The following is a 56136-nucleotide window of genomic DNA, read 5'->3' as shown; positions in this document are numbered from 1 at the left end:
CCCCGACGACGGCGCCGGCAGCAAGCAGGCCCCATTCAATCTGGTATTCGCCGATGAGCGTCTGGATCGCCACCGTCACGGGGCGCACGTTGCGGCCGCCAAGGGTGAGCGCGTAGAGATATTCGTTCCAGGCGGTGATGAAGATATAGATGCCGGTCGAGACGATGCCGGGCATGGTGAGCGGCAGCACGACACGCCAGAGCGCTGCCAGCCGCGAGCAGCCATCCATCATCGCCGCCTCGTCCAGACTTTTCGGGATGGCCGAAATATAGCTCGTCAGCATCCAGACCGCGAAAGGAATGGCGACGGTGGAATTGGCAAGGATCAGCCCGATATGCGTATCGAGGATGCCGGCTTTGCGCATCATGATAAAGAGCGGTAGGATGAGCAGCACGACAGGAAACATGTTGATCAGCAGGAATTGCAGCATCAGCAGCTTGCGGCCGATGAAACGAAACCGCGAGAAGGCGTAGGCTGCAGTCACCGAGACGATAAGGCCGATCACGACGGTACCGACAGCGATAATGAGACTGTCGAGCATATTGCCGAGGAAGGATGTCTGGGCAAACAGCCTGGTATAGTTGTCGAAACTCCAGCCGGCCGGCGTTAGCGAGACGCCCGTGGCACTGAGGACTGCCGTCGGCGTGAGCGAGGTCAGGATCATCCAAACGAAAGGCGCCATGGCGATGATGAGGATGATGAAGACCGGCAGGTCCGTGATTAGCATACGGCGAAGCGTGTTTTGCTTTTTCATCTTTCGACCTCCCGCATGGTTCGGGCGAGATAGAAGGCGACGACCACGCCGAGCAGAATGGTGAAGGTGACCGCGATCGTCGTGCCATAGCCGAAATCAACATTCTGCCGCGCCCGGACAAAGGCGTAGAGCGGCAGCGTATGAGTCGAGTAACCTGGGCCGCCGCCGGTCATGACGAAGATGACATCCATCGAGTTCGCCACCCAGATGACCCGCAGCAACCCGGCCGTTGCCAGCACCGGCGCAATGCCCGGCAGGGTGATATGCAGGAATTGCCGCCATGTGGACGCGCCGTCGATCGAGGCCGCCTCATATTGGCTGCGCGGAATGCCTTGCAGGCCGGCAAGGATCATCACTGCGAAGAAGGGAAAACCCTGCCAGGTCAGCGTGGCGATGATCGAATAGAGTGCGTAATGCGGGTCTGCCAGCCAGGGCACGGCGCTGTGCACGATCGAGAAATAGAGCAGGATATCGTTGAGCACGCCCGTCGTCGGATCATAGATCCAGCGCCACATCAGCGCGATGACGACGCTCGGCAGCGCCCAGGGAATGATGATCAGCGCGCGGGCTAGGCCTCGCCAGGGGAATTCGCGCTGGAGAAGCAGCGCGGTCACGAGGCCGAGCAGCATCTGCAGCGGCACGGTCAGCCCGATCCAGATGATCGTGTTCCACAAAGCTGTCCAGAAGACCGGATCGTGAAAGAGCTTGATGTAATTGCCGAACCCGACGAATTTCGTGGCGTTGGGCTTCCACAGCACCAGGTCGTAGAAACTGGTGAGAACCGCCTGAACCATCGGGAAGAAGACGATGACCAGCGTGACGATCAGAGAGGGCGCAAGCAGCATATAGGGCAGGAGCCGGCCGTTCAGCAGCTTTGGCTTTGCCATGCTGCGGCCTGGACTGAGCGTGCTGACGGACATGGGAGACTTCCTGAACTGTAATCGCATTCATGAGGACCGTTCGCGCCGCATCTGGACGCGAACAGATTTGGCGGGGAAACCCACAAGGGATCGCCGGCCTTTACTGGGAAAAAAGCCCTTCCAACTGCTGCATCATCTCAGCCGAGGTGATCTGGCCGGTCAGCGCCTGCTGCATGGCGGTCTGCCATGCCGTATTGACGAATTCCGAGGTCGCGGTGTTTTGCGGCAGCACATGCGCGAAGGGCAGAGATTGGACCGTCGCATCGACGAAGCGGCGTTCATGCAGCGTCCAATGCGCCGAGCCGCTCTTGGTGACGGTCATCTGGCCGGTCGCCTTGTTGAAGGCGACATTGTTGTCGCCCTCGGCGAGGAAGGAGATCCACTTCCAGGCCGCGTCCTTCACCTGCGAGGCAGAGAAGATCGCGAGCGACTCATCGCCATAGGAGGTCCACTGTCCGCCACCGCATTTCGGCACCGGAACGGCCGAGACCTTGTCGCCGAGAGCCTTCACGAGATCGTTCGACGAGCCGATATGGTGGATCGTCATTGCCGTCTTGCCGGCCTTGAAGGCGGCAATGATTTCTTGGAAGCCGTCATTCGGTGCCGAGGGCGGAATGACCTTGTCCTTCTGGAAGAGATCGACGAGCCACTGGTTGGCGGCAACCGCTTCCGGCTTGGTGAGGCCGCCCGGCTTCAGCTCGGCGCCCTGCGAGAGCACGAAGGCGCCCCACTGGTCCCAGCCACCCTTGCCGCCACGCAGGCCGAAGCCGTAGACGTCAGGCGCCCTGGTCAGCTTGATGGCGGCGTCCCGGAATTCTTCGCAGGTCGTCGGCGGCTTCAGGCCGGCGGCCTGGAACAGGTCGGTGCGGTAATAGAGGTAGAGAACGACATACTGGATAGGCAGGTAATATTGCTTGCCGTCGGGACCCTTGTTGATATCGAGCAGGTTGTCGAGCAGGTCGGCCTTGCCGGGCCAGGCATTGATGCGGTTGTCGATCGGTTCGAGCGCGCCCATTTCGGCAAGGCGCGGCTGGGCGAAGAGCTTCACCATCGCCGCATCAGGCGCGTTACCGCCAACGATCGAAGTATAGAGATTGTCGTAATAGCTGTTCCACGGTACGTTTTCGGCATCGATGGTGATGCCGGGATTGGCCTTTTCGAACTTCGCAACGAGATCGCCCATCGGATTTTCCGGATTGTCGAAGTGATACCAGAAATGCACCGTTTCGGCAGAGGCAGCGCTTGCCACCAAGCTTGACGCAAGCGCGACGCCGAAAGCCAGACTCTTCAGAAACTTCTTCATTCTCTCCTCCTCCTGACGGTCAAACGTGTGCCGTCATCTCCTTTGCCTTTTGACCTGCGGCTGAAAGCGCCTCCCGCGCCGCAGCCAGGTCGATTGTGTTCTGCAGAAATCCATGCGTTACGCCGGGTACGACCGTGACGGTCTCGCTGCGCCCGAGCGATTGCAGGCGCTGGTGCAGGATCAGCGTGTCCGAGAGCAAGGGGTCTACGGCGGCGGCCATGAGATGCAGCGGCGGAAGGGCCGCAAGCGCTTGATTGGACGCTGCAAGCGGGCAGGCGAGCGGGTCGAGCCCGACATCACGATCGCCGACATACCATTGCCAATAGCGCTGCATCTTGTCGCGCGTCAGGCCAGGTCCGTCGGCGAAATCGCGATAGGAGTCCGTGGTGAAATCGCGCGCGAAGGTGCCGTAGAACAGGAGCGCTCCCGCGAGTGCCGGGCGTCCGACCTTATGTTCATGGAGAATGGCCGCAAGCGCGAGATTGGCGCCGGCGGAATCGCCCCCAATAACGATCGGACCGGCGCCGACACCGAAAATGGTGGAAGACGACTGCAGTTGGCGCAGAGAGGCAACGACATCCGTCAGAGCAGCGGGGTAAGGATGCTCCGGCGCAAGGCGATAATCCGGAACCAGCACGGCCATGTTCGTCTCGATTGCCAATACCCGCGCGCAACGCTCATGGCTTTCAGGCGAACAGAATGCGAAGCCCCCGCCATGGACGAAGAAAACGGCGCCTGGTTTCGCCGCATGCGGAATGAACACACGAATTCTCAAGCGCGCGGAACCAAGCGTCGCGTCCGGTTCGATCCAAATATCGTGCGCTGATTGCATCGCTGGCAGATCGAGGTTCCAGCGCCGGTTTGCTCTTTCCGACTGCGCCCGACCCTCTGTCGGCGACAGGGTCGTCGGATCGGGCAGCGGACCGTCCTCGGCCGCGACACGCGCGAGAAGTACTGCCATTTCAGGCGACAGAAGACCCATGTCGGCTAAGGCGGCACTCATTGTCTGGCATCCGGGAAGACATCGGGGCCAAGATCGACAATGGTCGCGATATGATGGTGGAGGGCGGCAACCGACCTGGCAGCATCGCCGCTCTCGATCGCCTCGATGATCGAATGGTGGCGCTGGGCGGTGGCAACGAGATCGCGTGGCGTCGTGCTGCGCGAGATCTTGAAGCGGTGATTATGTACTAGGCAACGATGGAGAATGGGATCCAGCGCCGGCAGGGCTGCATCCTGGAAAATCCGGCGATGAAAGTCGCGGTCGAAAGAGGCGAGCTCGAGCTCGTCGCCCTGGCGGGCGGCATCCATCATTTCCTCGAAAAGCTGACCCAGGTCGCTTAACAAAGTCCGGCTCGGCGCTTTGATCACGCGCATGATGCCGTTGCACTCGATTTGCTGGCGAACGCGGAACATCTCGATCGCTTCGTCCGCGGTGCAAGCGGAGACCTGGGTGCCGCGATGACCCTGGCGCAGAACCAGGCCTTCTTCCTGCAACTGCAGCAACGCCTCGCGAACCGTGCCCTGGCTGCAGCCGAAATGTGCTGCAAGGTCGAGCTCCGTCAGCGCCGTTCCGGCGGGCAGCGTTCCGAGCAGAATATCCCGCTTCAGCGCATTGAAGGCGCCGGTGGATTTGGCCGGCTTCGTGGCGGCGTGCCGGCCTGCTTGTCTGGCGGAAAAATAAGTCATCAATCTCGCTCTGCAGAATTCCGTTTGCATGTGCTATCATTATTGATATTGATATCGATAATTAAGGTCAAGTGCCTAAATGACATCAGGGAGGATACGGCGTGACGGCAATTAGTTTGAAGCAGATCAGGAAATCTTACGGCTCGCTGCAGGTCATTCACGACGTCGATATCGATATTGCAAGCGGGGAGTTCCTGGTTCTCGTCGGTCCCTCGGGCTGTGGGAAATCGACCCTTCTGCGCATGATCGCGGGGCTTGAAGATATCAGCGGCGGCACGCTAGATATCGGCGGGCGGGTCATGAACGATCTGCCGCCAGCCGAACGCGACATCGCCATGGTGTTTCAGGATTACGCGCTCTATCCGCATATGAGCGTGCATGAAAACATGGCTTTTGGCCTGAAGATGCGCGGCGCCGATACCGCGGCCATCGAAAAACGCGTCTCCCGTGCCGCTGATGTCCTGAAGATCGAACCTTTCCTCGACCGTCGGCCCGCGCAGCTCTCTGGCGGACAGCGTCAGCGCGTCGCCATGGGGCGCGCTATTGTGCGCGAACCAGCTGCCTTTCTATTCGATGAGCCGCTCTCCAATCTCGATGCATCCTTGCGCGTCGAGATGCGGCTGGAGATCGCCAAGCTGCACAAGCGCATGAAGGCGACCACCGTTTACGTCACCCACGACCAGGTCGAGGCCATGACGCTCGCCGACCGTATCGTCGTTATGAACGGCGGCGTGGTCGAACAGATCGGCCCGCCGCTCGATCTCTATCACCGCCCGGCCAGCCTCTTCGTTGCCCGCTTCATCGGCAGCCCGACCATGAACACTTTTCCGGCAGAAGTGTTGGCGCCCTCGGGCGCGATTGCGGTTCTCGGCAAGACCATCGCTCTCAATCGTTCAGGGCACGCGGCACTACCAGAGGGCGAGATCGTCCTCGGTATCCGGCCTGAAGATTTTACACGTTGTACTGCCGAGGAGGCCTGGTTCAGCGGCGAGCTCGTGGTGGCCGAGCGCCTCGGCAGTCAAACATACGGCTATATTGAAGTCGGGCATAGCCGTATGCTGAGCGTGGAGTTTCCGCGAGATGCGACTATCGCCGTCGGCGAGACCATTCATGTCAAAGGCGACATGGCCCATGTCCATCTCTTCTCGCGGGGAACCGGCAGGCGGTTGGATTGAAACACCGAGCGGGCGGGGATCGTTTTGGCAGCGATATATGGCTTTGTCGGGCGAGGATGGAATTGACCCGCCAGTGTAGCTGTCCGGTGCGTGTCTCTCGTACAGATATCTCAAATCCATAAGCAACCTTACACTATTCGAATGGATCACGGAGCAACGGTCAGCGCTGAATGCGACTATGCTCTGATCGAGATTCTAGAGACTGACCCCTTTGCCACCGCTTTGGGTAACAAAATCATCCAGAAATATGGAACGCCAGATCGGAGACGAGGTCGGCGCCGCGCCGCCGCTGTCCACGCAGCATGTCATATCAGTTTTTATCTTCCGCACGGCGTTCGGAGAATTGCTGATGGGGCCATTGTCCGATGGGATAGGGCGCAAGAAAGTGCTTGTGCACGGGCTCTGCCTCCATGCGATCGGAACCGTCACAACGATCCTGGCCGGATCGCTCGAAATAGTGATCCTGGGCCGGTTCCTTCAGGGCAAAGGAGCGTCCGGCCCCAAGATCGCAACACGTGCTATGATTCGCCATCAGTTTGAAGGGGATGCGATGGCGCGCGTCATGTCCTTCATGTTCACGCTGTTTATTCTCGTGCCGATGCTGGCTCCCGCCCTGAGTCAGGGTCTGATCTCGCTTGCCGGTTGGCGTAGCGTCTTCGGCATTTGTCTTGCGATCGCGGTTCTCCTTGGCGTCTGGCTGGTGATGCGACACCCGGAAACATTGCCAGTCCCTAAACGCATAGCGTTCCAGCCGAAACTGTTGTTCCGCAATGGCTCCCGTATCCTGTTAAAGCGCCGTGTGACCTTGCTAATCATCGCAACCGGGATCGTGTTCGGCGCTCAGCTCCTCTATCTCAGCACGGCGGCCGATTTGTTCTTCGACGCCTATGGAATCAAGGGAACCTTCCCGTTTTATTTCGCTGTCCTGGCCACTGGAATAGGCTTGGCATCGTACCTTAATGCAAGGTTCGTACAAAAAATCGGCATGGATGCTATGGCGCGCGCCGCCTTCATCGGGCTTGCATCCGTCGGTCTCTTTATGCTGCTCGCTTCGATGCTCTGGAGCGGTCGCCTGCCTCTTGTCGCTCTGATGGTGTTCGGGTTTTCGGCCTTCTTTGCCATTGGGATATTGTTCGGCATTCTCAATGCCATGGCAATGCGTTCTCTTGGCCAGGTTGCCGGGTTGGGCGCATCGCTGATTGCGTCGGGATCGAGTTTCGTTGCGACCCTGTACGCTATCGGCATAGGAAGTTTCTATGGCGGAACGGCCATGAATCTGGCAGTCGGTTTCTTTGTCGCAGGTGTCAGCTCCCTGGTTTTGGTGGAACTGGCGGCAGGGGGTGATGCCTCGCCAGTCGAAGCGGCTCGATAAGCAGAAGCAATGACAGGAATTCGTGAAAGCCGGACAGATGTCATTTCGGTCCGGCTTCCGGAAGTAGCCTTGGATCACTTGGCCCACACGATGCGATTCCCATCACGGACATTTAGGTATGGGCAGGAGGAGAGGGCGCAGCAACGTGCGCCGCGCGGTTCCTACCTTAGGCGTCCCAACCGCGCACGGTTACTACAGCGTCAGCGAAATCCTTTGGTGCCTCCCAGGGCAGATTGTGTCCGCAGTCAACAACCCGATGCTCGTGTCGTGCTTTGAACATCGGGGCATGATCGGCCGTACCGCCAGGCTTAAGCGGGTCCTGTGTCCCATCGATGGTAATCGCGGGAACGGTGATGGGTGGTTTTTCGGCCAGTCGCGCTTCCAGGTCAGCCAGCGCCGGGTCCCCTTCAGCATTTCCAAAGTCGCAGCGATAGGAATGGATGACGACATCAACGAAGTCCGGGTTGTCGAAAGAGCCGGCTGTCCGATCGAACGTCGCATCGTCAAACGCCCAGGTGGGCGACCACTGTCTCCAGAGCATCCGGCACAGTTCGCGGCGGTGGAGAGACAGGCATTCGCGGCCGCGCTCCTGCTGAAACAGATGTTGATACCAGACGGCATGTTCAAGGCTGGGCTGGTAGGCGTGGCCAAGCCGTTCCACATCGATAACGTCATAGCCCGCATACGACACCAGACCGGCCACTCGATCGGGCCACAATACCGATGCAACGCATGAAGCAAGGCCGCCCCAGTCATACCCGGCGAGAACGGCCTTTTCGATGCCAAGAGCGTCCAGCAGGTCAATGACGTCTTTGCCAAGAGCTGCTTGCTGACCGCTTCGCATTGTGGACTTCGACAGAAAGCGCGTAGGGCCAAAGCCACGCAGGTAAGGCACAATCACCCGTGCTCCCGCGTCCGCTAGGCGAGGCGCCACCTCATCATAGGCGTGGATGTCGTACGGGAATCCATGGCTCAGCACCACCGGCCAACCTTCGGGCGAACCGTGCTCGAAAAAAGCAATTTCAAGAGTGTCGGTTTTGATTGTTCGCATGAAGATCCTCTCATCTGGACTGCTCAGTGACGCACTCTCCCCGAGCGCAGGCCTTTGGCGGCGGCTTGGTTGCCTTTCAGCGCCTGAGGAGAGGGCACGCACGGCGGGTTGTCATTGCAGTTGCTGTTCAACGACTGTTGCGAAATAGGAAGCGCCGTAGGGCAGGGCCTTGTCATTGAAATCGAACCACGCGCTGTGAAGGATCCGGCCATTATCGTCCGGGCCATTTCCGATCCATCCATAGCATCCGGGGCGGTCCTCAAGCATGAAGGCGAAGTCTTCGACGATCATCGTTTGCGGCGGGTTTGTCTCGACCTTGTTGAACACCGATCGGCCTGCAGCCTCGGCCGATTGCGCCGCGGACTCGGAGTTGACGAGTGTCGGATATTGCTGGGCGTATGACACCTTGCAATGGGCGCCTGTCGACAATGCTATGCCCTCCACCACGCGCCGAAGTGCCGGCTCGGCTGCGGCGCGTGCTTGGGGAGAAAAAGCTCTGACTGTCCCTCGAATGGTGACAGTGTTCGGCAAGACATTGTAGGCGTCGCCGCCATGGATCTGCGTGGCGCTGACGACCAGTGCGTCGAGCGGATCAGTGTTTCGAGCAGAAATTTGCTGGAGCGCCACGACGATGTGGCCAGCCGTCAGAACGACATCAGCGCCTTTGTGTGGTTGCGCTGCATGCATTCCCGTGGACGTCGCCTCTATCTCGAAGCTGTCGCCCGACGCCATCATCGGGCCTGCCTTGACTGCAAAGGTTCCGACATCCATTCCCGGCCAGTTGTGCAAGCCGTAGATCTCGTCGCAGTGAAACTTGTCGAATAACCCTTCGCGGATCATGCGAGCCGCGCCGCCATCGGCGCCTCCCATTTCCTCTGCCGGCTGGAAGATGAAAACAACGCGGCCCGAAAAATTGCGCGTTTCAGCAAGATAGCGCGCCGCGCCAATAAGCATGGTCGTGTGCCCATCGTGTCCGCAGGCGTGCATGACACCCTTGTTCAATGAACGATGTTCGAAATCGTTGCGTTCCTCTATCGCAAGCGCGTCCATGTCCGCGCGCAGAGCGATGGAACGTTCACCTCTTCGGTCTCCGTACAGGACGCCGACGACGCCAGTTCCGCCAATGCCTTCGCTTACCTCGATCCCGAAGGACCGAAGTTTGTCAGCAACGAACTTTGCTGTTTGATGCTCTTGGTAGGAAAGTTCAGGATTGGCATGAAGATGACGTCGCCATACGCTCATCTCATCGTGAAAGTCAGCGATCCTGTTTATGACCGGCACTGTCAGTGCTCCTTGTTCTGAATGTCTTGATATGCAAGCTGGAGATGCTCCGTCAGGCAAGCGATCGCGCCATCCTCGTCTGCATTGCGGCAGGCCTCCAGTAGTTCACGATGTTCGGCAGCCGATTTCTCCGATCGAACAACGATGGACCTCGCAATCGTCTCCGCAAAAGCAGACGCTCTGTTGAGCTGCTCGATGGTCTTCATGAGCGTTTGCCGGCCTGAGGGACGGTAGAGCGCGTGATGGAATTCCCAATTGAGCTCGGAGAGCTTGGAGGGGTCTCCTTCTGCGTCAGCTGCATCGAGCGCCATTTCTGCCTTGGCGAAATCAAGCTTTGTCTGGTGCGGGAGTGCCGACTTGAGCGCGAGCGGTTCCAGCAGAAGGCGCATTTCAAACAGATCGTGCACAATTCCCGGATCGGGCTCTGCGACGCGTGCCCCCTTGAAGCCAACTGCCTCGACTAAGCCTTCCTCAGCAAGGGATTGAAGCGCGTGCCGAAGGGGTGTGCGGCTGACATGGAGGTGCGCGGACAAGGCTTCCTGCCGTAAAGGCTGACCGGGCCGGTACGTGCCATTCAGGATCAGGGTCCTGATCCTGTCGGTCGCCATTTCCGCCTGCGTTTTTTCTGTATCCGAAACCATAATTGTATCCAATTATAAAATCGTCATGCTGTCAAGTGATCAGTCCTGGCGAAAAGCAGCACAAGCAAAGCCCTAGATTTCGCGTCACGATGGCAGGTCCCCGCTGAAATCAACAACCAAACATGAGATCGGTGAGCATGCCGGCTGGTTAAGACTGATCCAGCGCGGTTCGCGCATCGAGCCCGAAGTGTAGAAAGGCAGGTCTAGCCAGACGCAAAACTTGGCTTCCCCGGTCCGGAACTTGTGCTCAGCTTAGGCGTTAAGGTCGGTTAAACCACAGGCTTCGGCCGGGGAGGCCTGAGAGCCACATGAACGACCACTCTGTTTCTAACGGCGCTCACGCCGCCGTTCCGGCTAGAAACCATCATGAAATTTACGAGGACTTCTTTGAGAATGGCGCGGTTGCGCTTCATCTTGTCGGCGAAGATTGCACCATTTTACGCGCCAACCAGGCTGAACTCGACCTTCTTGGCTACACAGCCGAAGAATACATAGGTCGGCCAATCTCCCAATTCCACGCAGATTCAAATACGATCCGCGAGATATTGGCCCGCCTGTCAGACGGAGAAAAGCTGAACCGCTTCCCGGCTCGATTACGCGCGAAGAACGGCTCGATCAAGCACGTGGAAATCACCTCAAGCGTCCAGTTTCGCGACGGGAAGTTCCTTAACACCAGATGCTTCACGGTGGACGTCACCGATACGGTACGGCTGAAACGACAACTCGCCCGCAAAGAACAGGAGATGCGCCAGATCCTCGAGGCGCTTCCTGCGGCCGTGTACACCACGGATGCGCGGGGGAAGATCACCTACTATAACAGGGCTGCCGTCGAGCTTGCCGGCAGGCAGCCGGTCGTAGGCCAGGACGAATGGTGCGTCACCTATCGCTTGTTCACGCCGGATGGGCAGCCTCTACCCCACGATCAGTGCCCGATGGCCATCGCGCTCCGTGAGAAACGGCCCGTGCGTGGGGTTGAAGCGATGGCGCAACGTCCCGACGGAACAATGGTGCCTTTCCTACCGTTTCCGACACCGATGTTTGACGAAGACGGTGAGCTCATCGGGGCGATTAACATGCTTGTCGACATCAGTGATCGAAAGACTGCCGAGACGAACCAGAAGGTCTTCCTCGACGAGCTCAATCACCGCGTCAAAAACAACATGGCGATGCTGTACGGGCTCATCCATTCGGCCGCACGGGAATCGAACAGCCCCGAGGCCCGTCGCGTATTGGGAGACGCCGCCCAGCGCGTCGGAGCCATGGCAGCCGCCCAACAGACCCTCTACATGGAAAAAGACCGGACCCGGGTGAATGCGAAAGAGTTCCTCGAGGCGGTTTGCAGCAGCGCCAGGCAAGCCTTCTCAAAGGACGTCGCGCTCCATATCGACGTGGATGCGGTGCAATTGCCGAACGATGTCACGATGCCTCTGGCGCTGGTCCTGAATGAACTGCTGACAAACGCCGCCAAGCATGGCTGCGACGATGCGGGGAAATGCGACATCTGGATCACCCTTTCGCACCGTGTCGGGGAATTCGTGCTGACGGTCCGGGACAGCGGTCCCGGGTATAATTTTGAAGCCACAGGCAGGCGCTCTTCGGGTACCGGCCTTGTGTCTGGCCTGGTGAGGCAGCTACGTGGCTCATTCTCCGTGGCGCCTGGTCCCGGCGCGATGTGCACGATCCAATTCCATGACAACAAGCTTGGCTGAACATGTCTCCGATAACATCGCACCGAACTTCCTCCCATGGATCCAACCCATCGTCGCAGAAAACGGGCAAGGATGGGCGAGGAACTAAACCAGGGGACCTGCGCATTCTCATTGTCGAGGACGAATTTCTGATTGCGCTGGAACTGGAGAACAGACTCCTAGATGCGGGCTACAAGGTTGTTGGTATAGCTGTGACGGCCACAGAGGCCGTCGCAATGGCTCGTGCCGAGCAGCCGGATCTGGCGATCATGGACATTCGGCTTGCTGGACGGACGGACGGTGTAGAGGCCGCAATCGAGTTGTTCGGTACGTTTGGCGTTCGCTCCGTCTTCGCGTCGGCGCATGCTGATGCAGAAACGCGGAAACGAGCCGCACCAGCCAGACCCATTGGTTGGGTCCAAAAACCTTACTCCGCCGAGGCGCTGATACGTCTGATCAGGGACTTCTGCGGTTAAATCTTCATGGGTCTTATCTGATATCCGCGATGCGGCTCGCTCTTATTGAGTTGTCTTTGTAGAGTGATTCAATGCGCTTCAGCTGTGTCTCGGTGAGCCTGAATTGATCGGACATCGGCAGATCCTCCTGCCGCGCTTGAAGCACGACGCTACATCGGATGGAATCCAGCTGTTCAGTCAAGATTCGCTCTGCGGACGGAGCCTGCGTTTGTAGTGTTCCCTTATAAACGCGCTATCCATTCATGCTCGGGATGCAGGGCCTCTAGCCAGAGGCGCAGATCAAGCTTTTCTTGGAAATTGAGTTTGGGGAGCGCGGCCTCGAAGTCGCGCTCGTCTTTCTCTCTACGGTACTTTGCCTTGAAGAGCAGAACGTTGGCCGGTGCGAGATAGGGAGTGCCAGGTGCTTGATCTGTCACAGCCGATACCTGACGACAGAAACAAAGCCCTGAGGACAGGGACGGGTTGGCTGATCCAGCACTGTGATGCCGCCGTCTTCCACAATTTCTCCGGATGGAGGTATGTTGTGCAAGCAGGCAGCGGCGATCTCGTGATCAAGGCTATGAATCGCGGGGTTGAGTTATCGGACAATGAGAGCGTGCTGAGCGCTGCCTCCTGCCGTGGCGACGAGGCTCTGGCTACCCGACTTATGGAGGGAAGGGCAATCAGCGCCTACCTTTCGCGTTTCTTCGCCTGCCTGATGCCTCTTGAACTCAAAGGGAACGGTGAGGCCGGCGACGCTCAGGTGCACTCGCAGCAACCTGGGAACGTGAAGATGATGGATGCCCAACCCCATTTCTAGTCGGCAAGTTTTCGGAAAGGCGCCGCTCGTCAGATCTCGTCGGCTTCATAAAACTGTCATCGAGGCTCGGCATAGCTTTATCGAATTCCGATATCGTCATCCGAGGGGCTTTCGATGCAGGACGGGACCTACCGCGTACTCTTCCTCTCGCGCCGCAATTCCGCGCGCAGTATAATGGCGGAAGCCATCTTGAACAAAATCGGCAAGGGACACTTCGAGGCAATGAGCGCGGCCGTCGATCCCGCGCCAGTGATCGAACCAACCGTCCTGGAATTGCTTCGCATTGCGGATTATCCGTTAGAGAATATAACGCCGCGGCATTTCGGGGCGTTTGCGGATGTGGGCGCCGCTGATCTGGACTTTGTTTTCACTCTTAGTGACACTGTCGCGGGTGAAGCCCTTCCGGATTGGCCTGGCTTGCCCATCACCTCGCACTGGCGGTGCCCAGACCCTATCCTTGTCAAGGGCGAAGTCTGGGAACGTAAGCAAGCTTTCACGCAGGTACTGACCGGACTGGAACGTCGCCTTAACATTTTCATCAATCTCCCTTTTGCCTCGCTGGATCGTATGAGCCTCCAGAACCAAATCAGGGGCCTTGGCGAGTCACAGGAAGTCTAGCTCTTCGGGTGGCTGGAAGAGCGGTCAAGACCTATCCAATCAGCGATCAGCCACCAGCTGCCGGCAAGAATACCGGCACTGACGGTCGCTGCGAGGATTGCGACCAGCAATCCTACGCCGATCGCCAGCGAATCGCGCTGTGCCATGCCCAGAGCCGTGATAAGAACAGCGAGACCCGGCAGCATATTGCCGAAAGGAATCGGCAGGGCGATCAGGATGGCCATCGTTAGGATGACGAGCCCAAGCACTGGTCGCATTGCAGCCTGTGAGAGCAGCCTGCCTCGCGGTCTCATGTGACGCTCAAGCCGGGCGAGGATTGGAGCACCATGCATGGCCGTCCGTTCAACAACGGATCGAGGTACGCCCATGGCTGACAATCGATGCGGAAGCCGTAATCGTTCCACGCCGAGGATGACCTGCATCGACAAAAGAGCAAGCGCCATGCCGAATACGAGTCCTGCCGGAATGCCCGGCGTTGGAATGATCGCAGGAATGGCGAACATCAGCAGCACGACCGCAATTCCCTGGTCACCCATCGCGTGTAGAAGGTCACCCACGGTTACAGCCCGCGGCAATCTCTCCGGCAGGGTGCTGAGCAGGCTCGCCATGCCGCCGGTGTTGGCGGAGTTGCTCATGCGTACCAGCACTTCCGCTGATCGAGGCGCACTATCGCCATGCGGCCTCGTTCTTCTTCTCATAGTCACCGAACGCCTTCTTAAGGCCGCCCAAGACCTCGGCTGCGGTTTCGAACATCGCCTTCAGTTGCGGCTCGTCGACCTTTTCAATGTCTTCCCGCAAATGATCCATGGTTTCCTGCAGGCGGGTCTGCATTTTCTGCGTATGGTGGCGCGGATCATGATCGGCTTCACTGACCATCGGTATTCTCCTATGGTTTGTGCTTCGATGAACCGCCAACCGGTTTGACGGTTGCAGGCAAAACTCGTTAGCTCTAGTCTCGGTTCCCGATATCGTTTTTCGAGAGTGGGTTTTATTTTGATGGTGATGAATGGAACATCAGGACCTTCTTTCCGGCTTCATCCGGCTTCACGTCCTGTATCATGCCGCCGAAGGCGATCTCTATGGTCTCTGGATGATCGAGGAACTGGCGCATCACGGGTACAAGGTATCCGCCGGGACACTCTATCCGATGCTGCATTCCATGGAGAAGAAGGGATACCTCATCTCGCGAACCGAACGGGTGGGCCGCACGCATCGCAGGATCTACAACGCGACGCCTTACGGCCTTGCAGCCCTCGAACTGGCCCGGGAAAAGGCAAAGGAGCTGTTTCGTGAAGTCGTCGGTGGAAGCAATTCATGAAGACGCTCTCACGCGTCCACATGGCACGCCGGGAGAAGTCTTTGTAGCCTTTCTGAAGCTCGGCCTCACTTCCTTCGGCGGCCCGATCGCTCATCACGGCTATTTCCGCAATGAGATCGCCCGCAATCCTTGGATGATAGCGGAGACATGACGCTACCTCGCATTACAATCTCCTGCTGACTACTGAAGGCGCTTTCCAATGACAACCCGGCGAGGGGGCGGCGCGTGCGCAACGCGCTGTCACGGTCTCCACGAACTCCGGCCCGGTCAGGCAGTAGTTGGGGTCGACTCGGCTGGGGGGCGAAATGACACTCCAAGCGCAGGCGGCTGTCCCATTTGAACCCTCGTGAATTTGGGGCTCGGGAAGTCGTTATTGCTATGGGCTAAACGCTGTCCAAAACAGACTAAAGTACAGTTGGGACAGCGATGGCATTGGCCCGAATGCCCCATTTGCAGACATCAGAGAATGGCTGTAGTGAACAACGAATTATGCAATATTTTTAGAGGATCACAGTTTTGGACGATGTTTCCCTGCCGGTACAAAAGCAGCTTGAGGCCTATAATGCGCGTGACATTGATGCGTTCATGCTCTGGTGGGCGCTCGATTGCCAGTATTATTCCTTCCCAAACACTCTGCTGGCAGGAAGTGCTGAGGAAATAAAGGCGCGTCATGTCGAGCGGTTCAAAGAGCCTGATTTGTACGGTAATTTGCTCACACGCATTGTCGTCGGAAACGTCGTGATAGACCACGAGACGGTCACGCGAACCTTTCCCCAGGGAAAGGGAGAGATCGACGTCGTCTGCATCTATGAGATCGAAGACAGCAAGATTGCAAAAGCGTGGTTCAAGACGAGCGAGCCCCGAATGTATCCGCTCATCGCCTGACGCTTGCAGACAATAGATGTCCGCCTCGGGTCGACTGCGGTCATCTAGCGTTCCTGCAGTGTCATTTCGCCCCCAGTCTGAACCGACCCCTAGTTGGTTCAGATGTGGTTTCTTTTTCTGGGCATAGCAAGCGCGGTAGTTGCCCTTCTCCTCAGTATCCACCCTGCAGCTGGGCTACTGTCTATGGAAGCCTCATCTCGCGGCGTCCGTCTCGCATTCCCAGCGGGGGTGGAGTTGAAAGGGGAGCAACTTGCGTTCATCGGTTACGACATTACCGAAGTATCCGGTGCAGCAGCGGTCATCGACGCATGGAATGGGGCCATGCTTCCACTTGTTGTAGCGAACGAGCGACTTGGAGTTGAGAAGAAGGCGGCAATCGCTGAGATCGACGTTGCTAAGGACGACGAACGCTCAATAGAGCTCTTCGTCTCTGATATGATGCGACTTTCCTTGCTCAGCCCGGAATCAAGCTTGGACCTATCTCTCAATGATACGGCCCTGCGGCTGCTGGACAGTGATGACAAACCGACTCAGACGGAAGCACTTTGGGCGAAGAGAAATGTTCGGTTTCACGGTGCATCCGAACTTGAGGTGCTGCTCACCAAGCGCCAGAATGTCGGTGAAAGTTTGCCAATCGTTCGATACGACGGTCAAATAGATCTAATGGCGTTCGACAAACGAGCTCCGGTCAATGGCCAGCTAAATGGTCGTAGCAATCTTCTTCAATCCCCGACAATCACATTTCTGGAGTTTGGCGACCAGAAGGTGTCCTTTTTCGGTGGACAAGCGCTTTCGATACTCAAGGCAAATGGTGCGTTGGAACTGAGCGCAAAAGGGACGGCACTGAATGTAGCATTCAACGGCAAGGTTAAGGACGTCCGGCGGACGACGTCGAATCTCACGCCGAGCTTTCTTCACTGGCTGTGGAGGAATCCGACCATTACTTTTACCGTTGGTGCAGTTATCGGCGTGCTTGGCTTTCTCACGACAGGCCGCACTCGTATACGCGAGTTTTTGAACAGCCGATAAGACTTGAGCGCCGCACAATCCACCGCGGCCGGCCCGCCGCAGCCTTTACCAATGATGTGGATGCTGGTGACCATGTGGCGATCAATCTGGTCGAGGCGGATGCTGACGAGCTCGGAGACGCGCAGCCCTGCAGGCCAGATGCAGCGTCGCTCGATCGCGAAATGCCGGATACCTGACGCGGGTTCGGTGCATCAAGCAAAGTCTGCCTCTCGTCGCGGCTGAGATGGCTGACGGCAAGCGTCCGGTGAGTCGTTATCGTCGTGCTAAGTTTCGCTCCCAGACTGCGGTATCGACTCTTTTGATCGGATGATCAGCAATCCGGAATAGACCCCCCCGCTGCCAGAAGCTAATCGTGCCACCGTCGAACCAAGTCAGGAAATTTGTTCAACAGCGCACACTTCTCGTCTGGGTCAAGCCTCTGATATCTTCCCATTCGCAGTCATGAACCTTGCTTGAATGTCACGTCGGCCTTTCGTTCGGCGAGCGATCTTTGCCTCATCGAGCTCGAGGAAGAAAACAGGCGTCTGCGGAAACTGCTTTCAGAGAACCCTCGCGCCGAGAATGCTGATTTGCGGAAGCGATTGGGGCTCGATCGATAAAGCTATTGGGTTGCGGCTCTGGCGGGATCCTCGAAGCCAGGGTGTTATCGAAAACCGCGATATGTCGCAAAATGGGCCAAGCGCCGACTTTGACCGAGAGTCAGATCTCGCAACGCGCCATCGGTTGTGCGGACCTGTTTCATGCTGTCGCAACAACTAATCGAGCCGGAAAAAGCACTCCAGGTCACACCGACTGACAAATGCTTGCGGCCGCCGCGGTGGTGAGATGACGGCTTCATCAAGCACACGTCTCAAGACAGGCCCCGCCGATGGGCGAAGCTCAAGCAAATTTCTTTGACAAGGTGGTTGCGAATTTAAACCGACTCTGTATTTGGATAAATGGTTGCGAAGTTAAACCGCTATATGGAGAAGAACTCTTGAGCGATCTGTTGAATTTGGCTACCGCCGCGCATGGCGGCCAGCAGCTTTGGGATGGATTTCACGAGGTGAGGGCGCATGCAAAGATTGGCGGCGCAGTCTGGCACGTAAAGGGTTGGCCAGACGTCTACGCGGACATCCACACGCGCATCCTTACGAAGCAGCCGCACACCGAGTACTCGCCCTTCCTAAAGGAAGGGCAGCATTGTGTTTGGGAGCCGGCGCGGACCGCCATTGTCGCCAGCGACGGCAATGTTCTCAATAAGCTCGAAGAGCCTCGTGCGTCCTTCGCTGGACATTCGCTGATGACCCAGTGGAACGAGCAACAGCTAATCTACTTTTCCGGCTATGCGATGTGGACTTACCTGACCACGCCGTTCCTCTTCACGTTGCCCGGGTTCGAAATTCAAGAAGTTGAGCCCTCGGTCGAAGACGGAGAGACGTGGCGCAGGTTGAAGGTAACCTTCCCGAAGTCCGTGCCAAGCCACTCGACCGAACAAACATTCTATTTTGGACCTGATGGGCTCCTCCGCCGGCACGATTATAGCGTCGAAATCATGGGAGGGACCTCGAGTGCCAACTATGCGAGCGAGTACAAAGAGTTCGGCGGCATTGTCTTTCCGACGAAACGGCGTGTTTACTCGATTGGGACCGAAAATCGGCCCAACCTTGACCACGTAGCTGTCTCCATCGACCTCCTGAACATAGAAATTGCCTGAGGGGAAGACATGGATACAAAGGCACTCTTTTATCCCCTGCGCATCGGCTCGCTTGATCTGAAACACCGAGTGGTGATGGCGCCAATCACCCGTATGCGCGCCAAAACCCCGGCCAACGCAGCGCACTCGCTCAACGCCGAATACTACCGTCAACGCGCTAGCGAGGGCGGGCTGATCATCGCTGAGGGCTCACAGGTTACGCCGGCCGGTCAAGGCTACCCTGCAACTCCCGGCATCTACTCGGATGAGCAGATTGAAGGCTGGAAGCGCGTGACAACCGCTGTCCATGCGCAGGGCGGCTTGATATTCTTGCAGCTCTGGCATGTAGGCCGCATTTCGCATTCGAGCTTCCAGCCAGACGGCGTACAACCTGTAGCCCCATCCGCTGTTGCTGCGAAAGGGGATCATTTCACCGCCACCTGGGCACAGGCACCCTTCCAGACGCCTCGCGCGCTTGAAATTTCTGAGATCCACGGCCTCATTGAGGCATACCGTGATGGCGCCCGCTATGCGCTTGACGCGGGGTTCGATGGCGTGGAGCTGCACGGCGCAAACGGTTATTTGATCGAGCAGTTCCTCCAGTCACGGACGAACCGCCGCGACGATATCTATGGTGGCTCGATTCCCAATCGAACCCGACTGCTTCAACAGGTCGTGTCGGCCCTGATCGATACCATGGGGTCTGCAAAGGTTGGTGTTCGTCTTTCTCCGTTTGGCACGACGAATGATAGCGGCGAAGAAGATCCTCTGCCTCTCTACCAGTACGCCATTGCGGCTCTGGCAGAGCTTGGACCTGCCTATCTACATCTCATTGAGCCCCGGATCGAAGGGAGGCCGGGGGATGACGTGCAGAGATGGCGAGACCGGGAGCTCCTTCGCAAGACTTGGCCTGGTGTTCTCATCTCTGCGGATAGGTACGATCCAAAAACCGCCGAGAAAGCGGTCGCCGCCGGCTTTGCTGACGCCGTTGCGTTCGGACGTTCATTCATAGCCAACCCCGACCTCGTTGAAAGGATCAGGATCGGAGCACCGCTCAATCCCTGGGACCGATCGACCTTCTATGGGGGTGGCGAAGCGGGATACACCGACTACCCGCGCCTTCACCCAGATTTGCAAATTGAGCCGGCCTGACGCTCTCACGAAGGATAAGGAGACTTTCTATGACTGATGGAACACTTGGCCGCGCCGTTGTCACGGGCGCGTCGACGGGACTCGGTGCGATCTATGCGGATCGGCTGGCTCGCCGCAATTACGACCTCTTGCTTGTAGCCCGAGATAAAGCACGCCTTTCCGCGCTTGCTGAAAAGCTCGTCCGCGAAACAGGCCGCTCAGTTGAGGTTCTTGCGCTGGATTTGACGGACAGTGCTCAAGTCGCGGACCTTGCCCGCAGGATCGAAGAAGATGACTCCTTCTCCCTGCTGGTGAACAACGCCGGCATGAGCCTGCATGGAACGCTTGCGACTTCTGATGCTGATGAGGTGGCCCGTCTGGTTGCGCTTAATGTCGTTGCCCCGACCTTGCTGGCGCAAGCGGCGGTCAAAGCCCTCACCAAACGCGGAAAGGGCGGCATCATCAACTTGTCTTCGGTCCTTGCCCTGGCGCCGGAGAGGTTCGAAGGCACCTACAGTGCCAGCAAGGCCTTTCTGCTAAATCTGAGTCAAAGCCTTGCCGCTCAATTGAAGGACACTGAGGTGCGGGTCCAGGCGGTTCTTCCCGGTGCGACGCGCACGGAAATCTGGGAGCGTTCCGGCAAAGACATCAACGCGTTTCCGGCAGACTGGGTCATGGAGGCGGATGATCTGGTCGACGCAGCCCTCGCCGGCTTCGATGCGGGTGAGACCATCACCATCCCGCCTCTCGCGGATGAGGATCAATGGAACGCATTCCAGGCGGCAAGGCTGGCGATGGAGCCGAACTTGTCCCGTAGGGAGGTCGCACAACGTTATCGGGTCTAACTGCGAGAGCGAAGGCGGGCCAGAACAACCCCCGGTTGGAGCCTCACCCGCCGAAGCGATCGACACAGGACGGCCGATAGTTTAAATATGCAACTGAAGGACTGGCGTTGTAGGACGGAGAGATAAATGAAGGGAAAGCGCACCGACATGGGACAGGCGAACTGCGGAATTGCGCGGGCGCTTCAGATCATCGGCGATTGGTGGTCGCTACTCATTGTGCGCGACGCGTTCAAGGGTAGCCAGCGCTTCGGCGAATTTCAGCGCAGTCTCGGACTTGCGAAAAATATCCTCTCAAGCCGGCTCAAGAAGCTTGTAGATGACGGAATCTTCGTCATTCAGCCTAACCCGGACTCTGCTCTGAGCCATCGATACGTGCTTACGCCGAAGGGTGAACAGCTTCACGTTGTTCTCATCGCGCTTTGGCAATGGGGCGAGGAGTTTTGCTTTGAGCCAGGTGAGCTCAATGTCGAAATGGTGGATAGGCCGGAGGGACTGCCGATCGCGAGGCTTAAGCCGTTGTCGCAAGAAGGCTTGCAGATCGGCCCCCGCGATTTTCGCCTAACGGTAAGGCAGTAAAGCCCAAGCATCAGCCACTCAGAAGCAGGAGCATAGCGGTGGACCCAGTGGTCGACGGAAGCGTGAAAAGTCGAACAAAATCATTTGGGCTGGTTCGGCCAGAGATAGCTGCGCAGCTTACGGGGCTGGAGTTCATGCAAGGGCTGCGAGATGGCGTTGGAAAACCACAGCCTCGTGTTCTGACTGCCATTGCGCGTGAACTTGCCGGATTCATCTGGGACATTGCTCGGCACGTGCCAATCCGGGCCTCGTGGTCTGCGCCGTACCAGACCCTTTCTGCCTGTGCAGTATGCTGGAGATGACGGCCAAAGATCAGGGCACCCTCGACTTACGTTGGGATAGATATCCGTCCTTAGAGAGAGGCAAGCCCGCATCGAATATGGTCAGGCGGTGAAAATCCGCGGATGAGAGTATGATCACCATCGGTTCGGACCGCCATCTCCAGCACCGTGCACAGGCTGCACCAATTGACCGGCCTCGCGAAAACGGGGTAGTTTAAATGCGTCCGGAAAACCTAAATCGCTCATGGGAGCCTACGATTTTGGACTAATCTTGTTCTGCCCCCGATTCCGGGTTCGGTCCCAGCTTCGCGGCCATGTTGACCAGGTCGGGGAGAGACCTTGCTCTCATTTTCCTCATGACTTGTCCTCGATGCGCCTTTACGGTTATCTCGCTGATATTCAGCTTGAACGCCACCTGCTTGTTCAGCAGACCCTCAGCCACAAATTTCATTACCTGACGTTCTCGAGGCGTAAGAGACAGAAAATACGCTTCCAGACGGCTGGCGTCTTTCACTGCCCTTATCGCTGCCTTGATCTCCTCCTGAAGGTTGAGACGATCAACAGACTTGGCCATGAATGTCACACGGAATTTGTTGGTTGCAACAGTCATCGCTGCACGGGCCTCTGCAGTCAGCAAGATGACGGGGCAATACGCAGCACGCGAACAGATAAGATCCGTGAGATCTGAAACTGTCAGTTCTGCCGTTGTCGTATCAACGACAATGCAGGCATGAACGCCCGGATGCGCCAAGCGGAGCAAGCTCTGCGCCGAGTGATAGAATTCTGGCTGCCACACAGGTTGAGAAGAATCTTCGAGCAAGGCCGAACAGACGTCGGAGGCATTGCTCAGGATTGCCACCAGCGCGTCGCTGGTTGGTCTGTTCGGATGCTTTACGGAGGAGGTAAGGTGTCGAGCATAGTACATGTCATTCTCCCACGCCGATTATGTTCGCGCTTTGCGATGCAAGACTTGAGGTAGACGTTTAGATAAAGAGCTTCTGTGATCGTTTTAGACGAACAGCCCACCTGCTGCGACTTAAGTGGCGTGATAGAACCTGAAAAAAACTGAAATATTCTCCCACGGGTTGCCGAACAATGGTTGGCGCAATCTGCCCCTCTATGGTTTTATCACTACGATTTGAAACGGATAGAATTGGCTGGCATTGGGACAGATTGAGATTGGCCGCTTCGAGTACTCCGGATGGGAGCTTGATCTCGAGAAACGGGAGTTGCGCGCCATGGGCGCTCCAGTCCCGCTCGGCAGTCGGGCTTTCGATATCTTGGAAACCCTTGCGCTCTCCTCAGGTGGCATCGTCACCAAAGTCGACCTGATGAAGCGCGTCTGGCCCGGACTTGCGGTTGAGGACAATACCCTGCAGGTCCACATCTCAGCGATCCGGCGGGCGCTGGGAAAGGATCGCGAATTGCTGCGTACCGTCTCCGGTCGGGGTTATCGGTTGCTGGGGGAATGGATCGAACCGTCGTCGCAATATGTCGAACCGGTGCCTGCGCCTCGAGCGCAGGTGGGCGAACGAGGCGATTTTGTCTCGAACATTCCTTCGGCAGCGTCTGAACTCATAGGTCGTCAGGCCTCGGTTTCGCAAATTCAAACGCTCATGTCGGCCTATCGGGTCGTGACCCTGACGGGACCCGGTGGAATTGGTAAGACCGTGCTCGCGTCAGAGGTCGCCCGGCATCTCCAGGCGTCGATCGGCGGTGATGCTTACTTCGTCGAGCTCGTCTCTCTGTCCGATCCCCATCTGGTTCCAACAACTCTCGCTCAGGCCCTCGACCTGCGCCTCCAAGGCGACGACCTCTCAACCGAGGTCGTGGCCAGAGCCATAGGCAGTCGGAGGATATTGCTGGTCATCGACAATTGCGAGCATGTCGTTGACGCCGCCGCCGAGATGGTAGAGGCCATTCTGCGTGCTTGTCAGAACGTATCCGTGCTCGCGACCAGCCGAGAAATTCTTCGTATCGAAGGCGAATTCGCATATAGGGTGCCGCCGCTGGAAGTGCCCGCCAAGGAACAGGAAGCCGATCAGCTTCACCATAGTGCAATCCAGTTATTCGTCGCTCGAACCCAGGCGCTGCAATCCGATTTTGAGGTGACAAAGGAGAAGATCCCGGTGATTGCGGGTATTTGCCGGCATCTCGATGGAATTCCCTTGGCCATAGAGTTTGCAGCGGCACGTGCGGCCACATTGGGCCTTCAACAGATTGCCGGTCGTCTGGATGATCGTTTCGTCCTGCTGACCGGCGGGCGACGAACGGCACTGCCACGACATCGTACCCTGCGAGCCGCTCTCGACTGGAGTTATGAGCTTTTGCCGGAGGGTGAACGTTTCCTCCTTCGCCAGCTCGCCGTCTTTCCCTCAGGTTTCACGTTGGAAGCTGCCACGGCGGCGAGCGGACAGCAAGAAGGTGAAGCCGCTTCTGGGCTTTCAAATCTCGTCTCAAAATCGCTGGTCGCCTTCGAGGGAAGGGGCGCTGCGCCTCGATGGCGTTTGCTTGAGACCGTCAGGGTCTACTCTCTCGAGAAACTAGGGACGGGCGCCGACTATCACGTGACGATGCGGCGTTGCGTGAAATTTTTCACGTCGTTCTTCCAGCCATTCTCAAACGAGACTTCCCTACGTGCAGCGATCGAACATCTGGGCCCCTATAGACGCGAGATCGACAACCTGCGGGCAAGTTTGACCTGGGCCTTGTCTCCCGGTGGCGATGGGACGTTGGGAGCCAAACTGGCAGCCGTCGCATCCGATTTTTGGATTGCCCTCGGACTTGTGTCCGAATCCGGTGAATGGGCACAGAAGGCTCTCACTTGCCTCGAAAGCAAAGAGGACAGCCGATCCGAAATGGTCCTTCGATGCGCGCTTGGATTTGCGCTGATTTATACGGAAGGGATGAGTGAACGAGGAAAGGATGTGCTGATCCAGGCGTTGTCGATTGCAAGAGCGCTGGACGATCGCGACTATCAGCAACGTGTAACTTGTGCCCTCTGGCTATTTTGCGCCCGTTCGATGGAGTTAAACGACGCCCTTTTTTATGCGCGCGAATACGAGCGGGGGGCCAGTGGCCAGGACGAAAGGGCAACAGCAGCCTGGTTGATTGGCATCCCACAGACCTATCAAGCCGAGCACTTGGAGGCGCAGGCCAGGCTTGATTGGGCTGCCCGACATTCGTCTTCCAACAATCGTCGCCGAGACATGCTGAGGCTCGGTGCAGACATTCGAACGTCTTCCATGGCCCACAACACGGTCAACATGATATCGAGGGGTCAGCTCGACACCGCCTCGCGAACAGCGGAGGATTCAATCCTTGAGGCGCGCTCGACGAGACAACCCTTTGTCTTTTGTGTCGCTTTAGCCTGGGCGTCGGCGTTCCTATCCTTGAACCTCGACAATTTTGTTCAAGCCAAAGAATGGAGCGAAGAACTGATCGAGCACGCGCTGCAGCACAATCTAAGACCATTTCACGCTGTGGGCGTGTGCGTGCGTGGCACGCTCGCATCACGTTCGGGATCGCCCGCGGACGGTATCGACGACTTGTGTGCGGGCCTTCGCGAAATGCTTGAGACGACATATTTGCTCTTTTATCCCTTTTTCATGTCTGAACTTGCAGTGGCGTTGCACGGATCAGGCCGTTCGGGTGAGGGTCTCGATCGAATTGACGAGGCGTTGAGGTTTTCATCCGACAAAGGATATTACTGGATGGTCCCCGAACTGCTGCGCAGAAAAGGCGAGATTGTCGTGACCCAAAGGATCGGCGCAGGTCTGCAGATGGATCTATTTGAAGAGGCCAGCCGGAAAGCTTCCGCCCAGGGCGGTTTATATTGGGAGCTGACGGCAGGTATCAGTCTTGTCGAGTACCTTGCCGGCCGCGGCGAAGGTCGCTCGGCCCGGAAGATCCTCTTGCCCGTTTACGAACGTTTCACGGAGGGGCTCACCGCCCCGCGACTCTTGCGAGCGAAGGCATTGATTACCGGTGACGTCTGATGCCCAGTCCATATTTGACGCCGAGCCTTCTGTTCACGCGACGACAATTCTCACAAGATGGCGGCGAGTTTCCAGCACGCGTGCTGCTCATAATGATCTCGGCAACGATGAGCGGTCAGGCTACCGCGCAGGTCGGCCAACCAAAACAACCTTCCCGGAGTGATCTCGATGCGGAATCTTTACGATTACAAAGTTGCCCCGCCAGACTATGTGACGCTGAAGGGTCGCCATGGCACCGTCGAACCGTATGTTCACGACCTGCATCTCCAGGGATTGTGGGATGGACTGGGAGGAATGGGGATAAACCCTCTGCTCTTATATTTCGTCCAGGACGATTTTGACGGAATCGACGATTTCGGCAGATGGCTGAAGGAGGTCAAAACGAGCGGCTGGTTGACACATATCTTCCGCAGCAACATCACAGGTAGAATCGTGGGGATGGCGAGTTTCATGCGCGCCGACCCGGCAAACGGCGTGGTCGAAATAGGGGGTGTTGCCCATGGCGCTGAAATGAAGCGCTCCCCGCTTTCCACCGAAGTGCACTATCTCCTGGCAAAGCATGTGTTTGAAGTCCTTGGATATCGCCGTTACGAGTGGAAGTGTGACGACAGAAACGAGCCGAGCAAAACGACGGCGGCGCGCTATGGCTTCAGTTTCGAAGGCGTTTTCCGCCAACATTTGATATCGAAGCACCGAAACCGCGACACTGCCTGGTATTCGATGATCGATAGTGAGTGGCCTACGCTCAACGCTGCATTCGAAAAGTGGCTCTCTCCTGACAATTTCGGAGCGGAAGGAAGGCAATTGCGTCGGCTGGAGGATATCCGCGCGGAGTTGTCCGGGCACGTAAGGTCAAGCGCAGATCGTCGCGCGTGAGGCCTGTCGCCTCTAAGTCGCACTGCGGCCATCACCTCTTTCGAGTTCGCTCGAGAGAGCGGGCAGCCGCCAAGAAAGCGGCAACCCGGTTTGGACACTTTTAATAATGTGGCAAGGTGTAGTTCGGATCGTTCTCAGATTTGCTCGCGCAGCGACTTGAAGGAAGCGCGCAGCTCTTCGGTAAACAGCTCCGGCTGCTCCCAGGCGGCGAAATGCCCGCCCTTTTCCGGCCTGTTATAGTGAACGAGCTTCGGATAGGCCTTTTCCGCCCAGCTCTGCGGCGCCTGGTAGATCTCATCCGGGAACGCGCTGACGGCGACCGGGATCTTGATGCCGCGCGGATCGAAGAAGCCGCCGGACGGGAAATGCGCATTGTCCCAATAGAGCCGCGCAGACGAGATCGCCGTATTGGTCAGCCAGTAAAGCGTGACATTGTCGAGAACATCGTCAGGCGTCAGACCCTCCTTTTCTCCGTTGAAGGAGCGGGCGATCATCCGGTAGCTCCGGATGTCGTGGTCGAGCATCCAGGAGGCGAGACCAACAGGTGAATCCACGATGCCGTAAAGCGTCTGCGGCCGGTTGTTCATCTCGATCGCATAGCCGAGACCGTTCTTGTAGAAATCGTCGAGCTGCTCATAGGCGCGTTTTTCATCGGCCGTTAGATCTGCGGGCGCCGGCGCCCCTGCTGACAGCAGCTTGGCAATGTCGGCCGGCACGGTGGCGGCCATGTTTGTATGGATGCCGATGAGGCCGGCAGGCTCCTGCACCGCCATGAGTTCGGTCACAGCATTGCCCCAGTCGCCGCCCTGGGCGACATATTTGGTATAACCGAGGCGCTGCATCAGCACCGCCCAGGCCTTGGCGATGCGCGGCGGGTTCCAGCCCTTTTCCTTCGGCTTGCCCGAGAAGCCGTAGCCCGGCAGCGAGGGAATGACGACATCAAAGGCATCGGCCTCGGTGCCGCCATAGGCGGTGGGGTCGGTCAGCGGCCTGATGATTTTCATCTGCTCGATGATCGAACCCGGCCAACCATGGGTGATGATGATCGGCAGCGCATTCTCGTGCTTGGACTTCACATGGATGAAGTGAATGTCGAGACCGTCGATCTCGGTCATGAACTGCGGGAAGGAATTCAGGCGCGCCTCGACCGTGCGCCAGTCATGCGCCCGCCAGTATTTGGCGACCTTCTGGATCGTATCGAGCCGCACACCCTGCGTATCGTCGAAGACCGTCTCACGGTCCGGCCAACGGGTGGCGGCAACGCGCCGGTGCAGATCCTTCAGTTGCTCGTCGGTGGCCGAAAACTTGAACGGCCTGATATCGGCGCTCGTGGCCGAAGCGGCGGGCGTGCCTGGGAGTATTCCAAGCGCGCCTGCGGCTGCGGCGGCGGTAAGAAGCGTTCGACGTGTGATTTCTGGCTGTATATGGGACATGGCATCCTCCTACGTGTTTGGTGGGGTTGATGGGGAGGAAACTCACACTGAACGGGCGTCTGAGCTATTGTACCATGGTATCGCCGATACTTTCGTGTGTGGCTCGCTGCTCGCTTGACGCGGTTAAGGTTCGCAGAAATCCGTCTACGGGGGATACGTCGCGCCGAACGAAGAGCTCGGCGCCACAGGGGTGGCTCAACCTGGCGTCAATCTGCTCGATCACGGACGATCAGGTCGGGGGAGTGCTGCCCGATTGCTCGCTCACCACATATTCGGCATACCAGTCCGGCCATGCCTCGTCGTGTATCCCACCCATGCGCTTCTCATGCTCGCCATGGGCGTTCGCGGCACGACGAAGCGCGTTAGCAAGATCGGGGGCCGAACTGAACGTGGCACCCTTGGCATCGATCCGGCCCGGTAGTCTTGCGGTCACTTCTTGTAAGAGCCATCCGTTACCGTCCGGATCCTTGAAGGAGGCGAAGGAGCCATAGGTCGCACGAGACGGGTGGGGGCCGTGGAGCCGCCTGTCTGTGCCCTTATGGTGGAACACCCCGCCTTCATCATGGAAGACATCGCTCATTTCAGCGCCGCGAGCGGCGAGTGCCGCATGGGCGATCTCGATGTCCGAGACGATGAGGTGCAGGCCTTGTGCTGATCCCGGGACGGCCGCAGTAACGTTGCGACCGAAGATGACCGAGCAAGGCGATCCGGGAGGCGTTACCTGGACGACCCTGAAGCCGTCTGCGCCAGAGACGTCGGCGTCTAGTCTCCACCCAAGGCCGGTGTAAAAGGCCTTTGCGCGATCGACGTCGGAGACCGGGATCACGACTACCTCAAGCTTCATGTCAATGTCGTTCACGGCGGTGGCAGACTGCGCGTTGCGCTGCTGAATGGTCATTTGCCTTTTCCCTCTATGTGATCCCTGCGGACCGTCCGCAGAGGGCGTGACGATGCTCCCACGTATCAGTCGCGTCCATTGTCCGATGGTGTCGGTCCGACCTCGGATCGATCGCGAAAATCCCTTCCAAAAGGATCGGGGCGCGGAGGACGAGATCCGGCTCTGCAACCCTCCATCGCTTCATATCGTGTAAGGACAACATTAACCCCGGCGGGCCATTAAGGCCGGCGGGGTCTTTGTAGTTCCTTCATGATCAGGCAGCCTGAGCTACGGACAGTACCGAAAGGATCTCACTGGTATCGACAATGGCGCTCGCGTAGCTTGGCATGTTGATCTCCAGAGCCGCATGCATCATTTCCTGCGAGTAATCGGCGACTGCGTCCTTGACGACGGTCACGTCGTAGCCGAGTTCGGCGGCGTAGCGCACGGTCGCCTCGATGCACGTATGGGCAACGAGCCCGATCACGATGAGCCTCTGGATTCCATGCCGCTTCAGTTCGAGATCGAGATCGGTGTTGGCGAAGCCGCTGGAGCACCAGTGTTCGGACGCGACGACTTCACCCGACTGCGGCACGAACTCGGCGCGGAATTCTCCGCCCCAGGTGCCGAACTCGAAGCTCTTGCGATGCCATGCCGCGCGCTGGATAGGAGCGATGAACTTCCAATTCTCGTAGTCGCCGGGGCGATACCGGTGATGCATCGCATAGAAGACGCGAAGTTTTGCCTGGCGTGCCGCGTTCAGCACCTGGAGCATATGCGGTACGCAGTTGTTCGCCTCCGCCACCTCCTTGATCCTTGGCCAGATCTTGCCGCCTTCGGAAATGAAGTCGTTATACGGATCAACCACCAGCAGACCGGTGTTGTTCCGGTCGAAAGACATTTGGGTCATGGGGTATTCCTCCGGGTGATCAGGCCGCTTTCGTGGAGGCGGCGTTCTTCAGCGCCGCCCGTTCGATGCTTGCTGCGAACAGGGGCGTCTCTCCCTTGTTATGTGCGATCGACATCGGTTGCCGCTGGGTTCGGAAGATATCGAAGGGAATGCCCTGGCGCTCGAGGGAGGCCATCATCTCCTCCGTCGCATAGGACCTGACGCGGTTGGTGAATTCACATCGACCCGCGTCGAGTTTCTTGACGCTGAGCTCCCAGGTGACATGGATCGTCACGCGGCCATTCGGCGTGAAGACGTCGGAATCGGAGTCGAGGATTAGATGATCCTTCTCGCCGAGTGTTTCGAGGTAATGCTGGACCATCAGGCTTCCGCCGATCGTCTCGACATTGATCGACATTCGCGTGCCGTCGGGCGCCGTGGTGAAGCCCGCGGCAATGTGCGCCGGAGAGCATCCCTGATATTCCTTCTCAGGCAGGGTGAAGCACCACTTCGGAATATCGACCTGTTCGATCGGGGCATTGATGATTGCCGAAAAGCTGGAATCGACGATCTGGTTTTCGATGCTGTGCATGTGACGTCTCCATGGCTGGTTGGGTGGTTCGCGCGGAAGACCGCGCCTTCATCACCGCGGCTGGGAGCCGCGACTTCACTGATTGGACGACTGGCAGGATGAGATGTGCGCCCGCGCGACCTGCCGTTCCGACGCGCGGGCGCGGCTCTGGCCTACTTGTCGGCCAAAGTCTGGGTATAGTGCCCGAGGCGCGCTTCGATGTCGGGGTTCGTCTGAAGCCCGATTTCCATCAGGCGACCGATGTTCTTTTGCGCCACCGGGCGCTGGACGGACTGGATGAAGGCGTCCCAGCCAGCTCCGATTTCCGGATCACTCGGGAGGCTGGCGAAATCGACGAGCCGCTTCGTATCGGCGATCGCCTGGCGGTCGAAACCGGAAATCCTTGCGGCGAGTGCATCGACGAACGGGTCGAGCTTGTCGTCGTCGAACGAACGGTTGACGTAGCCGTATTCCTCGGCGAGTTCGCCGTTGATGTCATCGGACCCGAGAAGCACTTCGAGCGCACGGCCGCGGCCCATCAGACGCGGGAGGCGCGCCATCGGACCACCACCCGGGACGAAACCGGCTCCGACCTCCCATTGGGAAAGGACTGCATTCTCCTTGCTGGCAAACCGCATGTCGCTGGCGAGCGCCAATTCGCTGCCGACGCCTGTGGCTCGCCCGCGGATGAGGGCGATGGAGACAACGGGCGCCTTGCTGATGCGAACGAGCATGTCCGGCAGGGGGTGGAGCCCGGTCTTCCCAGAGGGAAGGCTCGTGGATTCGGAGAGCGGAGGCGTAAAGTTGTAGTGGGTGAGGAAGAAGCCCGGCACCGCACTGTCGAAGACAACAACTCTCAGGTTCGGGTCCGCTTCGATCTCCTCGACGACCTTCTCCATCTGCGGAATGGTCTCGGGCCCGAATATGTTGAAGGGCGGGTTGTCGAAGGTGACACGCCAATATGCGGGCGTGCGCTTCTCGATCCGGATCTGCTGCTTCTCGCTTGCAGGAGACTGGGTCTCGGCCGGACGACCGGTCTTCTCCGCCATGGTTTGGCCGGAAAGCGCGAGCGCGGGAAGCATGAGCACTGCCGCAGCCGTCAGGAACTTCGACGACGCGATCATTGCGCTCGTCGAGATGGGTGATCTGACTTTCATGAATACCTCCATTCAGGTTGTTGCGAACGATGTCGCTAGGATTCGATCTCGAAGGCGAGTTCGATTTCGACCGGCATTCCCAACGGAATGCTGGAGACGCCAAGGACGATGCGCGGCGGAACCAACGACGCGCCAAAGACATCCCGCAGAAGCTCTGACGCTCCGTCGGCCACTTTCGGATGTTCTTGGAAATCGCCAGGAGATGCGATGTAGACGCCGAGCTTGGCGATACGGCTGATCCTGTTCAGCGACCCCAGGTGCGCTTTCGCCGCGGCGAGCCCGCTGAGACAAGCAGCGCGGGCGGCGTCGTAGCCGTCAGGGACCGAAAGACCCTCGCCGACGCGCCCGTGGTAGATCGCTTCGTGTCCGCTCACTGGGAGCATGCCGCTGAGGAAGAGAAGCGAGCCGACCTGGACCGCTTCGACATAGGCGCCGAAAGGTGTCGGCGGGGGAGGAAGTTCGATCTCAAGATCCCGCAATCGTGCGTCAGCGCCAGGGACTACCATTTCCCCAAATGTGCGCCGTTGTCGACGTGCAGCACCTCCCCGGTGATGTTTGTGGATTCCGTCAGATAGACGACGCCGTTGACGATCTCCTGGACAGCAGTGATCGTGCCCATTGGCGAGAGAGACCTCAGAAAATCCTTCGGATCCTTCTCATGCATCGGCGTGTCGACGATGCCGGGAGCGACAGCGTTCACCCGGATATTGTCCTTGGCGAACTCCATCGCGAGGCTCTTCGTAGCGGCATTGAGGCCGCCCTTGGTGATCATGGCGAACGATGCGGTCACGCCGGCGATCGGGTGGTCTGTCAGCGAGGTCGTTATCGTGACGATACTACCGCCCGAACCCTGGCGGAGCATCTGCCGGATCGCGTGCTTGGTGAAATGAACGAATCCTTCGACATTCGTCGCGGTAAGCTGCCGAAGGTCGTCGATCGTGTATTCGAGGAATGGCTTGGTGAAAAAAACGCCGGCGTTGTTCACCAGCGCGTCGATCGATCCGAAGCGCTCGATTGCGCGTTGGGCCACTCGTTCCGCGGTTGCCGGATCACCCACATCGCCATCGACCAGTTCCAGGCGTTCCATGGCGGCGGGCAGCAACGCTTCCGTGACACGGCGCGATGTGCCGACGACATTGTAGCCCATTTCGATGAAAGATCTGACCAGCGCGGCCCCGATTCCCTGCGACGCCCCGGTGATTAAGATTGTCTTACGCGTGCTCATTATGCACCTCCATTTTTGGACACACAGGATCCCTCGCCCGTCGAGGCACGGTGGGTTCGTCAGGCTTTCAAAGCCATGTCTCTGCTGTTGCGGATAGGAACGATCCTCGCCAACCGCCGTCACGCCAACATCTCGCGGATTACGGCGCCTCACTATTGTACGAAGGTGTCCCCGATACCTTTGGATCGGTGTCAGATATGAGGTGGAATAGACCCGCCACGTGCAGCTGACTGTGAACTTTCAAACGCCTCCTGTGGACGCGGTCGCTCAGATGCGATGGAGGGCGATGGGTTTGCGCCGACACCATCGTACAATGGATTACGCCACCATCGCCGCGCATGCTGCCTTCGTCGGTGCGGTCACTGAGTTTGAGGGGGCATTTTCTCTTCTTCCGCAAGGCGACCGACTGCCAATAGGTTGGCGTAGCTCGCCAAACGAGTCCGGAAAGAGGTTTCGACATGAAGGAACGTTTCGAGGAGATTACAGGCGCGGAACAGAAGACAGGGGATGGTGGCCCCCTGGATGCGCTGATCGAATTCTACAGGGCATTCAATGCGGCCGATATGGCGGGCCTGGAGGGGGTCTGGTTCCCCGGAGAGGCCCCGAGCATGGACAACCCTATCGGTGGCATCCGTCGCGGTTGGAATGAGATCGCGGGGGGCTATGTCAAGCTGTTCGGTGGCGCCGCCACGGTGAACGTCACGTTCCACGACTTCACCAGCCAGGGCGGACAAGAGTGGCATCTGTTCGTCGGTCGCGAGCGGGGTAAGTGCCGCACCGCCAACGAAAGTCTGGATGTCGCCTTCCGAACAACCCGCTGGTTCGTTCGGATGGACGGCGCCTGGAGGCAACTCCATCATCACGGCTCCGTCGAGGATCCGGAGATGCTAGCAGACTATCAGAAGCTGATTTTCGGCAGCAGCAAATGATCACAGCGCCAGCTCGGATGCTGGCGCTGTGATCTCGAATGATTGTCGTGACCAAAGGTCGAAACAACGTCGGCTCATCACGCCAACACGCTGGCCTCTGGATCGCCTGTGAGAAGGCGTTGGTGCTTCCATCCGGAAGGTCGCGACCGATCCTACCAGTGATCTGGCGGTGCTCGTGGCTTCCCTTGAAGCTCGCGTCGTTTGATGGCCCTGCTAAGGACGTTGTCCTCGAACGAGACGCGCGACATCAGTGCCGAGAAATTCGATAGAGCGGCGCATCGCCTCGGTCTCCAGGGCAGCGGTGCTCATCTGGAAGGTGATGCGAGAGACTCCGCGCAAGGTCTCGTTAAGATGCGCGATCTTGGCCGCAACCGTCCGCGGGCTCCCGACCAGGAATGCGCCGTTCGGACCGCACATCTGCTCGAATTGGGCCTTCGTCGGCGGCGGCCAGCCCCGTTCCCGTCCAGCGTCGGAGAACATCTGGAACCAACCCGGAAAGAACGCTTTCCTGGCAGCCGCGTCCGTCTCTCCGACAAAGCCGAGGGCATGGATGCCGACCTTCTGGCACTGCGGGGGATGACCCGCTGCATCCCATGCGCGGCGATAGAGATCGACCAGAGGCAGGAAACGCTCGAAGCTTCCGCCGATGATGGCGACCATCAACGGCAATCCGAGTGTTCCAGCGCGAACGAAGGATTCAGGCGTGCCCCCGACGCCCAGCCAGATTGGCAAGTTCGGCTGGTGTGGACGGGGAAAAACACCCTCGCCATTGATCGCAGGACGAAAGCGACCCTGCCATTTGATGTTGGGTTGCTCCCTGATCTTCAGCAGCAGGTCCAGCTTTTCCGCAAAGAGCGTATCGTAGTCCCGCAGGTCGAATCCAAACAGCGGATACGCCTCGACGGAAGAGCCGCGACCGACCACGATTTCAGCTCTTCCGCCGGATATCAGATCCAGCGTGGCAAATTCCTGGAAGAGCCGCACGGGATCGGCGGCGCTGAGGACTGCAACGGCGCTTGTCAGTCTGATCGACTTCGTGCGTGCCGCGGCGGCCGCAAGGATGACGGCCGGGGCTGAATCGAGCGCGTTCTCTCGATGGTGTTCTCCCATTCCGAAGACGTCGAGGCCGACTTGATCCGCGAGCTCGATCTCCGCAAGCACGCTCTCCATACGATCGATGGCTGACTGCAATTGCCCCGTGGCGGGGTCGGTCAGGAGCATTGCGAAACTGTCGATACCGATTTCCAATGTCGGATCCTTTCAAAGCGACGTTTCCGCCCGGCAGTTGCGCGATGCATCACCGACAGAAACGTGACACTCATCCTACTTCTGCCAGTACCGCGCCATCCTCCTTTTTAGAATGATGATGATCGATAAATTCGATAGGTGCTTTCGGCGTGAAGGGCATCTGACTACCCGTCATCCCCAGGCATCGACGTCCATCACTGCCTGCGCGAAGGCGTGACCGATCCCACCGGTGATCAGACGGTATTCATATCTTCCCTTGAACTTCGCGTAGGCCTTGGGAGCCGGATGAGGTGCCCCGTTTGCGTCGCCTTCGAGCGTGATTGTCGGGACCGATACGTCTGGGGCCCTGGTGAGCGCGGCCTCGTATTCGTTGAACCGGTCCTCGCCGGGTGCTAGTCCGAGGCGCCATCGATAGTTATGGACGACGATCGCCACATGGTCGCGATTGGCGAATGCGGCGGCGCTTGGCGAGAACGTTTCGTCGTCGAATTTCCAATGTGGGGAGGCGAGCTGCCCGATAAACTTGGCGAAGTCGTTCGGGTATTTCTCGTAGCCTTCGCGACCGCGATCGGTGGCGAAATAGAATTGATACCACCACTGAAGTTCGGCGGACGGCGGCAGTGGCGCCTTTTCTCGCGGACTGGTTCCCGATCAGATAGCCGCTGACCGACACGAGGGCTTTGCAGCGTTCCGGCCAAAGAGCCGCGACTATGTCGGCTGTCCGCGCGCCCCAGTCGAGGCCTGCGATAGTAGCCTGATTGATCCCCAGGGCGTCCATCAGCTTGATTGTATCGACTGCAATTGCCGCCTGCTGGCCGTTGCGTTTCGTCTCGGCTGCAAGGAAGCGCGTGCCGCCGTAGCCCCGCAGGATACCAGCGCGAAGCTGTTGATGTCGTAGGGCCAGCCGTGCAGCAGTAAGACTGGTGATCCAGTCGCCGGTCCTATGTCGGCATAGGAGACGAACAAGTCTCCTGCCTCGATACCCTTGTTTGCTTCGAGAGTGGCTCCGTCGGCAGCTGTCAGTATGTCCACACGCGTGGTCGGCTGAGATGCTTGGGTCGTCTTTTCGCCGAGGACATCCGCCGCGGCAACAGCGAGTGCAACGCTGCCGAACGATCGACGCGTGAGATTTGCGGGTACGAAATTGAACACTGTGCCAGTCTCCGATGATCATTGCTTATCTTGGGTTAAGGCTGTGCTCTCGGTTAGGATCCCGCGAGTGTTGGCGCTGGCCCTTCGTACCGAGATCTGTTGTCGATCCGGACCTTTGAACATTCAGGCTGGCCCACGCAGAGCGCCACTTCACGATGGTATCGCCCATACGAACGTATCGCCCATACCAAGGTGCAAATGCCTTCCTGACAGTTCGCCGACATAGTCTCGGTCGAAGCCGGCGGTTGCGGATCAGCCGCGGCCAGAAATCGGGAGCAGACGATGATCTACCGCGACCAGCAACCTGCTAGTTCAAGCTTTCCGCTTGTTGTGATCGTAATTGCCATGGTGGCGATTGTCGGGGTTCTGATTGCCGTCAGCGATCGGCCAGCACCGACGCGTGTCTGGGTACCTTCCGCTTCCGTCGGTTCCGGAGCGACCGCCGCTGTGTCGGACCCGGTTTGACCTGTCAAGGGAAAAACAATCATGCCAAGCCCGATCGATAGGCCGTGTCTTCGCCCGCTCATACCGGAGGAGGTGTCGTTGGCCGCAGACGTCCTGAAGGAGTACTGCGAAGCTCGACGTTGCGACAGAAAGAGCGAGGAAGCGGAGGCCGTGGCACGGGATATTATTCGCTGGCTCCAGAACGGGGTTCCAAGCAGGAGCGACTTCAGGAAGTCCTCAGAGCAAGATATTAAGACCGCTCATGCCGCGCGTTTAATGATCTGGGACGGGAGCGGTCAGAAAAACTCACAGGCACGCCACCGTTTGTCAGGTCGAAGACCACTTCCGCGCCCGGAAATGCGCGATATAAGCGTGAATGTTGACATGCCGAGTGCAAATGACACTTCACCTTTGAATCAGATGAATTAGATGCCCCACAGTGTGCTGCCGAGTTCGATGTGTGACACTGGGCGATGGGTGCTATCCCGGTCATGCGAAATGCAGGGATCTCTCCATCGCGCGGGGGCTGGATCATATCCACGTCCGGAGGAGGGACGCCGAACTGCCTCCGGTCGCTCGCGGCATTGCTGAAGGATCTGAGCGGGATAGGCGGGATCGCTGTTCTTCAGTCGTAAAAGGCCGGAAGAACCTTCAATGTATCTGTCTGCCGCTTATCGTGGTTTATGAACATGGTCGCATTGTACTGCTTCATCAATTCCCGCACGCGATCCATCGAGGCGATCGACTTTGCTTTGTCGACGTTGAGTGCGGGAACGATGTCATGCTCGAAATTGCTCTCGAGATGCACAACGTCGCCCGAGAGAACCACGTACCCCATCTTGGCCAGGTGAACCATGAGTGACTGGCTGCCAGGAGTATGGCCAGGCGTTGAAATGAGCCTAACGCTTCCATCGCGAAAAAAGTCGATGTCACCAGTGACGAGCTCTAATCGCCGAGGTTGGCCAAGCAGCTTCTTTGCAAGGATTACAAGCGCGTTGATGTTAGGATCAGCCGGGGGAGGCGAGTTTATCCAGTCGTACTCCGCTTTCTGCATAACAACGGTGGCATCCGGGAACAGACCGATGTTTCCGATATGATCGCCGTGCGTGTGCGAAACGAGGACGTATTTTACATCCGCCGGGGTGAGCGCGATCTGCGCGAGTTGCGATGATATCGTCTTGTCAAGATGGTAGACGATGAGACTGGGAAGCGTGGACCAGCCTTTTGGATCGTCAATGGTGGCTTCAGGCACTCCGGTGTCCCAGATGAGTATTTCTGAGCCGTGCTTTATCACATAGCACGTCGATGAGAATTCGATGGACTTGCCTACGTTCTGACCGGGCGTCCAGACAGACTCATCGTTCGCCAGGGAGTGACCACAGTCAATGTGGTACAGCTTATCAATTGTAGCTGTTGGTGTGGCGCCGTCTCCTGCCAGCACTGCGCTTCCCGGCATAGCAAACAGAGCAGCAGCTACGAACATTGTTGTTGGACGAGATCTCATTCCAATTCCTCCAGAATTTAATGATACGACGATCCAACGGAACACGACGAGCCGGGCGCAGCCGGCCCCGCAGTCCTGCAGGAGCAGCAGGCGCTTCAGTCGAGATTAGGAGCCCGAGAGACTTTGCCTGTTCCGAATTTTTGCCCAGCCACAATGAGGGCGACGCGTCACAGGTAGACGGTTCAATCGCTCGCGGTAAGTGAACTAAGGTATCGATTGTTGGTGCCCGCTGGCGGTCAACAGTAGTTTTTGTTGCGAATATGCGCGCGCACTCAGCAATGACGGGCGCTGATCGCTTCCGTCCATGCGAAGGCCCAGTTGAAGAAACAGACGCCTTCTCGTCACCCATTGGAAGAGTGAATAGAAGGGTCGCCACGGTTCCCCGTCATTCGCGTCGGCTGATAACCGTCCACGGCCTCCTCGCCGGATACCAATACCAACGTATCGGCGATACCAAGGTCCAAGTGTGAAATGCCTCGATCCTCAGTAGTTCTTCTGTGCAGCTATTCTGCTGTTGGACAGAACTGGATGGAGCTGAACAATGAAGATCCTCATGGTATTCACCTCTCATGACATACTCGGAAGCACAGGGCGCAAGACAGGCTTCTGGCTCGAAGAGGGCGCCGCCCCGTACTATGTCTTCCGCGATGCCGGAGTCGATTTGACGCTGGCGTCACCCAAGGGCGGTCAACCGCCGATCGACCCGAAGAGCGACCTGCCAGAGAACCAGACGCCTGCCATGACGCGGTTCAAGCACGACGAGGCCGCTCAAAGAGTGTTCTCGGCCACCACCAGGCTAAGTGACGTGCGCTCTGAAGATTTCGACGCGGTCTTCTATCCTGGCGGTCACGGTCCCATGTGGGATCTGGTTGACAACCCCGAGTCCATCAAGTTGATCGAGTCCTTCTACAACAACGGCAAGCCCGTTGCGGCGGTCTGTCACGCGCCTGCTGTGTTGCACCGGGTAACCTATAAGGGCGCTCCGATCGTCAAAGGAAAGCGGGTGACGGGTTTCACCAACGGCGAAGAAGAAGAAGTGCAGCTCACGAAGGTCGTACCGTTCCTGGTTGAGGACGAACTCAAGCGGCTCGGCGGTCTCTACGAGAAAAAGGCAAACTGGGAGAGCTTTGCGATCACTGATGGCAGGCTGATCACGGGACAGAACCCGGCATCGTCGACCGCGGGAGCCGAGGCGCTCGTGACCCTCCTCACAAGTTTAAAGGCCGGTGTCGCTGTATAGCTGGGCATTGATGAGGGGAAGGCCGGGAGATGAGTATCTCCCGGCCTCTAAGTGATTTGAATGGTTACGTGGCGCTTCGCGGGTGGGACTGACTAGGGTAGGGGCGGCCTACTATCAGCGTTTCTACGACGCCACATTCGCTGCCTTGGGAGGCAACCTCGGCGAGATGGATCCGAGGGGCCGCCCGATCTATTCACACGAGGGCGGTCGACTGATGATCACGAAACCGATCGATGGCAAGCCGGCGACTGCGGCCAACGGTGGGACGATCGGTATCGCCGCAGCGGGTCGGGACCACGTTCTCGCATGGCATGCCGCTGGTACCGCGCATGGTGGGACAGCAATTGAGAGCCCGCCTGCCGAGCGTCCGAACGGGGCATTCGTTGCATATCTTCGCGACCCTGACGGAAACAAGCTGAGTGCACGGTCTCATCCGACGAAAAGAGGATGCCCGAGCTTAGCCGATAGTGAGCAGCATGATTGATGGTTAGAGCGGAGCACCCGGGGAATGTCGGCTCGGGCCGGTTCGGGATTACGCATAAGATGTTTTTCTGTTCAGTTGAAGTATGAGCGTGAACCCAGCAGTCTGCCTGCAGCCCACGTCCCTTATCGCCGAAGAAATATGCTGCGAAATACCGGGCTTACGATGTCGTCCTGGACGCGGTGCCGCAGAACGACGCCTGGAACAGTTAGTTTCGTTCGTTTCTGCCTGACGGATGCCGATCAATAAGAATCGTATGTATGGCGATCCCCTCCGGCGGCTCGATCAGATATTCGGCATCTCTCTTGGGGTGGTGCATCTTGGTAGGATTGCCTTTCGTGAATGCCGTCATGGATTCGATATCCGGCCAATACGATGTCGTCGCGAACCACGTCTCAGTATCGAGATCCTCCCTTAAGAGCTGAACCAAGGGCATTTTGCAACAGCCGCGGGATGCCTTCGGCCTTCAGATATTGTTCGCATTCGTCAGCAATTTCCCGTCGGGTTCGGCCGCGCCACACTCGGGCTATTGGTGCGGTGGTCATGGATCATGTCCTCTTCGGTTCTGCAAGGATGTGGTCGTTTGGAACGCATGAGCAAGCACGTTAGGTCCCCGAAGGCGGAAGACCACCAGGCTTCCGGCGTATCGAGAACGAGCTCTGAGCTCCTATGCAGTGCCAGTTCAGGCTGAACAATTGTCCGTTGCTCGGATTATCATGCTGAAGTCCGTCAGGAGCCACAGGCGTCAGGGGAACAAATGAAGCAGAATGTCGAGCATGCGGAAGCATCCGGGGTTTCGCCTTTTCGCGTGCCGACCTTCGGTGCGGTATTCTTTGCGATCCTCTTGGCGATGCTCGCGGAGGCGATGGCAGGGAGCTACATCGCGCTCCTTGCAGTCCAAGTAGTTGGGATGTCGCCGCTGGAGCTTGGCGCGTTTCTGACGATTCCAGCGGCGACTGGAATTGCCGTCACGAGCTTCTTCGGGCATCTCCTCGACCGCCAACCCGTCATCTGGCCGCTCCTCACTTCGCTTCTTTCGAAATGCATCGGATTTAGTCTTTGCGCGTGGCTTACAGAGACTTGGATGTTGGTCGTAAACGCCGGCATTCTCCTTGGGCTTGGCGCGGCATCTTTCAGCATCTTGTTCGCGGTGGCCAAAGGCCGACTGGACGAGTTCGGGGGCTCGACAATATCGCGCGGAATGGCGATCCTTCGGCTGGTCTCGTCGCTCAGCTGGACAGTCGGCCCGGCTCTCGGCGCTGTCCTGGTGTCTCAGACAGGTTTTCCAGGCGTATTCCTGGGAGCGGCCTCGCTAGCTGGACTGTCATTGGCCATCGTTTTCTTCACCCGCATGCGAGCGGTCGTCAATGCCGAGGGACGCGCTAAGCTGACATCGGAAGTCTTTTACCGTGCCGCGCCAGCTGCCGTCGCCCTGTCGGCTTTTCACACTGCGATGTTCATGGGGTCGAATGCAATGGCGATCGTCGTGGCGAAAGAGCTCGGGACCGAACAAGACGTCGGTTTCCTATTTAGTCTCTGTGCGGGATTGGAAGTCGTGGTCATGGCCGCCTTCGTGCTCTGGCCAAAACTGTCAGACAGGCAAGAGCTGCTCCTCGCAGGGTTTGTTCTTTTCGCCGCCTACTTCGTTATGGCACTCGCATGGCCGACACTGGCGTCGCTCTATCTGGGTCAAATCCCAAGGGCCGCCGGGATCGGATTAATAAGCATCGTCGGCATGGCCTTTATGCAAGACCTTCTTCCCGGCCGGGCTGGAATCGCCTCTGCTCTGTTCGGCAACACGATTAGTGTCGGGTTCCTCCTTTCGGGGGCTTGGCACCGGGCTTTGGGCCAATGCATTCGGGTATTGGTCACTGTTCGCGTTATGCGCGGCACTATGCGGGTTGGGCGCGATGATCTTGATGGTGGGACGACGCCGCGCAGCCTGAGTTTTAGCTTTCGAAAGTAAGGAATTGCGCGACAAATCGATCAACGGAAAGGCGCTCAAGGGTTAGGTGTCGCCACTGCAGGTGCCGGATAAAATGGCTGGGCATGCTGACGAATTCGGAAGCGAAGCCGTCCAAATGCTCACCTGGTATGTCGCGTCTGGTAGAAGACATCATTTCGCCGGCCGTCCAGTATGGGTAAAACGCGCTAACAACGCTGTCCCCAATTTTAATCCGCTGACCCGATCGCCGATCTCGACCATCTCTCCGGCGCCGTCAGAGAGAGGCACGCGCCCGTCGACAAAAGGCACTTTGCCTTGCACTATGAAATCGTCTCGTAGATTTATGGAAGCTGCCCTGATCCTGACCAGGATTTCTCCCGGCTTTGGGGAAGGACGATCTTCTCCAGAAACTCTAGGATTTTCCAGACCTCCGGGAGCTGTCAATCTAGCCAAGCGCATCTATGCCGTCATCGTTATTTGTTGGGAAGGTTCGTAAGCGTAGGAACTAACTCGCAGGAAGCTCTTTGCAGCGTGATATTAGCGGCCGAGTGGATGGTTATCGCATAGAATCCGCCAAATCTTGCGCAGATTTCGCCAGCATCCGCATGCTCACCTCGGCCGCCTAGAGTACATACTGCCATTCGGCGGGCACAAACCGGTATTTACCATTGTCCGATGCGATGTGGCCAAAGCCAGGAAAGGGGATATGCATTCCAGCTATAAGGATGCGATCGTAGGCGGCTTGGTCAAACGCGCGCTTGCGTGAAGCTGCTGCTTGGTTTGCATCAACGTCGAAAGCGGGACCCCATTCCGGATGGGCGAACTGAAATGCCGCATGGTGCACAATATCGGCCCAGATGAAGAGGGCGTCGTCACCGGAATGAAGCACAACACCGCTATGGCCCGGTGTATGGCCGGGCAGCGGCGCAGTCCTCAGCTCACCGAATACCTCGGTTTCACCGGAAAACTGCGTCAAACGCTTTTGGTAAGCGCTGGTGACGGCGCGAGCTCCGGAGAAGAACGGCTTAAATGCAGCTGGAGCCTGGCCAAGCGCGGCATCGTCGTGCCAGTAGCGAAAATCAGCCTCGGATACAATTAGCTCAGCGTTTGAATATACGGCCTTGCCATGCTGATCGATGGCGCCGCCAACGTGATCCGGATGCATATGGGTGAGCAGCACCGCATCAATCTGCTCGGGTTTGACTCCGACCGTGGCAAGTGCCTGCGGCACCTTTCCAAGCGTTGGACCGAAGAGATTAGCTGCCCCCGTGTCGATCAACATGAGCCTGTCGCCTAATTTGATTAGATAGGCATTGACCGGGCTCAAGCGCGGTGATGCCGGCTGGAACTGTTCGCGGGCGAGGCGGGCAGCTTCTTCCTGCGGTGCTTTGAACAGAGCGGCGGACATTTCCATATAACCGTCGAGGAGAGCGGTCACCTCGATCTTTCCGACCTTTCTGCGGATCACACCTGGCACTGGAGTTTTGGCGGCGGGAACCGATGCAAAAGCACCCGGGGAGTCAGGGAGAACAGCGATGGAAGCGAGGCCTGCAGAGACGGCGAAAAGATTACGGCGTGAGATTGGCATGTCAGCTCCGGGCAATTTGGACGAATACGTGAATTCGTATACCGCGATTGTCCTGGCTGATTAATTCTGGCAAATTAGATAGCAATTATCTCACTCGCTTATATATGGATCTCCGTTGGATCGCCTTTCAATGTTGTCATGTTTCGTGCGCGTCGCAGAAAGCGGCAGCTTTTCGGCTGCGGCTCGTGATCTTTAGCGCGCGCAATCCGCTGTGAGTCAGCAAATCCGGGCCCTAGAAAATCAATTACGGACCCGGTTGTTCGATCGAACGACGCGGAAAGTTGCTTTGACGGAGGCGGGTGCCGTTTATCTGCAGCATGTCAGAGGGGTGTTGGAGCGCATGGAGGAAGCGGACCAGATTGTCAGTGATCTGGACGCGGGGATCACCGGTCGTTTAGCCATTAGCGCGCCGATTAGCTTCGGGACCCAAATTCTGGGCGCGTACCTATTTCAGTTCAGGAACGAACACCCGGGGATCGATTTAGACGTCGCCCTCTCCGATCGCTTCGTCGACCTGGCCGCCGACGGCCTTGATCTGGCGATTCGGATGGGGCCGGTCACGGAAAGTCAGCTGATTGTGCGAAAGATAGGGTTATTGAAACGCAGTCTCGCGGCAACGCCTCGATATCTGGATGAGCACGGACGGCCGAGCCATCCTGCAGATCTGAAGCATCATGACTACGTTGTGCGTTCGTATCTAGAAGGCGCCGAGCAGATCCGTCTGAGACGCTCGGCAGAGGTCACGGACGTGCTCGTGAAGCCGGTCCTCCGATCGGACAATTCACATCTTATATGCGAGGCGATCGCCGCCGGTATGGGTATCGGGCTCGTCCACGACGTCCTTTTGGAGCCGATGATTGCGTCGGGCACGCTCGAACGCGTGCTTCCTGATTGGCGGCATGAGCCCCATGTCATCCGGGCCGTCTATCTTTCAAACCGCTATATTCCTAGAAAGGTACGCGTGTTCGTCGAGGGACTGACAAGATTTCTGCGAACACGAGGTGCGCTCGCAGAATGAGCGCCCAAGCCGATCTTATCGACTAACTGGTCGCGTTGGGACGTATTCTGTGGTGCTGCCGCTTCTGGCTGAAAGCGAATTTTTCCCGGTCACTTGAGATAGCCATGCCTGGCGCCTTCGCCAGGCAATCTGCTTCAACGCTTAGTCCGTCCGCGTTAAGCCGTCCCTGTGCAGGTTTATGCATCACGCGGAAGAATAACTTTTGAGATTATTTTGGTGTTTAGGACATTAAAACGTGAAATTGCGCGCGTTTTTTGATCCTTCTCGATTTAATGACCTGCGACTGAACTTTCATCCAGCGGCGATTTCGCACTCCTCTTGTTCCGCTCCCCTAAAGTTGATAATCGCGCCACAACCGGCCATTCCCGCAAAGTCTGCAGGCGTCACGCCCGCCTCGCCCGAACACTCAGCCACCGATCATGGGGCTTTCCAACGCACTGTATTGGCTACCCTGGTCCGAATGATGCAACAGCGCATCCGGCTTGCCTCTGCGCCAGATGGCCATGATCAGCGCGTCGGTCACGAGTTGGGAGGTCATGCTGTTGTTCATCGACCAGCCAACGACACGACGAGAGAACAGGTCGATGACGGCAGCCACATAGAGCCAACCCTCAGCCGTCCATAGGTAGGTAAAATCGGCCACCCACTTCTGGTTCGGCCGATCCGCTTCGAACTGCCGGTCCAGCACGTTCGGCATGATGACCGGGCGCTCACCGCCATCTTTCGGCAGCCCGCGTCGCCTCGGCCTGGCCCTCAGAGCATTTTCGCGCATCAAGCGTTCGATATGTGAGCGATGTCCCAATCCCACCATGAGCTGGGCCAAACGTTTAAAGGACTTTGAACTTAATTGATTTACCATCCGCTGCGTGCGCACGGAGGGCTCCGTTTGACGGGCAAGGTAGGCAAAGTAATCCATCGTCTTGTCGATTTCGTGCTTTTGAGGCTTTCGAAGTCGATCAGTGTTGACGGTCTTTGGATCGGGGCTTTCTGTGATGAGGATCAGGGTGTGGTGATACACCGCGTAAAAAGCGCATTGGTCTTAATAAAATCCTATGATGCCAAACGGTACAAACAGGCAATTGCATCATTCGACCGAATTTGGGTGAGCTACCAGTTTGGGGCCGTTGGACAATACGCCCCCGAACTGAGGAGATGTAGGCTCGATCCGGGATTTGTCCTGTCGTCATCTGTTGAAACGATTGCATCGACGATTGTTCATGAGGCGACACATGCCCGGTTGATCAACGTCGGTAGCCCCGCAAGATCAACAATAAGGTCGATATCGTCGGTGGCCCTGACATCTTCGAGGGTCACCGGGTCCGTGATGAAAAGTGCGGTCGTACATCCTCCGACGAACACAAGACGATCGCGCAAATCTTGCCCCAGCGCCGTTGCTACGACTTTCAACATTTCGAGCAGCTGGCCGCGGACAGTCGTCATTTATCGAGTATCCTTTTCGAGAGCCGATCGCTTGCCAAGCCCACTTCTCGTTGGTTTCCAAGGCGGATTGCGTCGCAGAGTGCCAGATATTCGTAGAGGCGGACGTCCTTTTGGACTGCTTCCGGTACGCTCTTGAACAGCGGTTCGACAGACTGGCCCATTTCGTGCGCGCTTGGGTGGGGCCAGACGTAAATATAGTTGCCGGCACTGACCAAAAGGCCCTCGAGCATAGGTGCCGCAAAGGCGGTTGGAATGCCTCGCTGCATTGATCCGGGCTTTGCCGGAAAGATGAATTTCAGGCCGTGGACGATGAAATTGAACAGGTTCCGCCGGCTGGGCCTGGGTCTGCCAAGCTCGCGATCTTTGCTTGCAATGCCAGAGGCTAGGCTCCTCTTGATCGATTCGTTGACCTCGGTCTTGCTTATACCGAGAGATGCCTCCAAGTTCCGAACGGAGTATGGGTCATCGCCCTGGGCCTCTAGGCGTATGCGTTCGACCCCTTGCTCCTGTTCCTGCTCCTGGAGGCTGGAGCTTGAGCAGTATGACGATGTCCTGGCTTTTCATAAATTTTTCCAGCTTGTGTCCTCTGTCCTAGGACCAAGGACAGAAAAGCACGCCAGATCACTGTTTGTCAAAAGCCTGCGGTACCGTCTCCAATTTTTGTGAGCGTCGACTCTGACCTGATGACCGCAGCGAAAAGAAGAAAGCATCAGGTACCGAGGACAGCGACAAGATCCGCTTATGCACGATCTTTGTTGGTCGGAGGCCGATCTGTTGAGGCGCCCCATTCCCGCTCTTCATGGATGGCTTCCTGGTCCAGTCCCGGATTTCCGTCGATCAACCCGCTGACGGGGTCCGCTAGGCAAGCTGCGGCCGCCCCGGCTGCGCCTGCGCGGTGATCGCGACCGGTTCCGGACACTAACGGGAGCCATCGAGCGGGAATGGCCCGCTCCTAAGATGGAGCCTCAGATGAACACCGATCTTACCCTTGCGCAGAACCATGCCTTCCAGCTTTCCCGCACCCTGATGGTTCCAGTCACGCTGTTCAGGTCCGGCGACGAGTTCGGTGTTCTGCCGAGCGACGAACTCGATGACGAAGACGATCTGGAGATCGTGCATGAATACGTTCCGGGTGGGTCTCGTTGAGACCCTTCATCTCCTTGGTGCCGCTTGCGAGCGGCAGGCGGCAAGGGAAGCTTCGCCGCGCCTTGAGCGCTTCGGCAAGGGCGACGGCTATCGTTATGAGACGCTGTTGCAGCGCACTGGCGCAGACTACGAGATCGATCTGGCGATTACGGTCACTCCATCAGGCGCCATCTCTCGTCTGGAGCATGCTCTTGAGGGCTTCGACGACGAACAGCGCCAGTATCACCGGCGTCTGGAAGAGGCCGAGCAGCGATTGGTTTCCTACCGTTCCCGAGACGGGGGCGCTTTCGCGTTCGCAGACGACCTGGAGGAAAAGCGCCTGAAGCTGCGGGCAATCGAGGCTCAACTGTCGGCAGATCTGGACAACGAGACCGTCGCGGCAACTGCATAGCTGCGTTGCACAATAATTGTTTTCCTGGTGGTCAAAAATCAGGCATAACGCCTTCAGCTGATGCACATGGCGGTCACCTCCCAGTTCCGTCGCAGCAGCTGTTCCCCTCTGGAGGTTTTAGATCTCCACACTTCATGGGCCGCGGTTTCCGCAGGCCCATTTTTTTATTCATCGTTCGCCTCATCGGACGATCCCGAGCGACTTATGCCGCGACCGCACTTGGGCAGCTAACTCGGCCATTATCGTTGCAAGCTCCACGTCAGGAAGGTCTCTGGTTTGACGCCATCCGTCCGCGCCTTCTCGATAAGCGGCTTCAGGGTGTCGTTGACGAATTCTTCCATTGTCGTGGGCAGCGCCGGACGATCATCGCGGAACTTGACTCGCCCATCGTTAAGAGCCGCCGCGGTGTTCTTGTCATAGACCCACCGATCGAGCGTTCCGAATTTTTCCCGGAATACCGTTTCGACCTCGCGATCATTCGGATTGATGAAGCCATAATCCACCGCGCTACCGAGTGCCCGGCCGATCAGCGCGGCGATCTCGGTCATCGTGTAATCGATGCCCAGTTGCTTTACGGACCGGTGCTGCTCAGTCGGCGTGTCGAACTCCTTCGCCGCAAAATCCGCGAGGTCCTGAATGGAAACCCAAGGCGCTTTGACATCGGGGGCAAGCGTAAAGCCGATCCTATCGTGCTGCGCGATTGCATCCGCCCACCTCCCCAGGTCCTCCATGAACCAGCCACCCTGCAGATGCACCAAGTTGATGTCGCGTAACCGGTTGAGGATCTGGTCCAGGATATGGAAGCCCTGGAAATGGCCAGTGTTTCCGCTGAGCTCGGACCCCATTGCGGTCAGGCTCACGACCAATTTCACAGGAGAATCGCGAAGCGCGTCAAAAAACCGAAGCGCGACCGCAGGGTAGTGCCCATGGAAGTCCTCCGCCGCCCAAAGGGTTTTGACCATCAGGAAGGCAGCGTCAGCGTCTTCGAAGAACCTGCCAAGCTCGCCATCGCCCGTATCGAAGCTCCCCACGAACGGCTCTGCGCCTTTCGCGACAAGTGCTTCGAGGGCGAGCCCCCCTCTCGAAAGAGCTTTGACTGAATGGCCTTTGGCCAAGAGGTTCTCGGTAAGTCGGGCACCGATCCTGCCGGTCGCCCCAACCACAGCAATGCGCATGGCTCATCTCCTACAGTTTGCTGGGCCGATTCTTACAGGATTGCTTGGTGGGCAAAAGTGGAGATAATGCCATATGATCTCGAAATCAGGCCAACCGTTGATGAAGCCAACCTGCAGCACTGCCATAGATCTGAGCCTCTCGCATGGGCCGGCGATGGCGTTCAGAGTGGACTTCGCCGATTATGAAGCCGAGGGGCATCAGCATCAGCACCCGCAGGGTCAACTGATCCTGGCGCTCCATGGCGCGGTGACATGCACAGCGGAAAGCGGGGTCTGGGTCGTTCCACCCAACTGTGGGCTTTGGGTACCCGGCGGCGTTCCGCACAGCAATCAGGTCACATCCAATGCTCGACTGACATACTTGTTTGTCGAGCCTGGCGCGGCGGAGCTTCCGGATGAGTGCTGCACGCTTTCGGTATCGCCAATGCTTCGGGAAATGATTCACCGGATAGCGGACTTATCGGAGAGGGACGCGCCCGACGCTCATGTCGATCGCCTCATGCGGGTCATGCTCGATGAGCTCGCCCTGATGCCGCGGGAGAGGCTGGAGCTACCTGTATCCGACCATCCAAAGATTGCCTTGATCGCTGCGGCGCTTTTGGCAAACCCGAGCGACCGGCGCACGCTCGGCGAATGGGCCGAGCATGTCGCCATCAGTGAGCGAACGTTGAAGCGGCTTATGGTCCAAGAGACGGGATTGAGCTTTGGCCGTTGGCGGCGTCAGCTACATCTGGTCATCGCCCTGCGGCAACTTGCCGGCGGTGCGACAGTCCAACAGGTAGCAGGCGACTTAGGGTACGACTCCACCACGGCTTTCATCGTCATGTTCAAGAAGGCGCTTGGGACCACGCCATCGCGCTACTTTGCCGATCGGCTCTTGAGCGCCGAGCGCGCGTGACACGTTGCCCATCCAAAGTCTCGGCGGCTCTGGCTCAATCGATCGGCTCTGACCCTAGATCACGACTTGAAATTGCTCTTCGTCAACAATATCTTAGCATCACTTCCCGATGAGACGATGTCCTGCTCGCTGCAATCGCCGCGGCGTTTGACATAGTCCCGGGATACAGAAGAAGGCGCTCCCCTCACGGGTCGAGCGCCTTTTTATTTCGGAGGCGACCGCAAATCCGGTGCTGCATCTTGACCGCACCCGCTTGGCGGATGAGATCTGCACTCAAACATTGCGTGGGAACATATGCCGTTTTTTCTGGTGACGCAGACATCGCTGGTCGAAGCTCAAGACGAGCAGGAGGCCGCTCAAACGGGCGTCGACCGCCTCCGTTCCGGAGGACAGGTCACTGTCGCGGTTAAATCGGATGAGACAACGGTCACGCACGTCGTTGTCGCCGCACTGGTCGAACAGCCGCTTCCGGTCTCACCTTCCGAAACCATCAATCCATCGCCTTCTACCGTTGCTATCCCTAAAGCTGCTTCTGCCGCACCGGAAAGCAGGAAAGTCATCTTGAAGCGTATGATGGCTGACGCGCTGGCCCTTCTTGGGCGGCGAGCTTAGGTGATCCTCGCGACGTACGGCTGCTGCCGGATCCAATTATCTTCGCGCCCAGCTTCAAATTGATAAGTGAGAACTGAAAAGAGGGAGGGATGAACCCGTCGCAGATCGGTCCTCCTGCCGACGCTGTCGCTCAACCGCCGCCTGCGTCATCCCGGCCGCTTGTTCTTCGCAGGGCTGGCAGCCCCGCTTGAACTTCCCAGCAGGGATGCTCGGCCGCAGTTGCCGCAGTCCGGCCGCTCTGCGGTCCAGGAAGTGTCTTCGAGAAAAAATGAAGACAGGAAGGGCTGGCAAGGCGCCGGTCCATGATCTTCCCGAAAGGAACAGGCCATGCGGATCATGAAGGTTGACCCGCGCGCGCTCAAGGAAAATCCCGACCGGATGCGCCAGTCGAAGTCGTCGCCGCAGGCCGAGCATGAAATCCTGTACGAGCAGGATGAACTGGAGGGGAATGATGTCCCCAAGCTCGATGCGCTTCGAGAATCCGCACACGAGCACGCCGATAGCTTCATCGTAAAAAGCGATCTTGAGGATGCCGATCAACGGGAGGCGACGCCCGGCGTGCGGGAACAGCCTTGAACAAAATACCGACCTCAGTTGATTGGTGCGTAGCTGTTTCTCCACCAGAGAACTGATCAATTCGACCTGAGCCGGCGGCACAGCCCTCCCGTGTTCCGCTGCTTCGCGCTGCCTTGCAGTCAGGCGCCGATCTGCCAACCGGGCGAAGCGATGAGGAGACCGAAATCCTGGAAATAAAACGCGGCTATGGAGCCCTTGGCGAATGCCCGCAGAGGGCGAGCCACCTTCTTGCAGGCCGCAGGAACATTTAGATCAGACCGAAGTTTGCTTAAAAGGCGCGGCGGCCATGTCTCCTCTCGATGTGTCACGAGAGATGTCGCGTCTCCTGCACGACGCCCTCGATCCCGCCGGATCGGGGGTGTTGCATGATCCGGCCGACCCGGCAGCGCGGACAACCCGTTTGAAGCGCCATTTTGTTGAGAAAACCGGTGCTGGCATGATGACCGATCGAAAGTCAGCGATCCGTGTCGGTGACGGCGCCGCATTGAGGAGAAGTGAGAAGACTCTGTCCCCAATCGCCGACGCCTCGGCAGAGGACGTAACGTTTTGAGTTCAGCTTCTACCCAACCATCGAAACCCGCTTTCTTCGGCTACTCGACACGCTCCGACCGCTGCGCGAGTTGACGCCGTTATCCACTCTGCTCGACGTTTAGAATTCCTGCTTTGACGGAGCGCGTCAGCGACGTCGCAAGAGCCGACCGCTTTGGCTTCCCAGAATTTCTTTTTCAAGTGGAGCTGGAACCAAAGGAGACGTTTTGAGGTTCGTTGACCGACTCGCCGGCCTTGACCTCCCACAAGGCGAGATCGCCCCCCGATCGCTACGTCGCCTTGTTCCTCCGGCGCGGGTCTCCCCCAGTCGGAGGAATTTTTATCGTTCGGAAGAGGAAATATGTGGGTCTCAGTTGGTCAACTGACCTGCGGCTCCTGTACGAACCACCAGACCGGAAGTGCTGGTGTCACCGATATGCGAGCGAGCATGATTATGGCAAGCCTCAGTCTCGCCCAATATCGATCGGGTATCGGATCCCGGATCTGTATGGACAGAGTCGGTCGCGGCGACGACTCGAAAAATATCCGCAAACTGGCAGCGATGGTGTTGAGAGGTCGGCAAAACACAAATTACGAGAAAGGGCGAGGTGTCTGAGGAGCGGCGAACCCTGCACCGGGACCAACCGATAGTGGAATTCGCTCGGGGCGTGGAGCAGGTCAGAACTGAAACGACCAGATCAACTTGCGAACTTGTCACCGCTTCCGCGCTGTGGGTTGCTCCAGTTGTTATCGGTCAAAACACGTTTGAGGCGCGCTTGTTCCAGGGCGTGCGTTGATTGAGATCACGAGCTGTGCCGTTAGGGCCTACCAGCCGAGAAGAGGACACGTTAGCAGCTGTAAACGGGCGATCGGGACAAGGAACGAATTTGGTCGCCCGAAGTTGAGCTGCGAGCCAATAACGAGGTGCTACGATGGTTGAACATCAGCTGCCGAGCCGCCAAGCGCAAGAACGGCCCGACGTGCCTAAGACGCAATATGCCGAAGGGGGCCATCTCGACTACCCGCCGGTCGCCGATGCCGCAATTGCGCAACAGCGGAAGAAATTGTCACTGCCTGACTACACGCTTTTGATGAAACAATCCCTTGAGGGCCGTGCTTAAGCGCCCCGCCGGCAGTTCCTGCTAATAAGTTCGGCTGGAACGAGAGGCGCATGTGCTGGCGGGAGGTACAGCATGAGAGAAGTGTCACCGGCGGGGCTCAGCGATTCAAAGGATATACCGAGCCTATTGTCAAATTTGATTGAGGTTGCATATTACCCGCCTTGATTGTCCCCTTACGGTCTGGTGCTGTGAAGCTTAATCCTTGGAAAGAGTTCGAGCCGATTGTTCTCGTGTTCGAAAACAAGAAGAGGCTGATCAGTACCGCGCATGAGGCGGCCGCCGTACTGATCAAAGATTGGCCTGGTGACGACGGTGACGAGTACTGCGTAGCGGTCCGAACTTGCTGGGAAGTTATCCTCGGAAAGATGGACGCCTTTGAACTACGGCGCGCGTTGTTACGTGCCGCAGAAGAGGCGGGAATTGCTGCCATCGCGGCGGTGCATTGATCGACGTCACCGCTTGCGAACGGGGCGCCGCTGCCCATACATTCAGATTTGTTGGATGCCCCTGCTCTCCTGGCCGGTGCCTATCCGTTCAAGCGGCCGGTCCGGCTCCTTGGCGTAACATTGTCGTCGCTGATCAGTGGCAAAGAATCCAAAAACGAGGAACAATCGCAACTCGGCCTCCGTTTCCGAGCAGAAGAAACTGGAGCAAATCAAGCATTGAAAGCCGAAATGTTCCTATCCTGTATTCGCGTTATCGACCTTGAAACTGCCGGCAACGGGCCGAGCGATGTCTGCGAGATCGGATGGCAGGACGTCGTTCAGGACAAAGATGGGCGGTGGGAAGTTTCGGAGGAGCGTGGCTCGGCGCTCGTGAATCCGGGCCGGCCGATTTCGGCCGACACCATGGCGATCCATCATATTCAGGATTACGAAGTCGCGAGCGCACCGTTCTGGAAGGATATCGCGCCCAGCATCTTGCGGCCACCGCACCCGATCGCCGCGCTAGCCGCGCACCGTGCTGCCTTCGAGCAGCGTTATTGCACGCCAAGACTGGCCGGCGTTACGCCCTGGATCTGCACGTGGAAATGTGCTTTGCGTATCTGGCCGGAGCTTCCAAGGTTTTCCAACCAGATGCTGCGTTATCAGCGCAGGCCCGAAGGCCTGATCCATGAGATCGGCCTGCCCGCCCATCGGGCCATGCCCGACGCCTATGTCACGGCCCATCATCTGCGTGACGAGCTAAATGCCGCTTCATTGGATGAGCTCCTGTTTTGGAGTTCTGAGCCGGGCTTGTTACCGCGGGTTCCGGCGGGTCCTGATCGCGGCAAAAGCTGGGATCGCCTATCTATGGAGACACTCACCGCCTTCACAAGGGACCGCGACGGCGACATTCGCTTCAGCGCCGAGACGGAGCTTCTGCGGCGAGGAGAGAAAGCACCCACGGTGTCGGTTCCCGCCCAGCAGACGCTTTTGTGACTGATTTGACATTACATGATGAGCCCGGACCGCCAACTTGAAGACACGCCATCCGATGATCGTGACAGCCCAAATTGCGGAGCATGATCTCATCCCTTTCGATCTGCTACGTCAGAAACATTTTCCCCAAGACCGGAATTTCCTGCGGGCTCATCTGACGATGTTTCACCGGCTGCCGGGCGAATATGTTGGAAGGATCGTCGCAAGCCTTCAATTTGTTGCGAAGGAGACGCGCACGATTTCGGCCCGCGCTAGCGGCGTCCGTCATCTCGGAGCCGGCGTGGCATTCACAATTGAAAGCACTGAGCTGAACTCGATCCGCGATGCCCTACGGAGCGATTTCGTCCACTGGTTGGGGTCACAGGACATGCAGACGTGGCGGCCGCACATCACGATCCAGAACAAGGTCTCCGTCGCCGAAGCGAACAAGCTTCATCGCGAACTCGCCGGCAATTTCCATCCCTACGACATCACGATTGTGGGTCTCGATCTATGGAGATATCTCGACGGTCCTTGGGCAAGCGAAGCCACAATGCCATTCGCTGATTAGTTCACTGATACCTTCAGAACCGTTTTATGGCTCGGATCCAATCGAAGGAAACTCGGACTGGGTACAAGTCTGGATTTGCTCCGCCTCCGGTCAAGGACCAAAGGCAAAACGAACAAAGCCTGCCGTGGGAGGAGGGCTTAAGGAACCGACCAGCGTTCTGAGCCAAGCTGCAACATCTGCCATCGGCCCGGCGATGTTCGACGAACTTTTCAGCAGGCTTGGTAAGATCGAAGGGGCGTCCACGCAACTTCGCGGGACGTTGTCGAATACCTCGCACCCGACATAGTCCGTAAAACTATTTCCTGGGACATCAAGATGAACCGCATCCTCAAGGATGATGCGAACAAGAAGCAGGCTGAGGTGGCTGTCGTAGCGATCAATGGCAATGCATCAATCACCTCTTCGGGTGCAAAGGCTACAGTCCTATGGCGAAATCCCGGACAGTGATTCAAGCGATGGTTACAGCACAACGTGCCGACGGCCTTCAGTGCCATTAAAAACCATCTCCAGGCTCGAGCGGGAAAAATGCAGGTTCGCTTCGGCTGATCAAGCCGCCTGAATGGATCCGTCTTCGTATCGGTCGCCGAAATGCGGATCGGTATAGGTCCTCAGATCCTGCGGAGGATGCCCGAACATTCGCTTGAACGTCTGACTGCAGGACGTCCGCGATCGGTATCCATTGTCTTCTGCGATCGTCGCGAAGGCGAGATCCGTCTCGATCAAGGCTCGGCGCACGCGCTGCATCCGCCACCGCGTCACATAGTCGAGAGGTGCGACACCCACGACGGACTTGAACTTCTGTGCAAATGACGACCGTGACATGCCGGCAGCCGATGCCATTGATGCGACCGACCAATCCGCGGCCACATTGTTGTGGAAGCTTCGCATGGCGCGCGCGAGCTTTGGATCAGCGAGACCAGCGAGCCAGCTTGCCTGGCCCGGGCCATTTTCGGCGAGATAGGCCCGCAGAGCCTGAACCAGAAGGATATCGGCAAGTCGATCAACGATCACATTCTCGCCGGGTGCGCCGCCACCCGCTTCAAGGCCAAGAAGCTCCAGCGTTCTCCGTAGCGGGCCGGCCCCCGGCGATGAGGCTTTGATATGAATGATCGGAGGTAGGGCGCTCCTCAGCCAGGCGGCCCCTTCTTCGTCGAAAACGAACCGTCCGCCAATCACCACCTTGTCGATCGGACCGTCGCCCAACCGGATCGTTCCATCCTCGCCTCGCGCGCCAGCAAAATAAGTATTCCCGTCGATTTCCTGGGCGTCCTCAGAGTTCGATGTCCTGTAAGGCAGGCCGTCCGTCAGCAGATAGCAGTCCCCAGGACCAAGCTCGATCGGTATCGGGTTCCCCTCGACCCAGAGTCGGAGACTGCCGGAGAGTACAGCCCCGAACTTGATGTGGTCATATCCCGCGAACCTGAGAGCGTAGGGGCCGGAGGACTCGAACCGGATCGTGGCAACGCGCTGGACCGTGAACATCGTCAAAATATCGGACAGGGGATCCATTTTACACCTTTGGACGATTGGATACTCATTGCGGACTATAGAAGACGTAGCGTCCATCGCACAAGTTTCTTGATGGTGTTATCTGTCACTTCAACCCGCAGGAGAGACAGATGCAATACAGTCAACTCGGCACGACAGGCACGTTCGTTTCCCGGCTTTGCCTTGGAACAATGACGTTCGGCGGGACGGCCAATCCCATCGGCAATCTGTCGTTGGACGAGGCCGACCGGATTGTCGGCAGGGCGATCGATGCCGGCATCAATTTCATCGACACCGCGGATGTCTACTCGGGCGGCGGTTCGGAAACCGTGCTTGGAGACGCGCTGACCGGTCGTCGCGCAAATCTGGTCCTGGCTACCAAGGTCAGTAGCCGCGTTGGAGCTGGACCTAATGATGTCGGCCAGTCCCGGACCCATATCATGGCCGGACTTGAGGCAAGCCTGCGACGGTTGAAGACCGACTATGTCGATCTCTACCAGCTTCACAATTTCGATCGTCTCACGCCGATGGAAGAGACACTCCGCGCCCTCGACGATGCTGTCCGGCAGGGGAAGGTCCGCTACATCGGTTGCTCGAACTACATGGCCTGGCAGGTCCTGAAGGCGCTTGGCATATCCGATCTGAACCGGTCGGCACGCTTTGTCTCCGTCCAGTCCTATTACTCACTGGCTGGACGCGACATCGAGC

57 protein-coding genes and 7 pseudogenes (2 of these 64 only partly in view) are annotated in these 56136 nt (G+C 57.9%); 34 read left to right on the top strand and 30 right to left on the bottom strand.

The annotated features are described in order from the left end of the window. The 5 genes from J2X71_RS36070 to J2X71_RS36050 form a co-directional block, all read right to left on the bottom strand. Positions 1-754 carry the 5' portion of a carbohydrate ABC transporter permease gene (locus J2X71_RS36070; protein WP_310390103.1) on the bottom strand. The gene continues 80 nt to the left of window position 1, outside the view, so 754 of the gene's 834 nt are visible here — the first part of the coding sequence; it begins with the start codon at positions 752-754; its stop codon lies off the left edge, out of view. Continuing rightward, on the bottom strand, positions 751-1674 hold the full coding sequence (locus J2X71_RS36065; protein ID WP_310390101.1) for a sugar ABC transporter permease: 924 nt from the start codon (positions 1672-1674) through the stop codon (positions 751-753). The genes J2X71_RS36070 and J2X71_RS36065 overlap by 4 nt, the downstream gene beginning before the upstream one ends. A 100-nt stretch (positions 1675-1774) precedes the next feature. Continuing rightward, complete coding sequence (locus J2X71_RS36060; protein WP_310390099.1) at positions 1775-2977, bottom strand: sugar ABC transporter substrate-binding protein; 1203 nt, start codon at positions 2975-2977, stop codon at positions 1775-1777. A gap of 19 nt (positions 2978-2996) precedes the next feature. Beyond that, on the bottom strand, positions 2997-3980 hold the full coding sequence (locus tag J2X71_RS36055) for an alpha/beta hydrolase (protein ID WP_310390097.1): 984 nt from the start codon (positions 3978-3980) through the stop codon (positions 2997-2999). After that, positions 3977-4666 carry a GntR family transcriptional regulator gene (locus J2X71_RS36050; protein ID WP_113324803.1) on the bottom strand — a complete coding sequence of 230 codons (690 nt, stop codon included), beginning with the start codon at positions 4664-4666 and terminating at the stop codon, positions 3977-3979. Before J2X71_RS36050 ends, J2X71_RS36055 begins: the two co-directional genes overlap by 4 nt. 101 nt (positions 4667-4767) lie before the next feature. On the opposite strand from J2X71_RS36050, the gene J2X71_RS36045 reads away from it, so the two are divergent. Both J2X71_RS36045 and J2X71_RS36040 read left to right on the top strand, forming a co-directional pair. Beyond that, positions 4768-5841 (top strand): sn-glycerol-3-phosphate ABC transporter ATP-binding protein UgpC, encoded by a 1074-nt coding sequence (locus J2X71_RS36045; protein WP_310390095.1) that lies wholly within the window; start codon positions 4768-4770, stop codon positions 5839-5841. Between the two features lie 247 nt (positions 5842-6088). Continuing rightward, on the top strand, positions 6089-7213 hold the full coding sequence (locus J2X71_RS36040; RefSeq protein WP_310390093.1) for an MFS transporter: 1125 nt from the start codon (positions 6089-6091) through the stop codon (positions 7211-7213). Positions 7214-7379: 166 nt separating this feature from the next. On the opposite strand, the gene J2X71_RS36035 is transcribed toward J2X71_RS36040, so the two are convergent. The 3 genes from J2X71_RS36035 to J2X71_RS36025 all read right to left on the bottom strand — a co-directional run bounded on the left by J2X71_RS36035 (position 7380) and on the right by J2X71_RS36025 (position 10186). Further along, positions 7380-8264, bottom strand: coding sequence for an alpha/beta hydrolase (locus J2X71_RS36035; protein ID WP_310390092.1), 885 nt, complete (start codon positions 8262-8264; stop codon positions 7380-7382). Positions 8265-8375: 111 nt separating this feature from the next. Next, complete coding sequence (locus J2X71_RS36030; RefSeq protein WP_310390090.1) at positions 8376-9545, bottom strand: M20 aminoacylase family protein; 1170 nt, start codon at positions 9543-9545, stop codon at positions 8376-8378. 2 nt (positions 9546-9547) lie between these two features. Continuing rightward, positions 9548-10186 (bottom strand): GntR family transcriptional regulator, encoded by a 639-nt coding sequence (locus tag J2X71_RS36025; RefSeq protein ID WP_310390088.1) that lies wholly within the window; start codon positions 10184-10186, stop codon positions 9548-9550. Positions 10187-10494: 308 nt separating this feature from the next. Between J2X71_RS36025 and J2X71_RS36020 the strand changes: the two genes are divergently transcribed. After that, positions 10495-11895 (top strand): PAS domain S-box protein, encoded by a 1401-nt coding sequence (locus J2X71_RS36020; RefSeq protein ID WP_310390086.1) that lies wholly within the window; start codon positions 10495-10497, stop codon positions 11893-11895. 2 nt (positions 11896-11897) lie between these two features. Beyond that, a complete protein-coding gene (locus J2X71_RS36015) occupies positions 11898-12350 on the top strand; it encodes a response regulator (RefSeq protein WP_310390082.1) in 453 nt (150 codons plus the stop codon). A gap of 221 nt (positions 12351-12571) precedes the next feature. On the opposite strand, the gene J2X71_RS36010 is transcribed toward J2X71_RS36015, so the two are convergent. After that, positions 12572-12766 carry a hypothetical protein gene (locus J2X71_RS36010; protein ID WP_310390080.1) on the bottom strand — a complete coding sequence of 65 codons (195 nt, stop codon included), beginning with the start codon at positions 12764-12766 and terminating at the stop codon, positions 12572-12574. Here J2X71_RS36010 and J2X71_RS36005 point away from each other — a divergent pair. Together J2X71_RS36005 and J2X71_RS36000 are read left to right on the top strand one after the other, a co-directional pair. After that, complete coding sequence (locus tag J2X71_RS36005; protein ID WP_310390078.1) at positions 12751-13149, top strand: hypothetical protein; 399 nt, start codon at positions 12751-12753, stop codon at positions 13147-13149. The two genes, J2X71_RS36010 and J2X71_RS36005, sit on opposite strands and share 16 nt — an antisense overlap. 114 nt (positions 13150-13263) lie before the next feature. Continuing rightward, positions 13264-13767 carry a protein tyrosine phosphatase gene (locus tag J2X71_RS36000; protein ID WP_310390077.1) on the top strand — a complete coding sequence of 168 codons (504 nt, stop codon included), beginning with the start codon at positions 13264-13266 and terminating at the stop codon, positions 13765-13767. On the opposite strand, the gene J2X71_RS35995 is transcribed toward J2X71_RS36000, so the two are convergent. Together J2X71_RS35995 and J2X71_RS35990 are read right to left on the bottom strand one after the other, a co-directional pair. Further along, complete coding sequence (locus tag J2X71_RS35995; protein WP_310390075.1) at positions 13764-14402, bottom strand: exopolysaccharide biosynthesis protein; 639 nt, start codon at positions 14400-14402, stop codon at positions 13764-13766. The genes J2X71_RS36000 and J2X71_RS35995 overlap by 4 nt on opposite strands. Before the next feature lie 31 nt (positions 14403-14433). Continuing rightward, a complete protein-coding gene (locus J2X71_RS35990) occupies positions 14434-14643 on the bottom strand; it encodes a hypothetical protein (protein ID WP_310390074.1) in 210 nt (69 codons plus the stop codon). Positions 14644-14773: 130 nt separating this feature from the next. Here J2X71_RS35990 and J2X71_RS35985 point away from each other — a divergent pair, with 130 nt between their 5' ends. The 9 genes and pseudogenes from J2X71_RS35985 to J2X71_RS35950 all read left to right on the top strand — a co-directional run bounded on the left by J2X71_RS35985 (position 14774) and on the right by J2X71_RS35950 (position 21226). Beyond that, positions 14774-15085, top strand: a complete 312-nt coding sequence (locus tag J2X71_RS35985) for a PadR family transcriptional regulator (protein WP_310390072.1) — start codon at positions 14774-14776, stop codon at positions 15083-15085. Continuing rightward, positions 15057-15221: pseudogene (locus J2X71_RS35980) on the top strand (chromate transporter); the annotation flags it as partial. The gene J2X71_RS35985 and the pseudogene J2X71_RS35980, both read left to right, overlap by 29 nt. A 380-nt stretch (positions 15222-15601) precedes the next feature. Continuing rightward, positions 15602-15970, top strand: a complete 369-nt coding sequence (locus tag J2X71_RS35975) for a nuclear transport factor 2 family protein (RefSeq protein ID WP_310390070.1) — start codon at positions 15602-15604, stop codon at positions 15968-15970. 183 nt (positions 15971-16153) lie between these two features. Then, positions 16154-16999, top strand: a complete 846-nt coding sequence (locus J2X71_RS35970) for a hypothetical protein (RefSeq protein WP_310390068.1) — start codon at positions 16154-16156, stop codon at positions 16997-16999. 494 nt (positions 17000-17493) lie between these two features. Continuing rightward, a pseudogene (locus tag J2X71_RS38220) lies at positions 17494-17598 on the top strand (transcriptional regulator); the annotation flags it as partial. Positions 17599-17975: 377 nt separating this feature from the next. Further along, a complete protein-coding gene (locus J2X71_RS35965) occupies positions 17976-18695 on the top strand; it encodes a hypothetical protein (RefSeq protein WP_310390066.1) in 720 nt (239 codons plus the stop codon). 9 nt (positions 18696-18704) lie between these two features. Then, on the top strand, positions 18705-19826 hold the full coding sequence (locus J2X71_RS35960; RefSeq protein ID WP_310390064.1) for an alkene reductase: 1122 nt from the start codon (positions 18705-18707) through the stop codon (positions 19824-19826). Between the two features lie 29 nt (positions 19827-19855). Next, the gene (locus J2X71_RS35955) at positions 19856-20650 is read left to right on the top strand and encodes an SDR family oxidoreductase (protein WP_310390062.1); all 795 of its coding nucleotides are present in this window, start codon (positions 19856-19858) and stop codon (positions 20648-20650) included. A 126-nt stretch (positions 20651-20776) separates the two neighbouring features. Beyond that, positions 20777-21226, top strand: a complete 450-nt coding sequence (locus tag J2X71_RS35950) for a helix-turn-helix domain-containing protein (RefSeq protein ID WP_310390060.1) — start codon at positions 20777-20779, stop codon at positions 21224-21226. An 80-nt stretch (positions 21227-21306) separates the two neighbouring features. Here the strand turns inward: J2X71_RS35950 and J2X71_RS35945 are convergent, their stop codons facing one another. Together J2X71_RS35945 and J2X71_RS35940 are read right to left on the bottom strand one after the other, a co-directional pair. Beyond that, positions 21307-21459, bottom strand: coding sequence for a hypothetical protein (locus tag J2X71_RS35945; protein WP_310390059.1), 153 nt, complete (start codon positions 21457-21459; stop codon positions 21307-21309). 313 nt (positions 21460-21772) lie between these two features. Beyond that, positions 21773-22432 (bottom strand): LuxR C-terminal-related transcriptional regulator, encoded by a 660-nt coding sequence (locus J2X71_RS35940; RefSeq protein ID WP_310390057.1) that lies wholly within the window; start codon positions 22430-22432, stop codon positions 21773-21775. A gap of 238 nt (positions 22433-22670) precedes the next feature. Here J2X71_RS35940 and J2X71_RS35935 point away from each other — a divergent pair, with 238 nt between their 5' ends. Continuing rightward, positions 22671-25505, top strand: coding sequence for a winged helix-turn-helix domain-containing protein (locus J2X71_RS35935; RefSeq protein ID WP_310390055.1), 2835 nt, complete (start codon positions 22671-22673; stop codon positions 25503-25505). Between the two features lie 168 nt (positions 25506-25673). Beyond that, a complete protein-coding gene (locus tag J2X71_RS35930) occupies positions 25674-26381 on the top strand; it encodes a GNAT family protein (RefSeq protein WP_310390053.1) in 708 nt (235 codons plus the stop codon). A 134-nt stretch (positions 26382-26515) separates the two neighbouring features. Here the strand turns inward: J2X71_RS35930 and J2X71_RS35925 are convergent, their stop codons facing one another. The 7 genes from J2X71_RS35925 to J2X71_RS35895 form a co-directional block, all read right to left on the bottom strand. After that, complete coding sequence (locus J2X71_RS35925) at positions 26516-27814, bottom strand: epoxide hydrolase (RefSeq protein ID WP_310390051.1); 1299 nt, start codon at positions 27812-27814, stop codon at positions 26516-26518. A gap of 229 nt (positions 27815-28043) precedes the next feature. Then, positions 28044-28712 carry a VOC family protein gene (locus tag J2X71_RS35920; RefSeq protein ID WP_113319346.1) on the bottom strand — a complete coding sequence of 223 codons (669 nt, stop codon included), beginning with the start codon at positions 28710-28712 and terminating at the stop codon, positions 28044-28046. A 253-nt stretch (positions 28713-28965) separates the two neighbouring features. Next, entirely contained in the window at positions 28966-29601 is a 636-nt protein-coding gene (locus J2X71_RS35915; RefSeq protein WP_310390047.1) for an isochorismatase family cysteine hydrolase, read from the bottom strand. Positions 29602-29620: 19 nt separating this feature from the next. Then, on the bottom strand, positions 29621-30172 hold the full coding sequence (locus tag J2X71_RS35910; protein WP_310390045.1) for a hypothetical protein: 552 nt from the start codon (positions 30170-30172) through the stop codon (positions 29621-29623). A 152-nt stretch (positions 30173-30324) separates the two neighbouring features. After that, positions 30325-31308: an enoyl-CoA hydratase/isomerase family protein gene (locus J2X71_RS35905; RefSeq protein ID WP_310390043.1), complete on the bottom strand. Its 984-nt coding sequence runs from the start codon at positions 31306-31308 to the stop codon at positions 30325-30327. Positions 31309-31343: 35 nt separating this feature from the next. Then, positions 31344-31814 carry a RidA family protein gene (locus tag J2X71_RS35900; RefSeq protein WP_310390041.1) on the bottom strand — a complete coding sequence of 157 codons (471 nt, stop codon included), beginning with the start codon at positions 31812-31814 and terminating at the stop codon, positions 31344-31346. Further along, on the bottom strand, positions 31808-32533 hold the full coding sequence (locus J2X71_RS35895) for an SDR family NAD(P)-dependent oxidoreductase (protein WP_310390039.1): 726 nt from the start codon (positions 32531-32533) through the stop codon (positions 31808-31810). The genes J2X71_RS35900 and J2X71_RS35895 overlap by 7 nt, the downstream gene beginning before the upstream one ends. Before the next feature lie 458 nt (positions 32534-32991). On the opposite strand from J2X71_RS35895, the gene J2X71_RS35890 reads away from it, so the two are divergent. Further along, positions 32992-33462, top strand: a complete 471-nt coding sequence (locus J2X71_RS35890; protein ID WP_113319341.1) for a nuclear transport factor 2 family protein — start codon at positions 32992-32994, stop codon at positions 33460-33462. Positions 33463-33675: 213 nt separating this feature from the next. Here the strand turns inward: J2X71_RS35890 and J2X71_RS35885 are convergent, their stop codons facing one another. The 3 genes and pseudogenes from J2X71_RS35885 to J2X71_RS35875 form a co-directional block, all read right to left on the bottom strand. Beyond that, complete coding sequence (locus J2X71_RS35885) at positions 33676-34710, bottom strand: LLM class flavin-dependent oxidoreductase (protein ID WP_310390036.1); 1035 nt, start codon at positions 34708-34710, stop codon at positions 33676-33678. A gap of 171 nt (positions 34711-34881) precedes the next feature. After that, positions 34882-35862 (bottom strand): annotated as a pseudogene (locus tag J2X71_RS35880) (alpha/beta fold hydrolase). A 1069-nt stretch (positions 35863-36931) separates the two neighbouring features. After that, positions 36932-37810 carry an N-acyl homoserine lactonase family protein gene (locus tag J2X71_RS35875; protein WP_310390035.1) on the bottom strand — a complete coding sequence of 293 codons (879 nt, stop codon included), beginning with the start codon at positions 37808-37810 and terminating at the stop codon, positions 36932-36934. Positions 37811-38351: 541 nt separating this feature from the next. Here J2X71_RS35875 and J2X71_RS35870 point away from each other — a divergent pair. Both J2X71_RS35870 and J2X71_RS35865 read left to right on the top strand, forming a co-directional pair. Next, positions 38352-39050, top strand: coding sequence for a type 1 glutamine amidotransferase domain-containing protein (locus tag J2X71_RS35870; RefSeq protein WP_310390033.1), 699 nt, complete (start codon positions 38352-38354; stop codon positions 39048-39050). A gap of 82 nt (positions 39051-39132) precedes the next feature. Beyond that, entirely contained in the window at positions 39133-39534 is a 402-nt protein-coding gene (locus tag J2X71_RS35865) for a VOC family protein (protein WP_310390031.1), read from the top strand. Between the two features lie 205 nt (positions 39535-39739). Here J2X71_RS35865 and J2X71_RS35860 read toward each other — a convergent pair. Further along, positions 39740-40076, bottom strand: a pseudogene (locus J2X71_RS35860) (hypothetical protein). Positions 40077-40288: 212 nt separating this feature from the next. Here J2X71_RS35860 and J2X71_RS35855 point away from each other — a divergent pair. Continuing rightward, entirely contained in the window at positions 40289-41497 is a 1209-nt protein-coding gene (locus J2X71_RS35855) for an MFS transporter (RefSeq protein ID WP_310390029.1), read from the top strand. 150 nt (positions 41498-41647) lie between these two features. Here the strand turns inward: J2X71_RS35855 and J2X71_RS35850 are convergent, their stop codons facing one another. Together J2X71_RS35850 and J2X71_RS35845 are read right to left on the bottom strand one after the other, a co-directional pair. Beyond that, complete coding sequence (locus J2X71_RS35850) at positions 41648-41935, bottom strand: alcohol dehydrogenase catalytic domain-containing protein (protein WP_310390027.1); 288 nt, start codon at positions 41933-41935, stop codon at positions 41648-41650. A gap of 163 nt (positions 41936-42098) precedes the next feature. After that, a complete protein-coding gene (locus tag J2X71_RS35845) occupies positions 42099-43064 on the bottom strand; it encodes an MBL fold metallo-hydrolase (protein ID WP_310390025.1) in 966 nt (321 codons plus the stop codon). A 211-nt stretch (positions 43065-43275) separates the two neighbouring features. Between J2X71_RS35845 and J2X71_RS35840 the strand changes: the two genes are divergently transcribed. Then, complete coding sequence (locus tag J2X71_RS35840) at positions 43276-44082, top strand: LysR substrate-binding domain-containing protein (protein WP_310390023.1); 807 nt, start codon at positions 43276-43278, stop codon at positions 44080-44082. Positions 44083-44515: 433 nt separating this feature from the next. Here the strand turns inward: J2X71_RS35840 and J2X71_RS35835 are convergent. Then, positions 44516-44866 (bottom strand): annotated as a pseudogene (locus J2X71_RS35835) (DDE-type integrase/transposase/recombinase); the annotation flags it as partial. Between the two features lie 467 nt (positions 44867-45333). Further along, a pseudogene (locus tag J2X71_RS35830) lies at positions 45334-45522 on the bottom strand (hypothetical protein); the annotation flags it as partial. Positions 45523-46491: 969 nt separating this feature from the next. Between J2X71_RS35830 and J2X71_RS35825 the strand changes: the two are divergent. Beyond that, positions 46492-46668 (top strand): hypothetical protein, encoded by a 177-nt coding sequence (locus tag J2X71_RS35825; protein WP_310390021.1) that lies wholly within the window; start codon positions 46492-46494, stop codon positions 46666-46668. Positions 46669-46732: 64 nt separating this feature from the next. Further along, positions 46733-47059, top strand: a pseudogene (locus tag J2X71_RS35820) (hypothetical protein); the annotation flags it as partial. Positions 47060-47298: 239 nt separating this feature from the next. Here the strand turns inward: J2X71_RS35820 and J2X71_RS35815 are convergent. Beyond that, positions 47299-48234, bottom strand: coding sequence for an NmrA family NAD(P)-binding protein (locus J2X71_RS35815; protein ID WP_310390019.1), 936 nt, complete (start codon positions 48232-48234; stop codon positions 47299-47301). Between the two features lie 73 nt (positions 48235-48307). Here J2X71_RS35815 and J2X71_RS35810 point away from each other — a divergent pair, with 73 nt between their 5' ends. From J2X71_RS35810 to J2X71_RS35770, 9 genes are all read left to right on the top strand, one after another. Beyond that, entirely contained in the window at positions 48308-49132 is an 825-nt protein-coding gene (locus J2X71_RS35810) for a helix-turn-helix transcriptional regulator (RefSeq protein ID WP_310390017.1), read from the top strand. Between the two features lie 294 nt (positions 49133-49426). Beyond that, entirely contained in the window at positions 49427-49744 is a 318-nt protein-coding gene (locus tag J2X71_RS35805; RefSeq protein WP_047637134.1) for a hypothetical protein, read from the top strand. Positions 49745-50071: 327 nt separating this feature from the next. Further along, positions 50072-50320 carry a hypothetical protein gene (locus J2X71_RS35800; protein WP_310390152.1) on the top strand — a complete coding sequence of 83 codons (249 nt, stop codon included), beginning with the start codon at positions 50072-50074 and terminating at the stop codon, positions 50318-50320. 286 nt (positions 50321-50606) lie between these two features. Further along, positions 50607-50870 (top strand): hypothetical protein, encoded by a 264-nt coding sequence (locus J2X71_RS35795; RefSeq protein WP_162747866.1) that lies wholly within the window; start codon positions 50607-50609, stop codon positions 50868-50870. A 910-nt stretch (positions 50871-51780) separates the two neighbouring features. Continuing rightward, positions 51781-51969, top strand: a complete 189-nt coding sequence (locus J2X71_RS35790; protein WP_310390010.1) for a hypothetical protein — start codon at positions 51781-51783, stop codon at positions 51967-51969. Positions 51970-52157: 188 nt separating this feature from the next. Further along, positions 52158-52415 (top strand): DUF982 domain-containing protein, encoded by a 258-nt coding sequence (locus J2X71_RS35785; protein WP_310390007.1) that lies wholly within the window; start codon positions 52158-52160, stop codon positions 52413-52415. A 120-nt stretch (positions 52416-52535) separates the two neighbouring features. Next, a complete protein-coding gene (locus J2X71_RS35780) occupies positions 52536-53390 on the top strand; it encodes a DNA polymerase III subunit epsilon (protein ID WP_310390006.1) in 855 nt (284 codons plus the stop codon). Between the two features lie 37 nt (positions 53391-53427). Continuing rightward, positions 53428-53940, top strand: a complete 513-nt coding sequence (locus tag J2X71_RS35775) for a 2'-5' RNA ligase family protein (RefSeq protein WP_310390004.1) — start codon at positions 53428-53430, stop codon at positions 53938-53940. A gap of 315 nt (positions 53941-54255) precedes the next feature. Next, positions 54256-54387, top strand: coding sequence for a hypothetical protein (locus J2X71_RS35770; protein ID WP_310390002.1), 132 nt, complete (start codon positions 54256-54258; stop codon positions 54385-54387). Positions 54388-54486: 99 nt separating this feature from the next. Here the strand turns inward: J2X71_RS35770 and J2X71_RS35765 are convergent, their stop codons facing one another. Continuing rightward, complete coding sequence (locus J2X71_RS35765) at positions 54487-55449, bottom strand: AraC family transcriptional regulator (protein WP_310390000.1); 963 nt, start codon at positions 55447-55449, stop codon at positions 54487-54489. A 110-nt stretch (positions 55450-55559) separates the two neighbouring features. On the opposite strand from J2X71_RS35765, the gene J2X71_RS35760 reads away from it, so the two are divergent. Further along, positions 55560-56136: the 5' portion of an aldo/keto reductase gene (locus tag J2X71_RS35760; protein ID WP_310389999.1), read on the top strand. Its footprint extends 479 nt past the window's final position; 577 of the gene's 1056 nt are visible here — the first part of the coding sequence; the start codon lies at positions 55560-55562; its stop codon lies beyond the right edge, outside the window.

Origin of the sequence: Rhizobium sp. 1399 (genome assembly GCF_031455475.1) — a bacterium.
GTDB lineage: Bacteria > Pseudomonadota > Alphaproteobacteria > Rhizobiales > Rhizobiaceae > Rhizobium.
The sequence above is the reverse complement of the archived record's forward strand: the minus strand, read 5'-3'. Positions and strand labels throughout refer to the sequence as shown.

Coding starts and splice junctions, on each gene's coding strand:
- J2X71_RS36065 (WP_310390101.1), bottom strand. CDS start 1,674: ATGTCCGTCAGCACGCTCAGTCCAGGCCGCAGCATGGCAAAGCCAAAG.
- J2X71_RS36060 (WP_310390099.1), bottom strand. CDS start 2,977: ATGAAGAAGTTTCTGAAGAGTCTGGCTTTCGGCGTCGCGCTTGCGTCA.
- J2X71_RS36055 (WP_310390097.1), bottom strand. CDS start 3,980: ATGAGTGCCGCCTTAGCCGACATGGGTCTTCTGTCGCCTGAAATGGCA.
- J2X71_RS36050 (WP_113324803.1), bottom strand. CDS start 4,666: ATGACTTATTTTTCCGCCAGACAAGCAGGCCGGCACGCCGCCACGAAG.
- J2X71_RS36040 (WP_310390093.1), top strand. CDS start 6,089: ATGGAACGCCAGATCGGAGACGAGGTCGGCGCCGCGCCGCCGCTGTCC.
- J2X71_RS36035 (WP_310390092.1), bottom strand. CDS start 8,264: ATGCGAACAATCAAAACCGACACTCTTGAAATTGCTTTTTTCGAGCAC.
- J2X71_RS36025 (WP_310390088.1), bottom strand. CDS start 10,186: ATGGTTTCGGATACAGAAAAAACGCAGGCGGAAATGGCGACCGACAGG.
- J2X71_RS36020 (WP_310390086.1), top strand. CDS start 10,495: ATGAACGACCACTCTGTTTCTAACGGCGCTCACGCCGCCGTTCCGGCT.
- J2X71_RS36015 (WP_310390082.1), top strand. CDS start 11,898: ATGTCTCCGATAACATCGCACCGAACTTCCTCCCATGGATCCAACCCA.
- J2X71_RS36000 (WP_310390077.1), top strand. CDS start 13,264: ATGCAGGACGGGACCTACCGCGTACTCTTCCTCTCGCGCCGCAATTCC.
- J2X71_RS35995 (WP_310390075.1), bottom strand. CDS start 14,402: ATGAGCAACTCCGCCAACACCGGCGGCATGGCGAGCCTGCTCAGCACC.
- J2X71_RS35990 (WP_310390074.1), bottom strand. CDS start 14,643: ATGGTCAGTGAAGCCGATCATGATCCGCGCCACCATACGCAGAAAATG.
- J2X71_RS35985 (WP_310390072.1), top strand. CDS start 14,774: ATGGAACATCAGGACCTTCTTTCCGGCTTCATCCGGCTTCACGTCCTG.
- J2X71_RS35970 (WP_310390068.1), top strand. CDS start 16,154: ATGGAAGCCTCATCTCGCGGCGTCCGTCTCGCATTCCCAGCGGGGGTG.
- J2X71_RS35960 (WP_310390064.1), top strand. CDS start 18,705: ATGGATACAAAGGCACTCTTTTATCCCCTGCGCATCGGCTCGCTTGAT.
- J2X71_RS35955 (WP_310390062.1), top strand. CDS start 19,856: ATGACTGATGGAACACTTGGCCGCGCCGTTGTCACGGGCGCGTCGACG.
- J2X71_RS35950 (WP_310390060.1), top strand. CDS start 20,777: ATGAAGGGAAAGCGCACCGACATGGGACAGGCGAACTGCGGAATTGCG.
- J2X71_RS35940 (WP_310390057.1), bottom strand. CDS start 22,432: ATGTACTATGCTCGACACCTTACCTCCTCCGTAAAGCATCCGAACAGA.
- J2X71_RS35930 (WP_310390053.1), top strand. CDS start 25,674: ATGCGGAATCTTTACGATTACAAAGTTGCCCCGCCAGACTATGTGACG.
- J2X71_RS35925 (WP_310390051.1), bottom strand. CDS start 27,814: ATGTCCCATATACAGCCAGAAATCACACGTCGAACGCTTCTTACCGCC.
- J2X71_RS35920 (WP_113319346.1), bottom strand. CDS start 28,712: ATGACCATTCAGCAGCGCAACGCGCAGTCTGCCACCGCCGTGAACGAC.
- J2X71_RS35915 (WP_310390047.1), bottom strand. CDS start 29,601: ATGACCCAAATGTCTTTCGACCGGAACAACACCGGTCTGCTGGTGGTT.
- J2X71_RS35910 (WP_310390045.1), bottom strand. CDS start 30,172: ATGCACAGCATCGAAAACCAGATCGTCGATTCCAGCTTTTCGGCAATC.
- J2X71_RS35905 (WP_310390043.1), bottom strand. CDS start 31,308: ATGAAAGTCAGATCACCCATCTCGACGAGCGCAATGATCGCGTCGTCG.
- J2X71_RS35900 (WP_310390041.1), bottom strand. CDS start 31,814: ATGGTAGTCCCTGGCGCTGACGCACGATTGCGGGATCTTGAGATCGAA.
- J2X71_RS35895 (WP_310390039.1), bottom strand. CDS start 32,533: ATGAGCACGCGTAAGACAATCTTAATCACCGGGGCGTCGCAGGGAATC.
- J2X71_RS35890 (WP_113319341.1), top strand. CDS start 32,992: ATGAAGGAACGTTTCGAGGAGATTACAGGCGCGGAACAGAAGACAGGG.
- J2X71_RS35875 (WP_310390035.1), bottom strand. CDS start 37,810: ATGAGATCTCGTCCAACAACAATGTTCGTAGCTGCTGCTCTGTTTGCT.
- J2X71_RS35870 (WP_310390033.1), top strand. CDS start 38,352: ATGAAGATCCTCATGGTATTCACCTCTCATGACATACTCGGAAGCACA.
- J2X71_RS35855 (WP_310390029.1), top strand. CDS start 40,289: ATGAAGCAGAATGTCGAGCATGCGGAAGCATCCGGGGTTTCGCCTTTT.
- J2X71_RS35850 (WP_310390027.1), bottom strand. CDS start 41,935: ATGCGCTTGGCTAGATTGACAGCTCCCGGAGGTCTGGAAAATCCTAGA.
- J2X71_RS35845 (WP_310390025.1), bottom strand. CDS start 43,064: ATGCCAATCTCACGCCGTAATCTTTTCGCCGTCTCTGCAGGCCTCGCT.
- J2X71_RS35825 (WP_310390021.1), top strand. CDS start 46,492: ATGAACACCGATCTTACCCTTGCGCAGAACCATGCCTTCCAGCTTTCC.
- J2X71_RS35815 (WP_310390019.1), bottom strand. CDS start 48,234: ATGCGCATTGCTGTGGTTGGGGCGACCGGCAGGATCGGTGCCCGACTT.
- J2X71_RS35810 (WP_310390017.1), top strand. CDS start 48,308: ATGATCTCGAAATCAGGCCAACCGTTGATGAAGCCAACCTGCAGCACT.
- J2X71_RS35805 (WP_047637134.1), top strand. CDS start 49,427: ATGCCGTTTTTTCTGGTGACGCAGACATCGCTGGTCGAAGCTCAAGAC.
- J2X71_RS35800 (WP_310390152.1), top strand. CDS start 50,072: ATGCGGATCATGAAGGTTGACCCGCGCGCGCTCAAGGAAAATCCCGAC.
- J2X71_RS35795 (WP_162747866.1), top strand. CDS start 50,607: ATGTCTCCTCTCGATGTGTCACGAGAGATGTCGCGTCTCCTGCACGAC.
- J2X71_RS35790 (WP_310390010.1), top strand. CDS start 51,781: ATGGTTGAACATCAGCTGCCGAGCCGCCAAGCGCAAGAACGGCCCGAC.
- J2X71_RS35770 (WP_310390002.1), top strand. CDS start 54,256: ATGAACCGCATCCTCAAGGATGATGCGAACAAGAAGCAGGCTGAGGTG.
- J2X71_RS35765 (WP_310390000.1), bottom strand. CDS start 55,449: ATGGATCCCCTGTCCGATATTTTGACGATGTTCACGGTCCAGCGCGTT.